The organism is Pseudomonas sp. S2_H01, from assembly GCF_054668305.1.
This window is the reverse complement of the sequence record NZ_CP162756.1, coordinates 5,285,804-5,342,638: the sequence shown is the minus strand read 5'-3', so window position 1 is coordinate 5,342,638 and position 56,835 is coordinate 5,285,804. Positions and strand designations below refer to the sequence as shown.

The 56,835-nt window shown below is 61.2% G+C and carries 54 protein-coding genes (2 of these 54 only partly in view); 29 read left to right on the top strand and 25 right to left on the bottom strand.

What is annotated here, in order from left to right:
• The 3 genes from AB4N84_RS23815 to AB4N84_RS23805 all read left to right on the top strand — a co-directional run.
• On the top strand, positions 1–218 hold the 3' portion of the coding sequence (locus AB4N84_RS23815; protein WP_460043491.1) for a hypothetical protein. The gene continues 433 nt to the left of window position 1, outside the view; the window shows 218 of its 651 coding nt (coding positions 434–651); its start codon lies beyond the left edge, outside the window; it ends in the stop codon at positions 216–218.
• A gap of 324 nt (positions 219–542) precedes the next feature.
• Positions 543–1,979, top strand: a complete 1,437-nt coding sequence (locus AB4N84_RS23810) for a catalase (RefSeq protein ID WP_460043489.1) — start codon at positions 543–545, stop codon at positions 1,977–1,979.
• 100 nt (positions 1,980–2,079) lie between these two features.
• Complete coding sequence (locus tag AB4N84_RS23805; RefSeq protein ID WP_460043488.1) at positions 2,080–3,030, top strand: VTT domain-containing protein; 951 nt, start codon at positions 2,080–2,082, stop codon at positions 3,028–3,030.
• Between the two features lie 16 nt (positions 3,031–3,046).
• Here AB4N84_RS23805 and AB4N84_RS23800 read toward each other — a convergent pair whose 3' ends face one another.
• Complete coding sequence (locus tag AB4N84_RS23800; protein ID WP_460043487.1) at positions 3,047–4,054, bottom strand: zinc-dependent alcohol dehydrogenase family protein; 1,008 nt, start codon at positions 4,052–4,054, stop codon at positions 3,047–3,049.
• 123 nt (positions 4,055–4,177) lie between these two features.
• Here AB4N84_RS23800 and AB4N84_RS23795 point away from each other — a divergent pair, with 123 nt between their 5' ends.
• Positions 4,178–5,077: a LysR family transcriptional regulator gene (locus tag AB4N84_RS23795; RefSeq protein WP_460043486.1), complete on the top strand. Its 900-nt coding sequence runs from the start codon at positions 4,178–4,180 to the stop codon at positions 5,075–5,077.
• 106 nt (positions 5,078–5,183) lie between these two features.
• On the opposite strand, the gene AB4N84_RS23790 is transcribed toward AB4N84_RS23795, so the two are convergent.
• The 5 genes from AB4N84_RS23790 to AB4N84_RS23770 are packed head-to-tail and all read right to left on the bottom strand — an operon-like array spanning position 5,184 to position 9,655.
• Complete coding sequence (locus AB4N84_RS23790; RefSeq protein WP_460043484.1) at positions 5,184–5,924, bottom strand: amino acid ABC transporter ATP-binding protein; 741 nt, start codon at positions 5,922–5,924, stop codon at positions 5,184–5,186.
• Positions 5,921–7,423 (bottom strand): argininosuccinate lyase, encoded by a 1,503-nt coding sequence (argH, locus tag AB4N84_RS23785; RefSeq protein WP_460043483.1) that lies wholly within the window; start codon positions 7,421–7,423, stop codon positions 5,921–5,923. Before argH ends, AB4N84_RS23790 begins: the two co-directional genes overlap by 4 nt.
• A 2-nt stretch (positions 7,424–7,425) precedes the next feature.
• Positions 7,426–8,112 carry an amino acid ABC transporter permease gene (locus AB4N84_RS23780; protein WP_460043482.1) on the bottom strand — a complete coding sequence of 229 codons (687 nt, stop codon included), beginning with the start codon at positions 8,110–8,112 and terminating at the stop codon, positions 7,426–7,428.
• A gap of 7 nt (positions 8,113–8,119) precedes the next feature.
• Positions 8,120–8,782 (bottom strand): amino acid ABC transporter permease, encoded by a 663-nt coding sequence (locus tag AB4N84_RS23775; protein WP_074750070.1) that lies wholly within the window; start codon positions 8,780–8,782, stop codon positions 8,120–8,122.
• A 12-nt stretch (positions 8,783–8,794) separates the two neighbouring features.
• Positions 8,795–9,655 carry a transporter substrate-binding domain-containing protein gene (locus AB4N84_RS23770; RefSeq protein ID WP_460043480.1) on the bottom strand — a complete coding sequence of 287 codons (861 nt, stop codon included), beginning with the start codon at positions 9,653–9,655 and terminating at the stop codon, positions 8,795–8,797.
• Between the two features lie 230 nt (positions 9,656–9,885).
• On the opposite strand from AB4N84_RS23770, the gene AB4N84_RS23765 reads away from it, so the two are divergent.
• Complete coding sequence (locus AB4N84_RS23765) at positions 9,886–10,791, top strand: LysR substrate-binding domain-containing protein (protein WP_074750066.1); 906 nt, start codon at positions 9,886–9,888, stop codon at positions 10,789–10,791.
• 302 nt (positions 10,792–11,093) lie between these two features.
• Here AB4N84_RS23765 and hemB read toward each other — a convergent pair whose 3' ends face one another.
• The gene (hemB, locus tag AB4N84_RS23760; protein ID WP_074750064.1) at positions 11,094–12,068 is read right to left on the bottom strand and encodes a porphobilinogen synthase; all 975 of its coding nucleotides are present in this window, start codon (positions 12,066–12,068) and stop codon (positions 11,094–11,096) included.
• Positions 12,069–12,301: 233 nt separating this feature from the next.
• On the opposite strand from hemB, the gene AB4N84_RS23755 reads away from it, so the two are divergent.
• On the top strand, positions 12,302–13,609 hold the full coding sequence (locus tag AB4N84_RS23755; protein ID WP_460043479.1) for an MFS transporter: 1,308 nt from the start codon (positions 12,302–12,304) through the stop codon (positions 13,607–13,609).
• Between the two features lie 118 nt (positions 13,610–13,727).
• On the opposite strand, the gene AB4N84_RS23750 is transcribed toward AB4N84_RS23755, so the two are convergent.
• Positions 13,728–14,261, bottom strand: a complete 534-nt coding sequence (locus AB4N84_RS23750) for an N-acetyltransferase family protein (RefSeq protein ID WP_460043477.1) — start codon at positions 14,259–14,261, stop codon at positions 13,728–13,730.
• A 108-nt stretch (positions 14,262–14,369) separates the two neighbouring features.
• Here AB4N84_RS23750 and AB4N84_RS23745 point away from each other — a divergent pair, with 108 nt between their 5' ends.
• Positions 14,370–15,257, top strand: coding sequence for a LysR family transcriptional regulator (locus AB4N84_RS23745; protein WP_460043476.1), 888 nt, complete (start codon positions 14,370–14,372; stop codon positions 15,255–15,257).
• A 48-nt stretch (positions 15,258–15,305) separates the two neighbouring features.
• Positions 15,306–16,250, top strand: a complete 945-nt coding sequence (locus AB4N84_RS23740; protein ID WP_460043474.1) for a class I SAM-dependent methyltransferase — start codon at positions 15,306–15,308, stop codon at positions 16,248–16,250.
• Positions 16,251–16,318: 68 nt separating this feature from the next.
• Here the strand turns inward: AB4N84_RS23740 and AB4N84_RS23735 are convergent, their stop codons facing one another.
• Together AB4N84_RS23735 and AB4N84_RS23730 are read right to left on the bottom strand one after the other, a co-directional pair.
• The gene (locus AB4N84_RS23735) at positions 16,319–17,449 is read right to left on the bottom strand and encodes a mannitol dehydrogenase family protein (RefSeq protein WP_460043472.1); all 1,131 of its coding nucleotides are present in this window, start codon (positions 17,447–17,449) and stop codon (positions 16,319–16,321) included.
• 168 nt (positions 17,450–17,617) lie between these two features.
• Entirely contained in the window at positions 17,618–18,628 is a 1,011-nt protein-coding gene (locus AB4N84_RS23730) for a zinc-binding alcohol dehydrogenase family protein (RefSeq protein WP_460043470.1), read from the bottom strand.
• Between the two features lie 271 nt (positions 18,629–18,899).
• Between AB4N84_RS23730 and AB4N84_RS23725 the strand changes: the two genes are divergently transcribed.
• A complete protein-coding gene (locus AB4N84_RS23725) occupies positions 18,900–19,301 on the top strand; it encodes a hypothetical protein (RefSeq protein WP_074750052.1) in 402 nt (133 codons plus the stop codon).
• Positions 19,302–19,662: 361 nt separating this feature from the next.
• Here AB4N84_RS23725 and AB4N84_RS23720 read toward each other — a convergent pair whose 3' ends face one another.
• From AB4N84_RS23720 to AB4N84_RS23705, 4 genes are all read right to left on the bottom strand, one after another.
• Positions 19,663–20,514 (bottom strand): urea carboxylase-associated family protein, encoded by an 852-nt coding sequence (locus tag AB4N84_RS23720; RefSeq protein WP_074750050.1) that lies wholly within the window; start codon positions 20,512–20,514, stop codon positions 19,663–19,665.
• 14 nt (positions 20,515–20,528) lie between these two features.
• Entirely contained in the window at positions 20,529–21,194 is a 666-nt protein-coding gene (locus tag AB4N84_RS23715) for a GntR family transcriptional regulator (protein WP_074750048.1), read from the bottom strand.
• Positions 21,195–21,329: 135 nt separating this feature from the next.
• Positions 21,330–22,481 carry a phytanoyl-CoA dioxygenase family protein gene (locus AB4N84_RS23710; protein WP_460043468.1) on the bottom strand — a complete coding sequence of 384 codons (1,152 nt, stop codon included), beginning with the start codon at positions 22,479–22,481 and terminating at the stop codon, positions 21,330–21,332.
• Positions 22,478–23,335, bottom strand: a complete 858-nt coding sequence (locus AB4N84_RS23705) for an SDR family oxidoreductase (RefSeq protein ID WP_460043466.1) — start codon at positions 23,333–23,335, stop codon at positions 22,478–22,480. The genes AB4N84_RS23710 and AB4N84_RS23705 overlap by 4 nt, the downstream gene beginning before the upstream one ends.
• A gap of 161 nt (positions 23,336–23,496) precedes the next feature.
• Between AB4N84_RS23705 and AB4N84_RS23700 the strand changes: the two genes are divergently transcribed.
• Positions 23,497–24,522 carry a LacI family DNA-binding transcriptional regulator gene (locus AB4N84_RS23700; RefSeq protein ID WP_460043464.1) on the top strand — a complete coding sequence of 342 codons (1,026 nt, stop codon included), beginning with the start codon at positions 23,497–23,499 and terminating at the stop codon, positions 24,520–24,522.
• A gap of 58 nt (positions 24,523–24,580) precedes the next feature.
• A complete protein-coding gene (gene iolG / locus AB4N84_RS23695) occupies positions 24,581–25,579 on the top strand; it encodes an inositol 2-dehydrogenase (RefSeq protein WP_460043462.1) in 999 nt (332 codons plus the stop codon).
• Positions 25,580–25,744: 165 nt separating this feature from the next.
• Here iolG and AB4N84_RS23690 read toward each other — a convergent pair whose 3' ends face one another.
• From AB4N84_RS23690 to lexA, 4 genes are read right to left on the bottom strand one after another with little or no spacing between them, the layout of a single operon-like run.
• Positions 25,745–28,846 (bottom strand): error-prone DNA polymerase, encoded by a 3,102-nt coding sequence (locus AB4N84_RS23690; protein ID WP_460043461.1) that lies wholly within the window; start codon positions 28,844–28,846, stop codon positions 25,745–25,747.
• A complete protein-coding gene (locus AB4N84_RS23685; RefSeq protein ID WP_460043460.1) occupies positions 28,843–30,273 on the bottom strand; it encodes a Y-family DNA polymerase in 1,431 nt (476 codons plus the stop codon). The genes AB4N84_RS23690 and AB4N84_RS23685 overlap by 4 nt, the downstream gene beginning before the upstream one ends.
• 7 nt (positions 30,274–30,280) lie before the next feature.
• Positions 30,281–30,898: a translesion DNA synthesis-associated protein ImuA gene (imuA, locus tag AB4N84_RS23680; RefSeq protein ID WP_460047112.1), complete on the bottom strand. Its 618-nt coding sequence runs from the start codon at positions 30,896–30,898 to the stop codon at positions 30,281–30,283.
• Positions 30,898–31,515, bottom strand: a complete 618-nt coding sequence (gene lexA, locus AB4N84_RS23675; protein WP_074750034.1) for a transcriptional repressor LexA — start codon at positions 31,513–31,515, stop codon at positions 30,898–30,900. The genes imuA and lexA overlap by 1 nt, the downstream gene beginning before the upstream one ends.
• A gap of 781 nt (positions 31,516–32,296) precedes the next feature.
• Between lexA and AB4N84_RS23670 the strand changes: the two genes are divergently transcribed.
• The 6 genes from AB4N84_RS23670 (at position 32,297) to AB4N84_RS23645 (ending at position 37,252) form a co-directional block, all read left to right on the top strand.
• Positions 32,297–32,887, top strand: coding sequence for an amino acid synthesis family protein (locus AB4N84_RS23670; RefSeq protein WP_400607078.1), 591 nt, complete (start codon positions 32,297–32,299; stop codon positions 32,885–32,887).
• 42 nt (positions 32,888–32,929) lie between these two features.
• Positions 32,930–33,763 carry an alpha/beta fold hydrolase gene (locus AB4N84_RS23665; protein WP_460043459.1) on the top strand — a complete coding sequence of 278 codons (834 nt, stop codon included), beginning with the start codon at positions 32,930–32,932 and terminating at the stop codon, positions 33,761–33,763.
• The gene (locus AB4N84_RS23660) at positions 33,760–35,241 is read left to right on the top strand and encodes an aldehyde dehydrogenase (RefSeq protein WP_460043458.1); all 1,482 of its coding nucleotides are present in this window, start codon (positions 33,760–33,762) and stop codon (positions 35,239–35,241) included. Before AB4N84_RS23665 ends, AB4N84_RS23660 begins: the two co-directional genes overlap by 4 nt.
• Positions 35,242–35,253: 12 nt before the next feature.
• Entirely contained in the window at positions 35,254–35,739 is a 486-nt protein-coding gene (locus AB4N84_RS23655) for a flavin reductase family protein (protein ID WP_460043457.1), read from the top strand.
• A 195-nt stretch (positions 35,740–35,934) separates the two neighbouring features.
• Positions 35,935–36,687 (top strand): GntR family transcriptional regulator, encoded by a 753-nt coding sequence (locus AB4N84_RS23650; RefSeq protein WP_460043456.1) that lies wholly within the window; start codon positions 35,935–35,937, stop codon positions 36,685–36,687.
• Position 36,688: 1 nt separating this feature from the next.
• Positions 36,689–37,252, top strand: coding sequence for an NUDIX hydrolase (locus tag AB4N84_RS23645; RefSeq protein ID WP_460043455.1), 564 nt, complete (start codon positions 36,689–36,691; stop codon positions 37,250–37,252).
• A 130-nt stretch (positions 37,253–37,382) separates the two neighbouring features.
• On the opposite strand, the gene AB4N84_RS23640 is transcribed toward AB4N84_RS23645, so the two are convergent.
• The gene (locus tag AB4N84_RS23640) at positions 37,383–37,676 is read right to left on the bottom strand and encodes a DUF1330 domain-containing protein (RefSeq protein ID WP_460043454.1); all 294 of its coding nucleotides are present in this window, start codon (positions 37,674–37,676) and stop codon (positions 37,383–37,385) included.
• A gap of 110 nt (positions 37,677–37,786) precedes the next feature.
• Here AB4N84_RS23640 and ribBA point away from each other — a divergent pair, with 110 nt between their 5' ends.
• From ribBA to AB4N84_RS23610, 6 genes are all read left to right on the top strand, one after another.
• Entirely contained in the window at positions 37,787–38,896 is a 1,110-nt protein-coding gene (gene ribBA / locus AB4N84_RS23635) for a bifunctional 3,4-dihydroxy-2-butanone-4-phosphate synthase/GTP cyclohydrolase II (protein ID WP_460043452.1), read from the top strand.
• Positions 38,897–39,203: 307 nt separating this feature from the next.
• Positions 39,204–40,229, top strand: coding sequence for an ABC transporter substrate-binding protein (locus AB4N84_RS23630; RefSeq protein ID WP_460043451.1), 1,026 nt, complete (start codon positions 39,204–39,206; stop codon positions 40,227–40,229).
• Positions 40,214–41,170 (top strand): ABC transporter permease, encoded by a 957-nt coding sequence (locus AB4N84_RS23625; RefSeq protein WP_460043450.1) that lies wholly within the window; start codon positions 40,214–40,216, stop codon positions 41,168–41,170. Before AB4N84_RS23630 ends, AB4N84_RS23625 begins: the two co-directional genes overlap by 16 nt.
• Before the next feature lie 6 nt (positions 41,171–41,176).
• A complete protein-coding gene (locus AB4N84_RS23620; RefSeq protein ID WP_460043449.1) occupies positions 41,177–41,992 on the top strand; it encodes an ABC transporter permease in 816 nt (271 codons plus the stop codon).
• On the top strand, positions 41,989–43,140 hold the full coding sequence (locus AB4N84_RS23615; protein ID WP_460043448.1) for an ABC transporter ATP-binding protein: 1,152 nt from the start codon (positions 41,989–41,991) through the stop codon (positions 43,138–43,140). Before AB4N84_RS23620 ends, AB4N84_RS23615 begins: the two co-directional genes overlap by 4 nt.
• A gap of 213 nt (positions 43,141–43,353) precedes the next feature.
• The gene (locus AB4N84_RS23610) at positions 43,354–43,992 is read left to right on the top strand and encodes an START domain-containing protein (RefSeq protein WP_460043447.1); all 639 of its coding nucleotides are present in this window, start codon (positions 43,354–43,356) and stop codon (positions 43,990–43,992) included.
• Between the two features lie 181 nt (positions 43,993–44,173).
• Here AB4N84_RS23610 and AB4N84_RS23605 read toward each other — a convergent pair whose 3' ends face one another.
• A complete protein-coding gene (locus AB4N84_RS23605; RefSeq protein ID WP_460043445.1) occupies positions 44,174–45,592 on the bottom strand; it encodes a purine-cytosine permease family protein in 1,419 nt (472 codons plus the stop codon).
• 369 nt (positions 45,593–45,961) lie between these two features.
• On the opposite strand from AB4N84_RS23605, the gene AB4N84_RS23600 reads away from it, so the two are divergent.
• Positions 45,962–46,447 carry a flavin reductase family protein gene (locus tag AB4N84_RS23600; RefSeq protein ID WP_460043443.1) on the top strand — a complete coding sequence of 162 codons (486 nt, stop codon included), beginning with the start codon at positions 45,962–45,964 and terminating at the stop codon, positions 46,445–46,447.
• Positions 46,448–46,540: 93 nt separating this feature from the next.
• On the top strand, positions 46,541–47,578 hold the full coding sequence (locus AB4N84_RS23595; protein ID WP_460043442.1) for an LLM class flavin-dependent oxidoreductase: 1,038 nt from the start codon (positions 46,541–46,543) through the stop codon (positions 47,576–47,578).
• A 76-nt stretch (positions 47,579–47,654) separates the two neighbouring features.
• Here the strand turns inward: AB4N84_RS23595 and AB4N84_RS23590 are convergent, their stop codons facing one another.
• The 5 genes from AB4N84_RS23590 to glnT form a co-directional block, all read right to left on the bottom strand.
• Positions 47,655–48,992 (bottom strand): ammonium transporter, encoded by a 1,338-nt coding sequence (locus AB4N84_RS23590; RefSeq protein ID WP_460043441.1) that lies wholly within the window; start codon positions 48,990–48,992, stop codon positions 47,655–47,657.
• A 193-nt stretch (positions 48,993–49,185) separates the two neighbouring features.
• Positions 49,186–50,520 (bottom strand): FMN-binding glutamate synthase family protein, encoded by a 1,335-nt coding sequence (locus AB4N84_RS23585; RefSeq protein WP_460043439.1) that lies wholly within the window; start codon positions 50,518–50,520, stop codon positions 49,186–49,188.
• 15 nt (positions 50,521–50,535) lie between these two features.
• Positions 50,536–51,219, bottom strand: a complete 684-nt coding sequence (locus AB4N84_RS23580) for a GltB/FmdC/FwdC-like GXGXG domain-containing protein (protein WP_460043438.1) — start codon at positions 51,217–51,219, stop codon at positions 50,536–50,538.
• Between the two features lie 11 nt (positions 51,220–51,230).
• Positions 51,231–52,136 carry a class II glutamine amidotransferase gene (locus AB4N84_RS23575; RefSeq protein ID WP_460043437.1) on the bottom strand — a complete coding sequence of 302 codons (906 nt, stop codon included), beginning with the start codon at positions 52,134–52,136 and terminating at the stop codon, positions 51,231–51,233.
• 72 nt (positions 52,137–52,208) lie between these two features.
• Positions 52,209–53,543: a type III glutamate--ammonia ligase gene (gene glnT / locus AB4N84_RS23570; RefSeq protein ID WP_460043435.1), complete on the bottom strand. Its 1,335-nt coding sequence runs from the start codon at positions 53,541–53,543 to the stop codon at positions 52,209–52,211.
• Between the two features lie 289 nt (positions 53,544–53,832).
• Between glnT and AB4N84_RS23565 the strand changes: the two genes are divergently transcribed.
• The 4 genes from AB4N84_RS23565 to AB4N84_RS23550 form a co-directional block, all read left to right on the top strand.
• Positions 53,833–54,438, top strand: coding sequence for a helix-turn-helix domain-containing protein (locus AB4N84_RS23565; protein WP_460043434.1), 606 nt, complete (start codon positions 53,833–53,835; stop codon positions 54,436–54,438).
• 538 nt (positions 54,439–54,976) lie between these two features.
• Positions 54,977–55,843, top strand: coding sequence for a formyltetrahydrofolate deformylase (purU, locus tag AB4N84_RS23560; RefSeq protein ID WP_460043432.1), 867 nt, complete (start codon positions 54,977–54,979; stop codon positions 55,841–55,843).
• Entirely contained in the window at positions 55,840–56,751 is a 912-nt protein-coding gene (gene folD / locus AB4N84_RS23555) for a bifunctional methylenetetrahydrofolate dehydrogenase/methenyltetrahydrofolate cyclohydrolase FolD (protein ID WP_460043430.1), read from the top strand. Before purU ends, folD begins: the two co-directional genes overlap by 4 nt.
• A protein-coding gene (locus AB4N84_RS23550; RefSeq protein ID WP_460043429.1) for an FAD-dependent oxidoreductase crosses the window boundary here: on the top strand, positions 56,733–56,835 show its 5' end (the start). It continues 1,139 nt past the right edge of the window; 103 of the gene's 1,242 nt are visible here — the first part of the coding sequence; the start codon lies at positions 56,733–56,735; its stop codon lies beyond the right edge, outside the window. Before folD ends, AB4N84_RS23550 begins: the two co-directional genes overlap by 19 nt.

The following is a 56,835-nucleotide window of genomic DNA, read 5'->3' as shown; positions in this document are numbered from 1 at the left end:
ATGCAGGCGATTACGCCACGGCCAATCTGGTCAGTGAGCTGCTGTACCGCACCAATCAACTGATCTGCAAAATCAAGCTGGACATTCCGTCCGGCGCCTCGTTCACCAGCGAGTGCCGCCAGCCGACCCGCCCACATACCTGGTTTTCGACCATGGAAGTCTGGGCACAAAGCCCGGGCCTGCAGGCCGTTACCGCCCTTGACAGTCATCGCCTCTAGTTTCACCTGCCGTGCCGTTTCTCTCCTCCCTTTAGCGCCCTGAACGGGCGCTTTTTTTAGGTCTCGTTATCCGCGGGTCACGCTCGCGTCATGCATTTCACCTATTGATGAGGACGGGCTACGCTCACTCGATTCGAATGAAGCGCTGGGGGCAGAAAAATCATTCAACTGCATGGTAGGGTGGCTGCCCGGATGAGCTGAACCGCTCTATCTCAGGCTCCTTGAGCCTCGGGCATAACCCGAAAAAAGAAAAAAGGCGCACGAGCGTCCAAGAACAAGTTCGTTGATCCAGCGAGACTGACCGTCCCTTACCGGAGCCTGATAATGAATAAACTCACCACAGTGGCGGGCGCCCCCGTCGTCGATAACCAGAACTCACAATCCGCGGGCCCACGCGGCCCGTTGATGCTGCAGGACGTGTGGCTGCTGGAGAAACTGGCCCACTTCGACCGTGAAGTCATCCCGGAGCGTCGCATGCACGCCAAGGGATCCGGCGCGTTCGGCACGTTCACCGTCACCCACGACATCAGCCGCCATACCAAGGCGCAGCTGTTTTCGGAAATCGGCAAGCAAACCGACATTTTCATCCGTTTCTCGACCGTGGCCGGTGAGCGCGGCGCCGCCGATGCCGAGCGCGACATCCGTGGGTTCGCCATAAAGTTCTACACCGAGCAAGGCAACTGGGACCTGGTGGGCAACAACACGCCGGTGTTCTTCCTGCGTGACCCGCTGAAATTCCCGGACCTGAACCACGCGATCAAACGCGACCCACGCACCAACATGCGCAGCGCCGACAACAACTGGGATTTCTGGAGTTCGCTGCCTGAAGCGCTGCACCAGGTGACCGTGGTCATGAGCGACCGTGGCCTGCCCAAGTCCTACCGTCACATGCACGGTTTCGGCAGCCACACGTTCAGCTTCATCAGCCCGAAAAACGAACGCTTCTGGGTCAAGTTCACGCTGAAAACCCAGCAAGGCATCGAGAACCTGACCGATCAGGAAGCCGCCGATCTGGTAGCCGGTGACCGCGAAACCCACCAGCGCGACCTGTACGACAGCATCGAGAAAGGTGACTTCCCGAAATGGAAGATGTTCGTGCAGATCATGCCGGAGCAGGAGGCCAACACATACAAGATCCACCCATTCGACCTCACCAAAGTCTGGCCGCACGCGGACTACCCGCTGATCGAAGTCGGCACGCTGGAGTTGAACCGTAACCCGGAGAACTATTTCCACGACGTGGAGCAAGCCGCCTTCAACCCGGCCAACGTGGTGCCGGGCATCAGTTTCTCGCCGGACAAGATGCTGCAAGGCCGTCTGTTCTCCTACGGCGACGCACAGCGCTACCGCCTGGGGGTCAACCATCATCAGATCCCGGTCAACGCACCACAGTGCCCGGTCAACAGCTACCACCGCGACGGCCAGATGCGCGTGGACCGCAACGGCGGCGGCACCATCGGCTACGAGCCCAACAGCAAGGGTGCGTGGGTCGAACAGCCGGACTTCTCCGAGCCGCCGCTGGAGCTGCATGGCGCGGCAGCGAACTGGGATTTCCGCAAGGACGATGACGACTATTACTCCCAGCCGCGCGCATTGTTCCGCCTGATGACCCCGGCGCAACAGCAGTTACTGTTCGACAACACCGCTCGCGCCATCAGCGGTGCGTCGACGCTGGTCAAGCAGCGTCACATCGACAACTGCACCAAGGCTGACCCTGCGTATGGCGCAGGGGTTGCCGCAGCCATCGAGTTGCTCGGCTGACGCACATTCGGCGTTGACACAAAGGGGTGTTCAGGCGACGGTACTGACACCCCTTTTTCTTGCGCCGTTTTTACCTGCGTCTTCTGTGGAGCAACCCGCCATGAACGAACTCCAGCAATTGAACGAAAGCCACGGCCTGCTGCTGGTGTTCGTCAACGTGCTGCTGGAGCAGATCGGCTTGCCGGTCCCGGCCTACCCCACCCTCATTGTCACCGGCGCGCTGGCCATGCAAAGCAAGCCTCTGCTGGGCGCAGGCGTGCTGGTCGCCATGGTTGCCTGCCTGATCGCCGATGGTTTGTGGTATTGGGCGGGCAAACGTTACGGCGGCGTGCTGCTGAAATCCATCTGCAAGATCTCGTTGTCTCAAGACACCTGTATTCGTCAGGGCCTTAACGTCTACGACCGCGTCGGCCCGCGCGCCATGCTGCTGTCGAAGTTCCTGCCCGGCGCGGGCGCGCTGGTCACCACCGTGGCGGGCATGAACGGCACGCCGATCGCCACGTTCATGCGTTACTCCCTTGCCGGCTCCTTCATATGGGCCGGCTCGGCGCTGCTGCTGGGCATGCTGTTCACTGACGCCATCATTCCGCTGCTGAGCCTGTTGGCCAGTTATCTGCCCATCGCCATCGCAGGCGTGCTGGCGGCGCTCGGACTGTTCATCGGCTGGAAATACTGGAAGCGCCGGCACCTGATGTCTCGCACCTCGAAAGTGCCACGCATCACCGTGCCCGAGTTGCTCGCCCTGCGCGACTCGGTGGACGCGCCCGTGGTGATTGATGTGCGCCCTAAATTTCACACCGCCGTGGTCGAAGGCATTCCCGGCGCGGTGTCGATCAGCCTTGAAGAACCGCTGGAACCCTGGCTCGCGCAACTGGCTGACGTCGACATGGTGTTTTACTGCGCCTGCCCGAACGAGCTGTCGGCCGCCCTGCTGGCGCAGAAACTGCGCGCACACGGCCTGACACGGGGCAAGGCACTGGTCGGCGGGCTGGATGCCTGGCGTGAAGCACACAATGAGTCCGACACCCCAGGCCAGACCGCGACGGCCTGACCCGCTTCCGCGCCCATCAGGCGATATCGATCACCACCTTCCCTTGATTGCCTGCGCGGCTGACGCGTTCATACGCCTGATTGACCTCTGCCAGGGTGAAGCGCTGCTCGTCCAATAAAACCCGCAGTTGCCCGGCTTCGGCCATCCGCGTGGCCTCGGCCATGATCTCGCCGTGGTGCTTGCGTCCCTTCCCGGTCAACAAAGGCAACAGGGTGAACACACCCGAGTAAGTCGCGCCGCGAAACGACAGCGGTGCCAGCGCGTGCTCGCCCCAGCCCAGGCAACTGAGCACATGCCCGGTGTAGATTTTCGCGGCGGCAAACGAGGCGTCCAGCGTGCTGCCGCCCACGGTGTCATAAACGATGTCGAAACCCTCGCCACCGGTGTGCAGGGCCATGTAGTCATCGACGCTGCTGCTTCGATAATCAATGGCGGTGGCGCCAAGACGTTCAATGGCAGCCCGGCTGTGCGCCGACCCGGTGGCGAACACGTCGGCGCCACGTGCCTTGGCAATCTGCACGGCAACATGCCCCACGCCGCCAGCGCCGCCGTGAATCAGGACTTTCTGACCACTGCGCACATTGGCACGGTCCACCAGCCCTTCCCAGGCGGTGATGAAGATCAACGGTAACGCCGCCGCCTCGCGCATGCTCAAGTTGTTTGGTTTGCGAGCCAGCAGCTCGGCGTCCGCTGCAATGTACTGCGCCAGCGCGCCCTGATGGCCGCCGATGCCGCCCGCCATGCCATAAACCTCATCGCCTACCGCAAAGGCCGTCACGCCTGTACCGACCTGTTCCACGACGCCGGCCATGTCCATCCCCAAGACCGCCGGCAGCGACTGCCGGGCATGCCCACCCTTGCCTGCGCTGATCTTGATGTCCAGCGGGTTGACGGCGCTGGCCATCACCCGCACCAGCACTTGACCTGCGGCCGGCGACGGCTTTTGCAGCGTTTGCACGTCCAGAGGCTGTAGGTGCTCAACCGCGACAGCGGCTTGCATGGTGTTCAAGGGATGAGTGCTCATGGTGGTCTCCGATTCAGTGACCCGGTGTCGGGTGATGAGGCCAGTGTGTGCCCACGCCGCAATTCCGATAAGCCGCTAAATGGCTATAGTATTCATTCCATAACACGACTAACTGAGGCTTCGATGGACACGCTTGAAGCGATGACCATGTTCGTGAGGGTTGTCGAACGCGGAAGTTTTTCGGCAGTGGCCCGCGAACTGGGCACGACGCAGCCGACGGTCAGCAAACAGATCAGTGCGCTGGAACAGCGTCTGGGCGGACGGCTGATTGCGCGCAGCACCCGGCAGTTATCGCTCACGGACGAAGGACAGCGTTACTACCGGCAATGCCGCGAAATTCTGGCGGCCGTGGACAATGCCGAGCACAGCTTTAAGACCGGTCGCGAAGGCGTCGCGGGGCCGTTACGCATCGCCTCTTCGGTCAGTTTCGGCCGATTGCAGATCGCGCCCCGGTTGCACGGGTTTCTGCAGCGCTATCCGGACGTCACGATCGACCTGCAACTCAGCGACCAGAATGTCGACCTCGTCAGTGAAGGCGTGGACGTCGCGTTGCGCATTGGAGACCTCAAGGACAGCAGCCTGATCGCCCGTCAGATTGGCCTGACCCGCCGGCTGACGGTGGCATCGCCCGCGTACCTGGAGCAACACCCCGCGCCGCAAGTACCCAGCGACCTGACCCGGCACAACTGCATCCTGTTCAACCTGCTGGAACACTTCGACACCTGGACATTCGACGCAGGGCTGCATCAGGTGCAGGCGCGCGGGAACGTGCGCAGCAACAACAGTGAGGCGATCCGGCAAATGGTGTTGAGCGGGCTGGGGATTTCACTGTCGCCGTCGTGGCTGTACCGCGAAGACATTGAAGCTGGCCGGGTGATTCGGGTGTTGGAGGGCTACACGGCCTCTTCGCTGCCCATCCACGCCGTGTCACCGGCGAACCGCAGGCAGTCGGCGCGGATTCGCGCGTTCGTGGATTTTCTGGTGGAGGCGTTTGCGGCGGATGAAGACCTGGCAGTTGTGTAAACGCCATTGATGCTGGTCGAAAGCCGTAGGAGCGCCACACGGGGCGCCACACGGGGCGCCTCCCACGCCCATCGCGCAGAAACTCGGCGGATGCTTCAGACAGCGCTCAATGCAACACACTCTGCAAAAACTGCCGGGTTCGAGGGTGCTCAGGTGCCGAGAAAATCTGTGCTGGCGGGCCCATTTCAACGATCTTGCCGCCATCGAAAAACACCACCCGATCCGCCACTTCACGAGCAAAGCCCATCTCGTGAGTCACTACGATCATCGTCATGCCTTCCGCCGCCAGGCTCTTCATGACGTTCAGCACTTCGCCAACGGTTTCCGGGTCCAGCGCTGAGGTCGGCTCATCGAAGAGCAGCAGGCGCGGCTTCATCGCCAGAGCACGGACGATCGCCACACGCTGTTGCTGCCCGCCCGACAGCTCGCTCGGATAGCCATCGGCCTTGTGCCGCAGCCCGACACGATCCAGCAACGCCAGCGCATTGGCCTGGGCCTCGGCCTTGCTCTGCTTCTTGACCTTGACCGGCGCCAGAATCATGTTCGCCATGACCGTCATGTGCGGAAACAGGGTGTAATCCTGAAACACCATGCCGATGTCTTCACGCAAGCGGGCCATGGCTTTGCGGTCGTCGGCCCGTACCGAGTCGCCGCCCTCCACCACCACGCTGCCTGCCGAAGGCTCTTCCAGGCTGTTAAGGCAACGAATGAACGTCGACTTGCCCGAACCGCTAGGGCCAATAATGACGACCACCTCGCCCTGCGCAACGTCCAGGTCGACGCCCTTGACCACCTCGAGCTCGCCGAAGTGCTTGTGCAATCCACGCACCGTCAACATGCTTTTCATAGACCGGCCTGCGCACGCGTGGCGGCTTGCAATTTGTCCTGCGCGACCGAGAGGCGATCCCGTCGCGCCTGATTGGCCTGACGCTCCTCCTGCAAGCGCGCATTGGCCCGTTGCAAGCTTGGGCGCAGCGACGACAACGCAGGGCCACCGGCCGAATCGCGGGACTGCACGTTGGCCGTCGGGTCCAGGCATTCACGGACTTTGTGCGCTGGCAGATTCAGCGCGTGCCCCAGTTGCTCCATGGCACAGGCGTCGACCATGTTGGTGTCGATACGGTGCGCTGGCAAACCGGCGTCCATGGCCATGCGCACGGCAGCGCCGACCACGTGATGAGCCTCTCGGAACGACAGGTCAGCCTCACGCACGATGAGGTCGGCAAGCCCGGTCGCCGTAGAGAAATCTTCCCCGGCACGACGTACTGCGAGGTCAGCGTTGGGGATCGCCGTGCGCAGCACCAGCTCCAGCAGTTTCAGGCAACGCAGGGTTTCTTCCGCCGCTTCCCAGAAACCCCGAGTGCCTTCGCGGTTGGCGTCGCCGGTATGGGAAAAGTTGCTGCCCTTGACCGTCACACTTGCTGCCATCAGCAGGCCGACGATATGCCCGGTACGCCCTTTGAGGTATTCGAGCACGGTCGGGTTTTTCTTCTGCGGCATGATGCTCGAGGTCGCGGCCACGCTGTCCGGGAAGTCGATCAGGCTGAACTCGTGGGTGCTCCAGACAAAGTAATCCTGAGCCACCCGACTCCAGAACACCGACAACAGGCTCAGATGCGACAGGCTTTCCAGGATGAAATCCCGTGAGCCTACAGCGTCCAGTGCGTTGTCCAGATACCCGTCGAAACCCAGCAGTTCAGCCGTGCGCGCACGGTCGATGTCGAACGGCGTACCCGCAAACGCAGCGGCGCCCAATGGGCTTTGGTTCATGTTTTCCAGGGTCTGGGTCAGGCGTTTGCAATCGCGCTCAAGGGCCTGCTCCACCGCCGACAGGTAATACCCGTAGGTGATCGGCTGCGCAGGCTGCAAATGGGTGTAACCGGGCATCACCACTTCGGCGAAGACTTCAGCATTGTTCAGGGCGGTCTGACGGGTCTGGATCAGCGCGTCGATCAGGCTCATCAGCACTTCCCGGCAACGCAGACGATCAAGGGTGGCGAGGATGTCGTTGCGACTGCGCCCGGTGTGCAGACGGCCGCCGATGTCGGTGCCGATCTGCTCGATCAGGTGCGCCTCGTAGTTGAAATAGGCGTCTTCGCGGGAAGGGTCGAGCGTCACCTCGCCGGGTCCGGCGGCTTCCATGTCCAGCACGCCTTTGGCCAGCGCGGTGGCGTGTTCACCGCGGATCAGCCCCTGCTCGGCCAGCATCACGATGTGCGCCTTGTTGACGTTGCCCAGGTTGATGAAGCCATCGGCAAACCCTTCCAGACGTGGCCGGTAGATGTACTCGTTGACCTCAGGGGCGGTGGTTTCTTTCAGGCGACGACTGACTTTGGATTCTTGCATGATCAAACCCCTTGACGAGTTACGCGCATCGCCGGACGGCCCAGACGACGTTCGAGATAACGGCTGAGCCAGCTCAGCAATGAACAGATGACGAAGTACACCAGCAGCACCAGCCCATAGACACTGAACGCAGGGCTGACACCGGTCATGACGGTGGAGCGTTCGACGATGATCTGGCCGACCTTGAGAAACTCGCCGACGCCGACCAGCGCCCCTAGAGAGGTGGCCTGCACCAACATCGTCAGCAACCCCGTGTACGCAGGAAGAATCGCTTTCATGGATTGCGGCGCAATCACATGCAGGTAGATCTGCCAGGGGCGCAGCCCCAACGTCCACGCGCTTTTCCACTGGTGGCGGGATACCGAATCCAGGCCACCGCGTACGATCTCGATCCCGTTGGCGCTGCCCCACAACGTCAGACCGGTGACCACCGCCGCGAATGGACTCAAATCGAGTCCGAGCATCGGCGCGCCGAAGAAAATGAAGAACACGTTGACGATCAGCGGGATCGAGCGAAACAGCTCGACATAACCATGAATGGCAAGGCGCAACAGACGACTCTTTAGGGTCGCCAGCACACCGAATACCGCCGAGATGATCGTGGTAAACAGCAGAATCACCAGCGCCAGACGCACGGTCATCCACAGTCCCTTGAGCACGAAGCCCCAGTTTTCCACCAAAAAATTCATGTGGACCTCAGTGCCTGAATGGACGTTGCAGGTGGGCGGACAAACGTCCGGTCAACAGCGACAGAATCGCCACCAGGGTCAGGTACATCACACAGATGGCGCTGAACATCTCGATAGCCCGAAAATCGGTGGCGATCCGATCGACCGCCACGAACGTCAGTTCCGCCAGGCCAATGGCTTGCAGGTATGACGAGTTTTTCAGCAGTGAGATCGCGGTATTCAGCACAGCCGGCAAACTGGTACGAAAGGCGATCGGCAAGGCCACCAGATAAAGATACTGATGAGGCTTGAGGCTCAAGGCCATGCTCGCCTCGCGCATCTTGTGCTCCACCGTGGCCAATCCGCCCCGCATGTTCTCTACCTGATAGGCGCCCGCCCACAACGACAGACAGAACACCCCCGACCAGAACAGCGACAGTTCGAGCCCTATCGCTGGCAGGCCGTAGAAGATGAAGAACAGCTGCACCAGAATCGGCGTGTTGCGGATCAACTCGACGTACAGCGCTACAACCTGCGCCAGCACCGGGACGCGCATCGCCCGCGCCGCACCACCAAAGATGCCGATCAGTAGGGAGAAGGTGATGGCGAGCAGCGAGACCCGGAGTGTCATCAGGACACCGTCGAGCAGCGCAGGCCATTGCGCCAGCAGGTAATTGAAATCGAAATCCATGACAGCGCCCGGTCAGAGTTTTTCAGCGGGTTTGGCTTGCTCGAATACGCTCAGGTAATAGCTCTGAATGTTTTCCGGAACGTACTGACGCACCCAACCGCCGAACAGCTTGTCCTCGTGCATCTTCGCGATGGCGGCGCTGAGGTAGTCGCGTAATGGCTCGTCGTTCTTGCGCACACCGATGGCGGCATCGGAAATCTGGAACGGTTCGTTGATCAGGCGTGCATCGCTGTCGTTCGCCGCGACCACCACCAGTGTTGCGGCGTCATGGGTATAGGCATCAGCACGGCCCTGACGAAAGGTCTGCAAGGCGTCGGCGGCACTGTTCATGCGCAGGGTCTTGACCTGAGGCATGTGGTCCTCAAACCACTTGGCTTGCACCGAGCCTTTGAGCGTGGCGAGGGTCTTGCCGTCGAGGTCCTTGATTGACTTGATCGGGCTGTCCTTCTTGACCACCACGTCACTCGCTCCCCAGCGATACGGTGTGGTGAAGTCGATGACCCGTTGACGCTCAGGCGTGACACCGAGGGTCGCGATGAGGAAGTCGACCTTGCGCCCCAACAACTGCGGAACGCGGTTCTCGGCGGTGACGCAGGTGAAGATCACCTTGTCTTTGGAGCCCAGCGCCCAGAGCGCGATTTGCCGCGACATTTCCACTTCAACCCCGGCGAACTCGCCGTTGCCGTTCTGGAAACCGTAAGGCGGCTGGTCGCACCGTACCCCGGCACGCAGTTGGCCGGCTTCCTTTATTTCATCGGGCACTGGCGGAAGATCCGTCGCGTGAACCTGTGCGATGCCTGTCAGGGAGACGCATGAGAGCGCAAGTGCACGGCCCAATACGCTTAACGAAAACAGCCTGGATGAGAACGACATATTGCCTCCTGGTTACCTACCAGCGCGGCGCCACACCACGTGACGTCACGCAACGATTTCAAGGGCAGAGAGCAGCGGGATTTACAGCGCACCCTGAGGACATCAGACGCGCTTGAACATCGCGTCCGTCTGCGCGGAAGCTTCGATGTCGAAAACAGTTATAAAGCCTCTGGCTCATGCCAACAAATGACAATACATTGGTCATCCATACCGAATTGATATGGCCTGCCATGAACTTCAAACAAGTCGAAGCCTTTCGCGCCGTGATGTTGAGCGGCTCAATGACTGCCGCAGCCGAGTCGCTGCACACCTCGCAACCCAATATCAGCCGCCTGATTGCGCAACTGGAACGGGCCAGTGGCTTCAAATTGTTCGAACGGGTGGGTGGCCGCCTCTTGCCCACCGATGAAGGCGCGGCGCTGTTCGCCGATGTGGAGCGGGCATTCATCGGTCTGCAAAACCTGGAGACGTCAGCGCAGAACATCCGCCGTGGGGGGACGGGGCAATTGCGCATCGCTGCGGTACCGTCGCTGTCGCTGACCGTTTTGCCGAAGGTCATCCAGCGCTTTCGTCAGGAGAATCCCGAAGCGGCCATTTCGATCCACACCAGCGATTCGCCGATGGTTGCCCACTGGGCGGCTTCGCAGTTCTGCCATGTGGGGCTGGCGTCGTATGTCGGCGAGGACATGCCCGGGGTGCGCACGCGCAAGATATGCGACGTGCCGGGGGTCTGTGTGTTCCCCACGGGGCATCGGTTAGGCAAGCTGAGGGCGGTCAAACCGGAGGATCTGAAAGGCGAGGAATTTATTTCGCTGTCGCTGAGTGACGGCTCGCGAGCCCGCGTGGATCGTGTGTTCGCAGGCGACAAGGAGTATCGCAAGCTGAACCTGGAAACGCCCTATGCCGCGACCGTGTGCTCGTTGGTGGCGCTGGGACTGGGGGTGAGTATCGTCAGCCCGATGGTGGCACTGGAGTATGTACACATGGGCATCGAAACCCGCCCGTTCCTGCCCCAGATCCGTTTTTCCACTTACCTGTTGCTGCCGGAAGACAGGCCACAAAGCCTGCTGAGTCAGCGTTTCGGTGTGTTGATCGAAGAGATGCTCACCGAGGCGAGCAAAGACTGGCAGGGATAGCGGACATGTCGATCGACCGAACGCTGTGAGCGTGAATGCGTTCACGAACACCGGGGCCATCCCTGAAAGGTTCATTGGATGTGCCCCGGCATTCGTCGGAATGCCGCCCAAAGCGAGCTCACTCCCACAGGTCTGCGGTCTGGACACAGGTTCGCGCATCAACCCGGCTCCCTGTGGGAGACGTCCGAGGTTACGAGGGTATGGGCCGCACTTCGGACGAATGCGGTGGGTCATTCACGGTCGACGTCGCTAACCCAACGCATTCGCCAGCAAGCTCCCACAGACTCTCTGCTGCGTATGAATCAGATCCCGCTCAGCGCCAGATCCATCGCGAAGTACGTGAAGATCAGGTCTGCGCCCGCGCGTTTGATCGCGCCCAGGCTTTCGCGGACCACGCGGCCCTCGTCGATGGCACCGGCTTGAGCGCCGAACTTGATCATCGCGTACTCGCCGCTCACCTGATACGCCGCCAATGGCAGGTTCGAGGCTTCACGGATATCGCGAATGATGTCCAGGTAGGCGCCCGCGGGCTTGACCATCAGGGCATCGGCGCCTTCGGCTTCGTCCAGCAGCGACTCCCGCAGGGCTTCGCGGCGGTTCATCGGGTTCATCTGGTAGCTTTTGCGGTCACCCTTGAGCGCCGAACCGCCTGCTTCGCGGAAAGGGCCGTACAGCGACGACGCGAATTTGGTCGAGTAGGCCATGATGGGTGTCTGGGTAAAACCTGCTGCGTCCAGCGCGGCACGAATGGCCTTGACCTGGCCGTCCATTGCCGCCGACGGGGCAATGACATCGGCGCCCGCGCGCGCCGCCATGACCGCCTGCTTGCCGAGGTTTTCGATGGTCGCGTCGTTGTCGACATGCGCACCGTGCATCACGCCGCAGTGGCCGTGGTCGGTGTACTCGCAGAAGCAGGTGTCGGACATCACGATCATGTCCGGCACGGCGTCCTTGATGGTGCGCGACATCCGCGACACCAGACCGTTCTCCTGCCAGGTGTCACTGCCAGTGGCGTCCAGATGATGGGACACACCGAAGGTCATCACTGACTTGATCCCGGCGCGGGCATAACGCTCCACTTCCTGGGCCAGTTTCGACTCGGGGATCCGACGCACGCCCGGCATGCTGTTGATCGGCACGAAATCGTCGATTTCTTCCTCGACGAAGATCGGCAGCACCAGGTCGTTCAGCGTGAACTCGGTTTCCTGGAACAACGCGCGAAAATTTGCGTTGCTGCGCAGGCGACGTGGACGGGCGGCGGGAAACAGACTGGACATGGCAATTCCTGATGAAAAGTTTCCGAAAAACGCCCGGGCTGACGCATCCGGGCGATATCAATGGCGCGAAGCTTATGCCTGCACCGTTCTCGATTCAAATGTCGCGGCAATAAAGTCTCTTACCGAACCGGTAATAGTTGCTGAAGGGTCGTCGAACCAACTCAACGGCGCCCGGTCATTAAGCAAGAGCGGCACCCATTCCGGTTGCACGAGCGCTTACCCCGAGAACTCTCTTGACCAGCCCATCCGCCGCGCGTCATTCAGACCTTCGTAACAACCGTTCACTGGACGGCCTCAACTTTTTCCTGGCGGATGTTCGCGACGGGCTGGGTCCGTACCTCGCGATCTACCTGTTGGCGGTCCATAAATGGGACCCGGCCAGTATCGGGCTGGTAATGACCCTGGCCGGTATAGCGGCTTTGGTGACCCAAACGCCAGCGGGTGCGCTGATTGACCGCACCCGCAGCAAGCGAATGGTGGTGGTCGTGGCGGCCTTGTTGGTGACCGCCGGATGCGTGGTGTTGCCATTCATCCACAGTTTTACGTGGGTCGCCATCACCCAGTCCCTCAGCGCAATTGCAGGGTCCGTGTTTGCGCCGGCCATCGCGGCGATTTCCCTGGGAATCACCGGGCCCAAGGCGTTCACCCGGCGTACCGGCCGCAATGAAACCTGGAACCATGCGGGTAACGCTTGCGCGGCGCTGCTGGCGGGCGGTTGTTCCTGGTTGTTCGGGCCGATCGCGGTGTTTTATCTGATGGCGTTCATGGCCTTGGCAAGCGTCGTCGCGGTCAGCTTCGTCGACGGTAATGCCATCGATCATGAAGTGGCCCGAGGCTTCGACCCCAGTGACAAGGGGGAGAACGATCAACCCAGTGGATGGGCGGCGCTGCTGAACAACCGCCCGTTATTGGTCTTCGCGATCTGTTGCGGGCTGTTCCATCTGGCCAATGCCGCGATGCTGACGCTGGTCAGCCAGAAGCTGTCACAGATCGACCTCCAGCTCGCCACGCCACTGACCTCGGCGTGCATCGTGGCCGCACAACTGGTGATGGTGCCGGTGGCCTGGCTGGTTGGCGCCAAGGCAGACAGCTGGGGACGCAAACCGCTGTTGATGGCGGGTTTCGTGATCTTGCCGCTGCGCGGAGTGCTGTATGTGCTCTCGGACAACCCGTACTGGCTGGTGGGCGTGCAATTGCTCGACGGCATAGGCGCCGGCGCTTTCGGCGCACTGCTGCCGCTGGTGGTCAAGGACCTGACCCAGGGCACTGGACGCTTCAATGTCAGCCTGGGTGCGATCTCAACGGTATTCGGTCTGGGCGCGGCCTTGAGCAATGGCCTGGCCGGTCTGGTGATTCGCGAAGCCGGTTACAGCGCGGCCTTTCTCACACTGGCGGCCATTGCCGCCGTCGCCTTCGTGCTGCTGTGGTTAGGCGTGCCTGAAACCCTTACAAACGAGTCCGCCACAACAGAGCACCAGCGCCACGCAGACGCTGAGGACGACGATGAACAGGGCCAGCCAGAGCAACGCCCGATCACATGACGAGTCGCGCACAAAGGCGAAGCACTCATATTACGTAATACGCCCGATACACCCATTCATGGGCCAAGCGTGAGTGACAGTAACTGAGCGGCCCCTCCATTCGACAGCCAGCGGATGGCTAGCCACGGGGCACGCTGCCTGCGCCTTCACCCAGTTCGCGCTGCATCAAAACCGTGTCCAGCCAACGGCCGTGCTTGAAACCCACTGACTCAAACACGCCGACAGTACGAAATCCTTGGCGCTCATGAAGCCGAATCGAGGCCGTGTTTTCGCTGTTGCCAATGACAGCGACCATTTGTCGACGACCACCGGCGATGCAACGCTCGATGATCAGCGCCAGCAGGGCCTGGCCGATGCCCTTGCCCGCCATACCCTCACGTACGTACACGGAGTCTTCGACAGTAAAACGGTAGGCCGGACGGGGCCGATACAGCGTCGCGTAGCCGTAGCCGACGACCTCACCCTCCAGTTCGGCCACCAGGTAAGGGAGGTCATGGCCACGGACGTCCGTACGTCGCTGACACATCTGCGCAAGGGTCGGCGGTTCCAGTTCGAAGCTGGCAGTGCCATGAATCACGTGGTGGGCGTAAATCGCCTGCACGGCGGGCATGTCGTCTTCAAGGGCGTCGCGCAAAATGAGGTCGTGAGGCATGTGCGGTCTTCTTCTGGATCAAGATAAAAGCAGGTGAGCAATGATGACGCGCTGCCACCCCAAAACAAAGCTATGATTTGTCATCCTCAGCATCAGTAAAACTTTGCCATGCAGCGGCTCAACCTTAATCACCTTCACTCCTTCGCCCATGTTATCCACCACGGCAGCTTTTCCGCTGCGGCGCAGCGCCTCGGTTTGACTCAGCCAGCCGTGAGCCTGCACATCCGCCTGCTGGAGGAGCGGTTGAACCTGCGCCTCATCGAACGCGTCGGTAAACGCATCAAGCCGACGCCCGCCGGCAGCACGCTGCTGGAGCACATTGGTCGAATCGATGCCGTGGTCGAAGACGCGTTGCTTGACCTGTCGAGCCACGCGCAGGGCGTTGCCGGGCGAGTCGCTATCGGCACGGGCGCGACGGCCTGCATCCATCTCCTTCCGCCGATTTTACAAACCTTGCGCCGGCAGTTTCCGGCACTGGATGTGCGCGTCAGTACCGGCAACACCGACGGCATCTTGCGCGCAGTGGAGGAGAACCGCCTGGACCTTGCGCTAGTCACCCTGCCCGCATCCGGTCGCAGCCTGTCGGTCACCCCACTGCTGGACGATGAACTCGTCGCGATTTTCAGTGCTGAGCAACGTCCTCTTCCAAAGGACCTCACGGCGGGTTCGCTGCTGGATCTGCCCTTGGTCTTGTTCGAAGCCGCTAGCAGCACTCGCCTGCTGATCGATGAGTGGTTCCTGCAGGCGGGGCAGCGTATCAAGCCGGTGATGGAGCTGGGCAGCATCGAGGCCATCAAGGAAATGGTCGCCGCTGGCCTGGGTTACAGCATCGTGCCGCGCATGTCGGTGGCGGCGCCCCATCATCAACGGGGTTTGCAGGTTCAGGCGCTGACGCCCCCCCTGAACCGGACGCTGGGCATCGTGCTGCGTCAGGACAAACCGGTGAACAAGGGACTGAGGCAGGTCCTCGACGCATTACAGACGCTTGCCCCCTGATTGGGTTTAGAATGCCGCCCTTTCTCATGACCGACCCGCCGCCACCCGATGAATGCCGACGCGCTGAACACCCTCAACGAACACCTGCTGACCGCCCTCGCCCCTGCACCCGCAGAAACTCGCCGCCTGTTCCATGGCCGTGGACGACGCTGGCCAGGGCTCGAGCAACTGACCGTGGACTGGATGCAGGGTGTCGTGCTGGTGTCGCTGTTCAAGGAGCCTGCCGGCGAAGACCTCGATGCGCTGAAACGCCTGCTCTTTGAGCTCGTGCGGACGCCCACGTGGCAGAACAGCCAGGCTCACACCCTGTTGCTGCAACACCGTTACCTGCCGGACAGCCTGACCGAAGCGCTCGCAGGCGAGATGCCGGACGAGTGGACCCTGACCGAAGGCGGCTTGCGCTACCTCGTGGATTTCGGCAAGAAGCAGAACACGGGTCTGTTCCTGGACATGCGTTACGGCCGCGACTGGGTGCGCGCCAACGCCTCAGGCAAACGGGTGCTCAACCTGTTTGCTTACACCTGCGGCTTTTCCGTGGCGGCCATCGAGGGTGGCGCGGAGTTCGTGGTCAACCTGGACATGTCCCGGGCGGCGCTCAGCCGAGGCCGCGACAACCATCGCCTGAACGGCCACGACCTGAGCAAGGTCAGTTTTCTCGGGCACGAGCTGTTCAAGTCGTGGGGCAAAGTGAAGAGCGGCGGCCCTTATGACCTGGTGATCATCGACCCGCCGTCGTTTCAGAAAGGCAGCTTCCTGTTGACCAAAGATTACCAGCGCGTCCTGCGCAAACTGCCGGAGCTGTTGAGCCCCCACGGCACCGTGTTGGCCTGCATGAACGACCCGGCATTGGGCGCCGATTTCTTGATTGAAGGGGTGACCCGTGAAGCGCCGAGCCTGCGTTTCGAACGGCGACTTGAGAATCCCCCGGAGTTTGCCGACGCGGAGCCTGAGGGTGGGTTGAAGGCGCTGGTGTTCCGCCAAAGTTTCAACTGACACCGGACGCCGCGTGTCGACGATAAGCCTGTGAACGGCCATCGTCGGCACGCCGGACGCCTTCGGGCTTATCTCGCCAATGCCTGTTCCAGCCGGATCTGTAGCAATCCCGGGATCTTTCGTCCTTGCTCGACGACCGGCAAGAACCGCCTGCGTTTTTTCTCCTCGTGGTTCTGCGCGATGTCGACAATGCGATGTTGCAGAAACGGATTGAGAAAACGGTCGCGCACACTGGCCAGATAATCCCGCGCTTGCGCCAGCTCTCCTTTCGCGGCAAACACCGGCAGCACTTCCTCCTCCCACAGCGCCTCAAGACTCTGACGCAACGCTGCGTCGCCCATGGCCTGATACACCGTTTCCTCGGCCGCACGCCCGTCGACCCGCCAACGCTCGGCGAGCCAGCTGTGCCCCAGATTGAGCATGTACAGCTTGAATTGCTCGTATTGTTCCAGTTGGTCGGTGAGGACGATGCAGGGATGCGTGCACGGCAATTGCAGCCCCTCCTGCCGCTCGATGGCCCAGATTGCGTAGGGCTCCGCCACCGCGCCGACAGGCTGGATGGGCTGCGAAACAATACGGTCGACCAGTGAGTTGGCCCAGCGACAGGTGTCGCTCAGGTACACAATGAACGCAGGCGCCATTTGCCATTCCGTCGCGAGGCGAATGATCAGGTCGCGCAGCACATCGCCGTTGCGCGACACCAACTCACAGGGGAACAACGACAACGTGCTGTGTGGATTCAACAACCAGCGATCATGCAGCAAGACCAGCAATTTGGCCGGGAAGCTCACGGGCGCTGGCGCGTTGGCCGACAGCAGGTCAGTGGAGTCTGCCGCATCGAGCACATAGCCTTTGTCGCCGGTATTGGAAATCACCACCTCGACGTCCTTCACGATGGCCCGACGCAGCTGCGACCAGTCTCGCCCGGCGTGCAGCGCCGTGGCGATGGACGACGACCAGTACTCTTCATCGACCGTGCGCCCGCCTTCCGTGCCCTGGATCCGCACCGGATAACCGACGCCGCTCGCCAACGCCTGAACACGTTGCGCGCTGTCGGCACTGGCGGTGGTTTGTACGACCGTCACCTTGCCCAGTGCCTCGCCCTTGGCGAGCGCTTGCGAAATAAAAAAGTCGGCATGTGCCTGAAGGAATCGGCTGGTGCCAAATTGCAGGATCGGGGTTGAAACGGGAGGGTTCATGCAATGTCCCTTTCAAAGTGATGCGCGCCGCCCATTCGACGCTCGAGGACCTGTAGGAGCGAATTCATTCGCGATACGGGGGTGAAGCCGTAACATAAGCCGCGCCTGAAACATTTTTCGCGAATGAATTCGCTCCCACAGACGTTTATCTCTGCCCGATGCGTGCGATCAGCACTCGACGATCGCCTTGACCACGCCTTGCGTCGGGTCAAGCAGCATTTGAAAACGCTCCGGCACTTCGCTCAATGTCATGCGATGGGTGTTCAGTGCTGCATCGGGAATCAAACCGTCGCGCAGGCACTGCTCCACGTAACGAAAATCCTCGACCGTCGCGTTACGGCTGCCCATCAACGTGGCTTCGCGCTTGTGAAATTCAGGATCGGAGAAGCTGATAGTGTCGCGCACGATGGACACCAGGACGTATTTGCCGCCGTGCGCGATGAACTCGAACCCACGCTCCATGGCCTTGGCGTTGCCGGTGGCGTCGAACACCACGTCAAAGAATTCGCCTTGGGTCAGGTGTTCCAGTTGCTGCTTGTCCTCGGCGCCAATCAACACGGCCGAGGTGACTTTCAGATGCGCCTTGCAGAACGCCAGGCGATCCTCGCGGGTGTCCAGGACCGTGACCTGCGCGCCGCGCAGGCGGGAGAAAATGGCCACGGCCATGCCGATCGGGCCGGTGCCGACCACCAGCGCACGCTGCCCTGCCTGAATATCGGATCGACGCACCGCGTGCGCGCCAATCGACAGAAACTCGATCATCGCCGCTTGGTCCAGCGTGATCCCGTTCGCCTTGAGGACAAAGGCGTGCGGCAGGCTGAGGTATTCGGTAAAAGCGCCATCGCGATGCACGCCCAGTACCTGAATGCGCACGCAACAATTGGTTTTCCCCTGACGACAGGCGATGCAGTCGCCACAGGACAGGTAGGGCATCACGTACACCACGTCCCCCGCCACCAGACCGCTGCCCGCCTCGCTTTCTTCGACAATGCCCGAGAATTCGTGCCCCATGACCCTGGGGTATTCCAGAAACGGTTGATTGCCGTTGAAGATGTGCAGGTCGGTGCCGCAGACCCCGACGCGCTTGATCCTGACCAGCGTTTCGCCAGGCGCGCGCTCAGGCTTTTGACGATCCTGGGCCAGCAGGGAGCCGGGTGTTTCGCAGACGACGGTGAGCATGCTTTCTCTCCAGACCATGCACGCCGGCACAGCGGTGATGACGAACGCTGCGGGTGACTGGGCGTGATCTATTGTTGTTGTGATCCTGGATGCGCCGGCCCGTGTAACGCGCTCGGCGCCGCTGCGAAAAAACTACACAGCGATTTGCATATTGGCAAGACCAATTAAGTTTTAATCATATTGGCCTGACCAGAAAGCCAGTTGACAGGTGCGTGCTGCGCGCCGACAACCGGCTGTAATTCAGCCCCGACCATCGCTATGATCAGACCCCATGACGCCCACTCTGCCCATTCGCTCACCCTGCCCGCCCGGCGCCTGCACCTGCGACCGCGAACGCCTGCTGGAAACCCCCGGCACGGACATGCGCATCCTGTGCCTGACCCGTCAGGAGGAAAAGCGTCTGCTTGAGCGTCTGGAGAGCATCGCCAGCCTGAGCGATCTGGAGCACATGCAGCGGCGCATGTTCGAGTTGCTCGGCATCCGCCTGGCCATTGCGCCCGGCTTCAATGAAGTGCGCAGCATGCGCGGCCTCGTCATCGACATCGCCGAACTGCCCGGCATGTGCCGCAAGACCCGCGCAGCGATCCCGGCGGCGATCCGGCGCGGCCTGGAAAAGAACCCTGAAATCGCTTACGGCCTGCTCAATGCCCATGACCTGTTGCGGGATGCTTGAGGTCGATCTCCGCCCGCCTGGCACGTGAGCGTGCGAATACTCTGATCATTCCCACGCTCCCCGGGGTAACGCAGTGGCTGACGCTCTGCGTCAACATGGACGCAGAGCGTCCTGACAGGCATTCCAACGCGGAGCGTGAAAACGATCAATCCTGTGGGAGGCGTTGCAGGTTACAACGGCCGCGAAGGCGGTGGGTCATTTACCGGTGATGTGACTGCACCTACGCATTCGCCACTGTCGTAACCTCCAGCAGCTCCCACAGGCCTTGCACCCGCCACGCGCCCCGGCCTACCCGGTCGATGGACTGAGACTCTCCCGTGGAATTTGGCGCAGCAGCCCCACCTTGTCGCATCAGTAAGGCTTACTTCTCCCATTGCGCCTTGTCGATCTTCAAGCCGTGCAGGCCGTTGTACTCCGCGCGCTTGGGTTGCTCCCACCCGTGCAGCAGCGACGCGTCGAGGTCGTAGATTTCCACGCCCAGCGGGCGGCAGACGGTCAGCGGGTCCTGCGCATCGGGGCCCCACATCGGCAGGGACAGGTCGCCGCCCGGGCAGGTCGACAACGCACACAGCAGGTCGATCTCAGCGAAGAATTCCAGATAATCCCCCTTCTGCGCCGGACAGGCCTTCATGAAGTACATGTCATCGTGGTTCAGGCCCGTGCACTGGAAGATGTTCAGCACATCGTGGACGTCGAACTCGGTCAGGCCGTGAGGCAAAACGGCACGGGTCAGGTTCGAATGGCAGTGATGATGGAAATCCTCCCCCGTCAGCATCTTGTTCACGTACGGGTCGCAACGGGTCCCGAGCAGGTCATGCAAGCGGCCGCCGTGCTCATCGATGCCGTAGCTCGCCAGGCTGTCATCGGTGATGGTGACCATCGGCCGCAGGAACGGCAGGTTCGACCACAGGCGATCATGGGTGGTCACGTGCGCCCCTTGTAACTGACGGGTACGCGATGCCCACATGCGCTCACGCGGGTCGTTGGCGTTCCAGACGTTGAAGTCGCCCACCTGCGGACCCACGGGCGTCGTGACGCGGAACACCTGTCCCGCCTTGACCTTCCAGGCACGCCCGGTGCGAATCGGCACCTCGAACTGCTCGACCTGCGTGCGACAGTCCTGACGCTCGCGAATACGGTCATAGAACGCCGTATCGACCTGCAACGCAGCGCCTTTGCTGACCTGATACGCGGCTGGATAATCTTTGTACATGGCAATCTCCTGGTTCAGTGTCTGGTAGCGCGCGAAAGCAGGTCCAGCGCCTGGTGTTCGGAATCGTTGAGGTAGCTGTCCATGGCTTCACCCGCTTCGTGGCGATGGCCGTCGATCAGCAACTGATGAATGTGCCGGTCGCGCGCCAGCCAGGGCGCCTGATAGCGCGCTTCGTCGGGGGCGGCGGAAAACACCAGGCGCATCTGCGCCACGATGTTGGTGAAAAACTCATCGAACGACGGACTGTGCAACAGGCCCACGACCTGCTGGTGAAAGCGCAGGCTGTGGGTGCCAAAGGCGCGCCAGTCTTCGCGTTCGCTGGCCAGCTCGGCGGCTTCAATGGCATTTGCCATGCGCGCGGAAGACGAATCGACCAGCAGCTTGCCGGTGAGTATGGCTTGGGATTCAAGGGTGCGGCGGACCATGAAAAGGTCACGTACATCGTCCACGGTCAGACGACGAACGATGACGCCCTTGTGCCGGACGTAGGTCGTCAGTCCCTCGCGGCCGAGCAGGTGCAGCGCTTCGCGCACGGTGTTGCGCGAGGCGTTATAACCACGCACCAGTTCGCTTTCCACCAACGGCATGCCGGACAACAGCCGTCCGCCGATGATGTCTTCGCGCAGTTCGTGGGCAACCTGGTCGGCCAGCGACAGGCCGTTTTCTTTGGCGATGGACACAGTGTGCAGTTCCTGAAAGATCGGGATTGTTCAACAACCCGTATTCATTCAGGACAGCACACAGCGTGCCAGAAATGGCGACTGTATCTTTGCAGGAAACATACAACATCCAGCACCACCGATGAATCATTGAACTCAGGCGAACCGCTTAACCCGCATCACCTCAACTGCCTCGACAAACCGCTCCACCGGCCAACGCTCCTGCAACGCCAACTCGAACAATTGCTGCCCCGTCTGTGGCGCCATGCCGTGCAATGGCGGGTCAGTGTCCAGGTTGGTCGGAAATGAATACCCGTCCGCACTCATCGCAATCACCGCCTGCATGCCCTCTTCATCCAGTTCGCCTTGCTCGACCCGCTTGAGCATCAGCGGATACAGCGCCAGCATCATCCGTTCCCGATTGACCGTCTCCATCGGCTTGCCGAACGCCGACGAAATCTGCAGCAGGTTCGCCATCCGGAACTCATCCGTCGTGCGGTTGGTGCCCGCCGCATGGAACAGCGCGGGGTTGAAGAACAGCAGATCACCTTTGTTCAGCGGCAACTGAATCGCGTGACGATCGAAGTAGTCGATGAACGCCTGATCACGCCACGCCAGATAACCCAGCTCGTACTGCTGCGAGAACGGCAACAACAGCGTCGGTCCGGTTTCCAGCGGCATGTCGGTGTGCGCCACCGCGCCCTGCAGCGTGAGGTGTTGCGACAGGCGATGCATCGGCAGCGGAAAACGCGCGGCGACCTCATCGCTCTGGAAGCCCAGGTGATAGTCGCGATGGGGCTGTTGCGCCTGACCGCCCGGCGTCACCACATTGACCTGCGCCGACGCCTGAAAAGAGGGTCCCAGCCACGACTCGGCGATCAGGCCGAGCAAGGGATTGGCGTAGTACTCGATGAACGAGTCCGGCGAATGTTCGGCGGCTTTCTGCAGCGAATTCCAGATCCGCTGATTGGCGCCCGCCTTGGCGAAGTGGTCGGCCCGCACCACCCTCGCCGCTTCGTCGGTGATGATCTGGCGGAACACCTCGCTGTGCCGGTCAACGACCGCGAGATCGGGAAAGGCATTGCGCACCACCATCACACCCGGGCCGTCGCGAAACAGCCGGTGCAGCTCGCTCAATATGCCCAAGCGGTCATGCAGAGCGGCGCTGCGCAGCGCATCGGCGTCATAGATCACCACCTGACTGACCACTTCCTGCGCATGAGGATACTCGGCGGCATTCACCCGCTGTTCACATACCGCCGCGAACGCCCGGACATCGATGTCACGCGAGGTGGCGAAGAGGCTCACAACGCTGCTCCGGCAACGCCGTCCAGGGTCAACGGTGCATCAGGACGGGGTGTGGAACCGTCGCCGCAGCCCATGATGCCCTGCTCCATGTCGATCACCGCGCCGGTGGTCATGCCCGATTGATCGGAGAGCAGATAGGCGACGCTGTTGGCCACTTCCTGAGGTTTGAGCAAGCGACCGAACGGTGACTGCGCCTCGGCGCGGGCGAGCCAGCCTTCGTCGGCACCGTGGTACTGGCGCTGGATCTGGTCTTCGTGCGGGGTGTCCATCCAGCCGATGTTCAGGCCGTTGACGCGGATGCGGTTGCGCAAGGTGCTGAACGCTACGTTCTTGGTCAGCACTGCGAGCGCGCCTTTGGACGCAGCGTACGCCGACAGGAACGACTGACCGCCATGGCCGGAGACACTGAGGATGCTGACGATCGAGCCTTCGACGTTGTTGGCGATCATCAGCTTGATGCATTCCTGCATGAGAAAAAACGGGGCTTTTACGTTGACCGCAAAGATGCGATCAAACAGCTCGGGTGAGGTGTCGATGATGGTGCCGCGGTCAGACATCCCGGCGCAGTTGACCAGGCCGTGAACAGTCCCGAAGTGTTCCTTGGCAGCGGCCACGACACGACGGCAATCGTCGACGTTCTCCATGTCAGCCTCGACGAAGAACGCCTGGCAATCCAGTTCGGCCAGTTGACGCACTTGCTGTTCGCCTTTGTCACGACTGCGTCCGCAGATGATCAGGCCCGCCGCGCCGCGTTGCGCAAGGGTATGAGCCACTGCGGCGCCCAACCCTTGAGTGCTGCCGGTGACGACGAAGTAGCGACCGGTGAAAGAAGTGGAAAGATCGAGTGCTGACATGCCTGTCTCCTGCTGTTGTTGTTTTTGGCTGCGGGTGATCGTCGTCGCAATAGAATTTAAATTCCATCTGTACAACGATTGGAACTGAGACTAGCATTGCGAAAACCTCACAGACGCCCGAATCAACCTCAACAAGACCTCAAAAAGGCTCAGGGACTCTCATGCTCGACCGCGCCCGACGTTTCTCCATCAAGCAGATCGCCGCCCAGGCCGGCGTCAGCAAGGCTACAGTCGATCGCGTGCTGCACGAACGCGGCAGCGTCCATTACCAGACCAACCGTCGCATTCAGCAGGCCCTCGAAGAACTGGAAGCCCAAGAAAAAACCGGGCCTGCGGTCGGCCGCACCTTCCATATCGACATCATCCTGCACACGCCCAAACGCTTCAGCGACGCGGTGCAGGAGGCGATTCACGCGCAGTTGGGCAGCCTGGCGCCGTTTCGCATTTTTCCCCGTTTCCACCCGTATCAGGAGATCGACACCCAGGAGATGCACGACCTGATCCTGCGGTGTGCCGGTAAAGGCAGTCAGGGCCTGATCCTCAAGGCGGCGGACGAGCCGCAGATCAATGAGGCCGTGAATCAGGTCACCGCCGCCGGCATCCCGGTCGTGACACTGGTCTCCGATCTGCCCCAAAGCGATCGCATCGGTTACATCGGCATGGACAACCGCACGGCCGGGCAAACGGCGGCGTACCTGATGGCGAGCTGGCTGGGCCAGGCCGCGCAAGACGTCGCCGTGGTCATCAGCAGCGAGTTGTTCCGGGGTGAAGAAGAACGCGAAATGGGGTTTCGCACCTGGTTACGCAGCCGCGCGCCGCACCTGCGCGTGGTCGACATCACCGGCGGATTTGGCGTGTACGAGCCCACACTCGAACGCGTGACCGAAGCGCTGAAGGCCAATCCGTCGATCAAGGCCATCTACAGCGTCGGCGGCGGCAACCGCGCCATCGTCGACGCATTCGCCACGCTTGACCGCTCGCTGGCCGTGTTCATCGGCCATGACCTGGACCAGGAAAACCGCCAGCTGCTGGCGGAAGAAAAGATCGCCGCCATCATCGACCACAACCTGCAGGTCGACGCCCGGCATGCCTTCCTGCACATCCTGCAGTTTCACCGTCTGTGGAAGGTCGATCCGATCCCCGCCTCCCAAGTGCAGATCGTGACGCCGTTCAATCTGGTGCACTGACCCCCGTTCCGAGCCCCAACCGATCTACCCGACAACAACAATCCAAGGAGATCCACCCATGCTACGCATCGCAGTCCTCGGCGCAGGCCGCATCGCCAACATTCACGCGGCCAACGTCGCGGCCAATCCGGATGTGCAACTGTCGGTGATCGCCGACCCCTGGCGCGAAGGCGTCGACACACTGGCGGCCAGACTGGGTTGCGCGGCGGCTTACGACTGCGCCGAGGCCATTGCCCGTGACGACGTCGATGCAATCGTCATCGGCACGCCCACCGACACCCACATCGATCTGATGCTGCGCGCCGTTCAACTGGGCAAACCGGTGCTCTGCGAAAAACCCATCGATCTGGATTTCGCCAAGGCAGCCAAGGCGGTGGAAGACATCGAGCGCCTGAACGGCAAGGTGATGCTGGGCTTCAACCGCCGCTTCGACCCGGACACCCTGCACATGCGCAAAGCGATTGCCAACGGCGACATCGGCGACGTGCGCCAGGTGGTGATCACCAGCCGCGACCCCGGGCTGGCACCGGTGGAATACCTCAAGCATTCTGGCGGGATCTTCCGCGACATGACCATCCACGACTTCGACACCGCGCGCACGTTGCTCGGCGAGGAACCGGTGGAAGTGCTGGCCATCGCCAGCCGTCTGGTCGACCCGGCGCTGGCGCAGATCGACGACTACGACAGCGTCATGGTTCTGCTGCGTACGGCGTCCGGCAAGCAATGCCACATCAACTGCTGCCGCGAAGCGGTGTACGGCTACGATCAGCGTCTGGAAGTCTTCGGTTCCAAAGGCATGATCCTCAACGACAACCACCGCCCAAGCACCGTGCGCACCTACAGCGCGACCCAGACCGAAGCCCGTGAGCCGCTGGAGAACTTCTTCCTTGAGCGCTACGCCGATTCCTATCGCAACGAGCTCAACCAGTTCATCGACGCGGTGAACGCCGGCGAGCCGTTACCGACCAACGCCCGCGATGGCCTGAAAGCGCTGCACCTGGCCAACTGCGCACTGGAATCGATCAAGACCGGGCGTGCGGTGAAGGTAGAGGTTTAAGCCGTCCCATCTTCCAGCCAACTGCAGCCCGCTGTGTGCGAGCCGGCTCGCGAATGCCGATCTACGACCGATGAAGATATATCGGATGTACTGACGTCTTCGTGAGCAAGCTCACTCCCACCGTTATTTGTGAGTCCATACGGTGAGTGTCGGTTGCCCCACTCATCACTTGAAATCCCGACTGCGCACATCCAGCCCCGTCAGTAACGGCGTCAGGTCGAACAGCCGCTGCGCAATGACGTGGCGCACGCCTTTCTGGTATTCGAACTTGCCGAACACCTGCATCAACTGCGACCCCACCAGCACCTTGCGCTGACGTTCGGCCAGGTCGCGCCAGACCACCACGTTGATCATGCCGTGCTCGTCTTCCAGGGTGACGAACGTCACGCCGCTGGCCGTGCCGGGCCTTTGTCGACCGACCACCAGCCCGGCGACGCTGAAATTGCGCCCGTGCTCTTCGGTGAGCAAATCCTTCGAACTGCGAAAGCGTTTGGCCGCCAGTTTAGTGCGCAGCAAAGACAACGGGTGCGGACCCAGTGTCGTGCCGAGGGTGTCGTAATCGGCCACCAGATCCTGAGCCACGCTGGGCAGCGGCAAGGCCACCTGTGCCTCTTCACCAAAACAGTCATCGCCGAACAAGGGCCGCTGCACTTCGACCCCCGCGATCTCCCAGCGCGCGCGATGGCGATGCCCGGCCAACCCGCGCAAAGCCCCCGAATCGGCCAGCGATGCGCGGCCTCGGTTGTCCAGATCGGCACGTATGCACAGGTCGGTGACGTCCTTGAACGCGCGCTGTTGCCGCGATTGCTCGATGCGCCTGGCGTCTTCTTCGCGAAAACCACGAATCATGCGCATGCCCATGCGGATCGCCAGGTTGCGCGTGTACTCGGGGCTGTCGACCGGCTCCAGCGAACAGTCCCAGTCGCTGTAGCGCACGTCCACCGGACGGATTTCGATGTGATGCCGACGCGCGTCCTGCAGCAACTGGTCAGGGCTGTAGAACCCCATGGGCCAGCTGTTGATCAGTGCGCAGGTGAACGCGGCCGGTTCGTGGCATTTGAGCCAGCAGCTGGCGTAGGTCAGCAAGGCGAAGCTGGCGGCATGGGACTCGGGAAAGCCGTAACTGCCAAAGCCCTTGATCTGCTCGAAGATGCGGTGGATGAACTCGTCCGGATAGCCCTTCTCTTTCATGCGCTCGCTGAGGCGAATACGGTGCGGCTCGAGCCCGCCGTGACGTTTCCAGGCGGCCATGGAGCGGCGCAACTGGTCGGCTTCTCCCGGGGAATAGTCGGCGGCGACGATGGCCAGTTGCATGACCTGCTCCTGAAACAGCGGCACGCCCAGTGTGCGCTTGAAGACGTCCTCGAGCGCCTCGGAGGGATAGGTCACCTCCTCCTCGCCATTTCGACGCCTTAAATAGGGATGCACCATGTCGCCCTGAATCGGCCCCGGTCGGACAATGGCGACCTCGATCACCAGGTCGTAAAACTCCTTGGGTTTGAGGCGTGGAAGCATCGACATCTGCGCCCGCGATTCAATCTGGAACACGCCGATGGTGTCTGCGCGGCTGATCATCTCGTAGGTCGGCTCATCCCCGTCCGGCAGCGTGGCGATGGTCCAGCGTTTGTGCCGATGCAACTCGACCAGATCGAACGTGCGGCGCAGAGCGCTCAGCATGCCGAGGGCCAGAATGTCGACTTTGAGCAGGCCCACCAGGTCCAGATCGTCCTTGTCCCACTGAATGATCGTGCGGTCAGCCATCGCGGCGTTTTCCACGGGCACCAGCGTCTCCAGTGGATGCTCGGAGATCACAAAGCCGCCGGGATGCTGGGACAGGTGCCGGGGAAAACCGATCAGTTCGCCGGTCAACGTCAATACACGGCGCAACACCGGGCTGTCGGGCTCGAAACCGCATTCACGCAGACGTTCAGGCGACGGCAGCGTGTCGCTCCAGCGGCTGAAACAGTCCGCCAGTGCGTTGATCTGATCGGGCGGCAAGCCGAGCACCCGCGCCACATCCCGAACCGCGCCCGCGCCGTGATAGGTGCTTGCCACGGCCGTTAACGCCGCCCTGCCCCGGCCATAACGACGAAAGATGTATTGCAGGACTTCCTCGCGGCGCTCGTGCTCGAAGTCGACGTCGATGTCCGGCGGCTCATTACGTTCTTCCGAAATGAAGCGTTCGAACAGCAGATTGATGTTTGCCGGGTCCAGCTCGGTGATGCCCAGGACGAAACACACGGTCGAGTTGGCGGCTGAGCCACGGCCCTGACACAGAATGCTCTGATCGCGGGCGAATTTGACGATGTCATGCACGGTGAGGAAGTAACTTTCGTACTTCATTGTCGAGATGATCTTCAGTTCCTTCTCGATATTTTTCCGCGCCACCTCGGGCACGCCCTTGGGCCAGCGCCAGCGTGCACCCGCTTCGGTGAGCTGGCGCAGCCAACTGGCCGGCGTGTGTTGGGCAGGCACCAGCTCGTGGGGGTATTCGTAGCGCAACTGCTTCAGGTCAAAGCGGCAGCGCCGGGCGATGTTCAGGGTTTCAGCCAGCAGGTCAGCGGGGTACAACTCGGCCAGTACGTTACGCGTACGCAAATGCCGCTCGCCGTTGGGGTACAGGCGATGGCCGGCTTCAGCCACGGTGGTGTGGTGACGAATCGCGGTCATGGTGTCTTGCAAGGCGCGGCGGCCACGAGCATGCATGTGCACATCACCGCTGGCCACTGCGGGGATGTCGAGCGAACGCGCCAGCGCCAGCAGCCTCGACAGACGCAGGCTGTCATCGGGCCCGCAATGCAGTTGCACGCTCAGCCACAGGTCTTGCTTGAAGGTCTGACGCAACCAGTCACCTTGCTCGTGCAGCGCCTCGGCACGCTGATCCAGATCCGGCACCCATAACGCCAGCAACCCTGCCACCGGTCGCCGGAAATCTTCGCGCAACAGTCGGTACTCGCCCTTCTTGCTGCGCCGTCGACCTTCGGTGATCAAACCGCACAAGGCCTGATAACCCGCGAGGTCTTCCACCAAGAGCACCACCTTCGGGCCGTTCTCGAGGGTAACCTCGCTGCCGATGATCAAAGGCAACTCACATTCACTGGCTGCTTGCCAGGCCCGCACGATACCCGCCAGCGTGCATTCATCGGTGATGGCCAAGGCTTGATAGCCGTGACGTTTCGCCCGCTCGAACAGCTCCTTGGCGCTGGACGCGCCGCGCTGAAAACTGAAGTTGGACAGGCAGTGCAGCTCGGCGTAGTCCCCCCTCATGCGAACCAGCCCTGCAACAACAGGCCGCTGTCATCCCCGACCTTGCGATAGGCCCAGCCGCGCTGCCCGGTGCGGGTCTCGACCAGGAAGTAATCGCGACGCACATCACCGCCGTCCCACCACCCCGATTCGATGCGCTCAGGCCCGGCCAGCACGCGGACGCTGGAATCGCTGAGATGTTCGGGTTCGCGCAGCAGCCATCCCGGACGTGAAACCTTGTGCGCCGCCATCACGGGCTTGCTGACAGATGTCGGCAACCACGCACACTCCGGACGGTGGTCGGCATGAAAACCCAGGCCGCTGACGGCCTCATCGCCCAGTCGAGCACGCAGGCGTTCGCGTAACTGCTCCCACGGCATGTTCTGTTGCGGGCGGTCATCGAACAGCTCGCGATGAGACGGCACGAAGGCCGGCAGGTCCTTTGCCTGCAACCTCAAGGCGCGCACGGGCGACGGCACCACCACCTGTTCCAGACGCCCGCGGGCCAGTTCGAACAGCCTGTCGGCTTCACGCTCGGCACTCAGCAAGCCCACCGGAATCAGGGTATCGGGCGCCACGCTGCCGACACTGGGCACATGCTCCAGATGGATGATGAACCGCTGCACACCGCTGTCGCGTCCGCCGAGAAACAACGCCAGATCGGCAATCATGCGCTTGAGCGGGAACAGCAGGGCCTGATGGGATTCCACGTCGAAATTGAGTTCGATGCGGGTGTCGAAATGATCGGGCGGCACGTAGCACTCAAGGGGCATCGGCCTGCGCCCAAGCAAGGTGTCCAGGTGCTGCAGCACTTGGGGCGCAAAACGTCTGGCCAGGGTATCGCGAGGCAACGCCGACACCTGGCGCAGGCGATGCAGGCCCATGCGGCCGAAGGCTGTCGACACGTCCTGAGACAAGCCGATACGATTGACCGGCATCTGTTCCAGCACCTGTTGCAGGCTGTCGTTGCAGGTCACCGCCAGACCATCGTGGGCATTGGCGAGCATGCGCGCCGCCATCGGATTAGGCGCCACGACGATGCGATGACTGAACCCCAACGCCGTCAGTTCCTGACGCAAGCGCGCTTCGAACACCGGCCAGGGTCCGAACAGCCCCAGGCTGGACTCGACTTCCATCAGCAGGACGCGGGGGTATTTCAGGCTGACCTGCGAGCTGAACCGATAGGCCCAGGCGGCCAATAAACGGTGCCAGCGGCCTGTTTCGTCCGGGTCGTATTCGACCGTCGCAAACTCGCGAGTCATGGCATGTGCGGCGGTCAGTGACTGACCGGGGCGCAATCCGAGTTCGCGCGCAGCGGCATTGACGGTTTGCAACACCCGACGCTGGGCCGAGCCGCTGATCAACGCCAGCGGTTCTTCAGGGTTGGCGCGACGACGCATGACGCCGTCCAGCGCCAGTTGCGGCAGCAGGACACAGGCCCAGAGCATGGAAACCTCAGGCGTCGGTGGTAAACGGAATCGGTGAAGACGGCGCCAGACCGCCACGGCATTTGAGCACCCGTAGCTGACGCGGTCGTACATCGATGGCGATGCGCAAGGCAGCGGGCGACGGGTTGACCGCAGCGTTTTGCCCACGGCAGGCAAAGGCCAGGGTTTCCCCGGTTTCCGCCGCCACTTGCAGACGGCGCAAGGCACGGTCGTCGACCTTGTTCGGCCAGCACAGCACCGCGCCACAACTGCCCGAACGCAGGCACTGCTCCACGGCCCACAAGGCGTCGCGTTCACTGGCTTCGATCACCGACAACTGCCGCAGATCGACACCGGCCGCCTGCCAGGCCTGGGGATACGGCACATGAGGCGGCGCCACCAGCACGATGCGCTCGCCACTGTCGGCCAGCCGCGCAAGGGTCGGCCACAGCAGGCGCAACTCGCCGCTGCCATTGGCGGGAATCAGGATTTCGGTCAGCGCCGCAGGCGGCCATCCGCCCATGGGCAACGCCGCGTCGAGCAAGGCATGGCCGGTGGGTTGCGCGGCCACCGGCTGAACCTCGGGGCGCCCTTTCCAGACCCGACGCTCGTCCAGCAGCGCGTTTAGGCTGACCACCGCGCCCATCATTCTCGGCGCACCAGGCCGCAGAACACGCCTTCGATGGCGAAGTCCTGATCTGGACGCACGACGATGGGCGCATAAGCGGGGTTACGCGGCATCAGGCGGAAGGTGTCATGGCCGCGCTCAAGGCGCTTGATGGTCACCTCGCCGTCGAGCCGGGCCACGACGATCTGTCCATCCCGGGCCTCGGCACTTTGCAGGATGCCGACCAGATCGCCGTCGAAAATGCCGTCCTCGATCATCGAGTCGCCTTTGACCCGCAGCAGGTAATCGGGGATGCGCAGGAAGGTGCGGCTGTCGAGGGTGAAGGTGTCGTGGATGTCGATATCGGGACCGATCGGCGCCCCGGCGGCGACGCGACCCAGCACCGGAATTTCCAGCATGTGTGCGCGCGGCCTGTTCTCCACCAGACGAATGCCCCGCGCCTGATTGGCCGTGACCTCAATAAAACCGGCTTCGGTCAGCGCCACGATGTGCTTGCGCGCCACGCTGCGCGACGCAAAACCGAAGGCCTCGGAGATTTCCGCCAGGCTCGGTGGCTGGCCATTCTGGGCGATGCGATCCCGAATGAAGGTCAGGATGGCAGAGCGTTTGGGAGATAAAGTCGTCATGGAGCACATTTGTACTCTTTTCGGATAAATCTGGCTAGGGCCGTTTATCAACTGAGCAGCGACACTTGTGGGAGATTCTATGGTTCTCAAACCAGTGGCGTCTGTCCGCATGCGCCACATTTCGGATGACGCAGAGCGTCATTGAATGGGTTACCACGCGGAGCGTGGGAACCATCAGCATGCTCGCGATGGGAGTGAGCCAGTTGCATCAAAGGTGAATGACACACCGCATTCGTCAGCAAGCTAACTCCCACAGGGTTTATGTGTATTCAACGATTGAAGTGTTGAGCTAAACAGCGCAAAGCGCGCTGTGGCTTTTGATCTTCATGCCGCAGCAGGCCAGACACCACAAAACGCGACTTGGGTGCAGGCTGAACGCAGGCGATGCGGAGTGGGTCGAGCGGCATGGATGCCGCGAGAGCGCCGTCAGGGCATGGATGCCCGTTTGGCGCGTGCCCACGGAGCGTCGCCTTCGTTACGGAACCTCGACGAAGTCGAGACCAAACCAGGAGCCGGACCCTTGGCTGCCTCTTGAAACAAAGAGGGGGGCTTTTCAAGTAACCCGCCGAAGGCGGAACAGTTTGGACGTTAGGACAAACCAAACCATCAGCGTCACCCCAAATAGTGAAAATACACGCCATATAAGCCGGCGCCTACAAGTGATGCGTCGACTGGAAAGGGATTTTCGACACATCCCCACACAAACCACTTGCACGATCAATCTTATGGTATACCATCAGACCAAATACAAACCCCATGAACAATCTAACCAAGAACCCGGGAGCCCTTCATGAGTTTCGAAATTCGCAAAATCGTCAGCTACCTCGAAGAAACCCTGATCGAAGGCGGCAAGGCCACCGACACACCCGTGACCATGGTCGGTCTGGCGGTGGTGATGAAAAACCCGTGGCTGGGTCGCGGTTTCGTTGAAGACCTGAAACCGGAAATCCGCGCCAACTGCTCCGACCTCGGCGCCATGATGGTCGAGCGCCTGACCGGTCTGATCGGCGGCGCCGACAAGATCCAGGCCTACGGCAAGGCCGCAGTGGTCGGTGCTGAAGGCGAAATTGAACACGCCTCGGCCGTGATTCACACCCTGCGCTTCGGCAATCACTACCGCGAAGCCGTGAAGGCCAAGAGCTACCTGAGCTTCACTAACAAGCGCGGCGGTCCAGGCACCTCCATTCAGATTCCGATGATGCACAAGGACGACGAAGGCCTGCGTTCGCACTACATCACCCTCGAAATGCAGATCGAAGACTCGCCGCGCGCCGACGAAATCATCGTCGTGCTTGGCGCTGCGAACGGCGGCCGCCTGCACCCGCGCATCGGCAACCGCTACATCGATCTGGAAGAACTGGCTGCCGAAAAAGCTCAGTGATCTCGGCTGCCCATACTAATAAGGCCTGTGCAGGAGCAATCCATGATTCGGCTCACCGCTGAACGCACCCCGGCCGGCACCAGTTATCTGGCGACCGGCCAAGGCCACCCTGTGGTGTTGATTCACGGGGTTGGCTTGAACAAGGAGATGTGGGGAGGACAGATCGTCGGTCTGTCCCCGCACTATCGAGTCATTGCCTACGACATGCTCGGCCATGGCGCCAGTCCGCGTCCGGATCCGGACACGGGGTTGCCGGGATACGCCGACCAGTTGCGTGAGCTGCTGGAACACCTGGGTCTGCCCAGTGCCACGGTCATCGGCTTCTCCATGGGCGGGCTGGTGGCACGGGCCTTTGCCCTGCACTTCCCACAGCACTTGTCGGGGATGGTCATCCTCAACAGCGTGTTCAATCGCACGGCCGAACAGCGCGCAAGCGTCATTGCCCGCACCGGTCAGGCCGCCGAACACGGCCCCGACGCGAATGCGGCCGAGGCGTTGTCGCGCTGGTTCAGCCGCGAGTATCAAGCGGCCAACCCGGCGCAGATCGCGGCGATCCGGCAGATCCTTGCCAGCAACGATCCGCAGGGTTACCTGACCACGTATCAATTGTTCGCCACCCAAGACATGTACCGCGCCGACGATCTGGGCGAGATTCGCGCACCGACGCTGATCGCCACCGGCGAGCTGGACCCCGGCTCCACGCCGGACATGGCGCGGCAACTGGCGTTGCGCATTCATGGCGCACAGGTGGCGATACTTGCCGAGCAGCGGCATATGATGCCCGTGGAATCGCCGCGTCTGGTCAATCAGATGCTGCTGGATTTCCTCAAACAGGCAGACGCGCAAAACAACTCGGCAAAGGGGATCGTTGCATGAGCCTTACCCGTTTCCAGATGTGCATCGACGGCCAATGGGTCGATGCGCTGTCCGGCAAGACTTTCGAAAGCCTCAATCCGGCGCTGGCCCAGCCTTGGGCCGAGTTGCCCGACGCTGACGAAGCCGACGTCGAGCGCGCCGTTCAGGCGGCTCAGGCCGCTTTCGAAAACCCGGCGTGGCGCAAACTCACCGCCACGGCTCGCGGCAAATTGCTGCGTCGTCTGGGCGATCTGATCGCCGAAAACAAAGAACACCTGGCGCAGCTGGAAAGCCGCGACAACGGCAAGCTGATCCGCGAGACCCGCGGCCAGGTCAGTTACCTGCCCGAGTTTTTCCACTACACCGCTGGCCTGGCCGACAAGCTCGAAGGCGGCACGCTGCCGCTGGACAAGCCCGACCTGTTTGCCTACACCGTGCACGAACCGATGGGTGTGGTGGCCGGGATCATTCCCTGGAACAGCCCGCTTTATCTGACCGCGATCAAGCTGGCCCCGGCATTGGCCGCCGGCAACACCATCGTGCTCAAACCCTCGGAACATGCTTCGGCGACCATCCTTGAACTGGCGCGTCTGGCCCTCGAAGCCGGTATTCCGCCGGGCGTGGTCAACGTCGTCACCGGCTACGGCCCAAGCACCGGTGCCGCCCTCACCCGCCACCCGCTGGTGCGCAAGATCGCTTTCACCGGCGGCGCAGCCATGGCCCGGCATGTGGTGCGCAGCAGCGCCGAGAACTTCGCCAAACTGTCGCTGGAACTGGGCGGCAAGTCGCCGAACATCATCTTCGCTGACGCCGATCTGGACAGCGCCATCAACGGTGCCATCGCCGGGATCTATGCAGCGTCGGGACAGAGCTGCGTGTCCGGCTCGCGCCTGTTGGTGCAGGACGAGATCTACGACGAGTTCGTCGAGCGTCTGGTGCAACGCGCTCAGCGCATCCGCATCGGCAATCCGCAGGACGAAACCAGCGAAATGGGCCCCATGGCCACTGCCCAGCAACTGGCCGTGGTCGAAGGTCTGGTGGCCGATGCGCTGGCCGAGGGCGCGCGTCTTCGTACCGGCGGCAAGCGTCCACAGCTGGACAGCGAAGGCTGGTACTACGAGCCGACGCTGTTCGAATGCGATCGCAACTCGATGAAGATCATGCAGGAAGAAGTGTTCGGTCCTGTGGCCTCGGTGATCCGTTTCAAGGACGAAGCTGAAGCGCTGGCCATTGCCAACGACTCGCAATTCGGCCTGGCAGCCGGCATCTGGACGCGTGACTTGGGCCGCGCCCACCGTCTGGCGCGCGATGTGCGCTCCGGGATCATCTGGGTTAATACCTATCGCGCCGTGTCAGCCATGGCGCCGATCGGCGGTTTCAAGAACAGCGGCTACGGTCGCGAGAGCGGTATCGATTCGGTACTGGCCTACACCGAACTGAAAACGGTGTGGATCAACCTCTCGCAAGCACCGATGCCCGACCCTTTCGTGATGCGTTAAGAGGCTTTCGACATGATCGAACCCGGGATTTACAAAGACGTCATGGCGTCCTTTCCCTCCGGTGTCACGGTGGTCACCACCCTGGATCCGGACGGCGGCATCGTCGGCATCACCGCCAGTGCGTTCAGCGCGCTGTCGATCGACCCTGCGCTGGTGCTGTTCTGCCCCAACTACGCGTCCGACACCTATCCGGTGCTGCGCGACAGCAAGCAGTTTGCGATTCATCTGCTGTCAGCCGAGCAGACCGCAGAAGCTTATGCCTTCGCCGGTAAAGGCAAAGACAAGGCCAAAGGCATCGAGTGGCACCTGAGCGAACTGGGCAACCCGCTGCTGGGCAAGGCCACGGCCATCATCGAGTGCGAACTGTGGCGCGAGTACGACGGCGGCGACCACGCCATCATCGTCGGCGCCGTGAAAAACCTCATCCTGCCTGAGGTGCCGGTCACGCCGATGGTCTATCACCGGGGCAAACTGGGGCCTTTGCCGGTTCTGGCGTGAAATTCGTTGATAAAGCGTTGAAATCAGGCCCATCCCGGCGATGGGCCTGCTGGTTGGCGGCACACGGCGTGATAAACTGCGCAACGTTTTGGCCCTAGGGTCACCCCAGTCAACTACATGGCTGCCTGAAATGACGGCGCGCTCGATCACCAAGCCGCTTTTTTCGCACGGACAGCCATCTTCAGAGCGGACCCCATGAAACGCCTGCCACTCGACGACAGCTTCAAGGTCAATCGAAACCCCGTCACCCTGCGGGAAATCGTGCTGGATAAACTGCGCAGCGCGATCATGAATTTCCAACTGCTGCCGGGCGACCGTCTGGTTGAACGGGATCTCTGCGATCGCCTCGGCGTCAGCCGCACGTCCGTACGCGAAGCCCTGCGCCACCTGGAGTCCGAAGGCCTGGTGGAATTTGCCGATGCAAAGGGCCCGCGCGTCGCCATCATCACCCTCGAAGACGCCTGCGATATCTATGAGCTGCGCTGCGTGCTCGAAGGCCTGATCGTTCAGCTGTTCACCCTGCGCGCCAAAGCCAAGGACATCCGCGCCCTGGAAAAAGCCCTCAACGAAAACACCAAGGCGCTGGAAGAAGGCGAACTGCAGCAGGTGCTTGATTCGGTGCAGGGTTTTTACGACGTGCTGCTCGAAGGGTCGGGCAACCATGTTGCCGCCACACAGTTGCGCCAACTGCAGGCACGCATCAGCTACCTGCGTGCGACATCGGTTTCTCAGGAAAACCGTCGCGGCGCGAGCAATCAGGAAATGGAAAAAATCGTCGCGGCGATCAAAAGCGGCGACCCGCTGGCCGCGCATCAGGCCTCGGTCGATCACGTGCGCAGCGCGGCCAAAGTGGCGCTCGACTACCTCAAATCCAAACAGGACGATGGCACCAAGGTGCGCGACATCGTCGAACCCGTGGTTCTGAAGGAACCGCGCATAGGACGCTGACATGCTCGCTCCGCGCTTTTGTCCGCAATGTGGCAGCACTGACCTCGCTCAGCGCACGCCTGACGGCGACACCCATGAGCGGCTGATGTGCGGAGCCTGTCAGTACATCCATTACGTCAACCCGAAGATCATCGCCGGCTGCATCATCGAGCGTGAAGGCAAGTACCTGCTCTGTCAGCGCGCTATCCCGCCGCGTCCCGGCACCTGGACCTTGCCGGCGGGTTTCATGGAAGCGGGCGAAACCACCGAGCAGGCAGCCCTGCGCGAGGTCTGGGAAGAAAGCGGCGTGCGCGCCGAGATTGTCTCGCCCTACTCGATTTTCAGCGTGCCGCAGATCAGCGAGGTGTACATCGTCTTCCGCGCCATCGCCCTGGAAGTCACGGACCAGTTCGGCCCGGAGACCCTGGCCTGCACGTTCTTCGCCCCGGAAGACATTCCGTGGGACAGCATCTACTACCCCGCCATCCGTCAAATCCTGGAGCGCTACATCACCGAGCGCCAGGCCGGGGTGTACGGGATTTATGTGGGCAATGACGATAGCGGGAAGATTCATTTCATTCGGTGATGCCCCTTCCGCGACATAGTGCAGGAGCGCGCTTGCCCGCGATGGCGGTATGTCTGCAACAGATGCGCTGTCTGACACGACGCAATCGCGGGCAAGCGCGCTCCTACAGAGCCTGATGCTGGACGCCTGTCTACCCCGCAAACGCCTCGACAATCACGATCTCCGCATGGGCCACGCCCTGCCTGTGACTCATCGCTTCCTGGTACTCGGCCGAGTGATAGCAGGCCAGCGCCTGCTCGTAGGATTCGAACTCGATGATCACGGTGCGCTGCGGGGTCTTGCGGCCTTCGAGCGCTTCGGCGCGCCCACCACGTGCCAGAAACTCCCCGCCGTATTTGGCGAACGCCGCCGGGCCGCGCTGGGTGTATTCGGCGTATTGCGTTGGGTCAGTGATGTCCACGTGGGCAATCCAGTAAGCCTTCATCGCACTCTCGCTATTTATCAATGATGTGGTTTCAAATCAGCCAAATCTGTGAAATATTCTGTCTTATGGTATACCACGATTTTCTCCTCCATAAAACAGAGATCCCGAGTATGGCGTTCGACCGCATCGAAGACATCATCGAAGACTACCGCCAAGGCAAGATGGTCCTGCTGGTCGATGACGAAGACCGGGAAAACGAAGGCGATCTGCTGCTCGCGGCCGATCGCTGCACACCGCAGGCCATCAGTTTCATGGCCAATGAAGCACGCGGGCTGATTTGCCTGACGCTGACCGACGAGCACTGCCAGCGCCTGGGACTGGAACAGATGGTGCCGAGCAACGGCAGCGTGTTCTCCACCGCATTCACCGTGTCCATCGAAGCGGCCACCGGCGTGACCACCGGCATTTCCGCCGCCGACCGCGCACGTACTGTGCAGGCAGCCGTCGCCGCTGACGCCACACCGGAAGACCTCGTTCAACCCGGCCACATCTTCCCGTTGCGCGCCCGCGAGGGCGGTGTGTTGAACCGCGCCGGTCATACCGAGGCCGGTTGCGACCTGGCCCGCCTGGCCGGATTCACCCCGGCGTCGGTGATCGTCGAAGTGATGAACGACGACGGCACCATGGCCCGCCGGCCCGATCTGGAGCGCTTCGCCGCCAAACACGGGATTCGCATCGGCACCATCGCCGACCTGATTCACTATCGCCTGAGCACCGAGCACACCATCGTGCGCATCGGCGAGCGCGAACTGCCGACGGTGCATGGCACCTTCCGTCTGATCAGTTACGAAGACCGCATCGAAGGCGGCGTGCACATGGCAATGGTCATGGGCGACGTGCGCCGTGAGGAACCGACGCTGGTGCGCGTGCACGTGGTCGACCCGCTGCGTGATCTGGTCGGCGCCGAATACAACGGGCCGGCCAACTGGACGCTCTGGGCCGCCCTGCAAAAGGTCGCCGAAGAAGGCCGTGGCGTCGTTGTGGTGCTGGCCAATCACGAGTCGTCCCAGGCGCTGCTTGAACGCATTCCGCAACTGACCCAGGCGCCACGCCAGTACACCCGTTCGCAATCACGCATTTACTCGGAAGTGGGCACCGGGGCGCAAATCCTGCAAGACATTGGCGTTGGGAAACTGCGTCATCTGGGCCCGCCACTCAAGTACGCAGGGCTCACTGGATATGACCTGGAAGTGGTTGAAAGCATTCCCTTTCCTGGCTGACAAACGGCTTGAATCGAGCCCAGCCATTTCACCGGTCAATCAGCTATTGGCCCTGTAAATACGGGGCTTGTTCTTACAAAAAAATCAAAAATACAGGGTTTTAAGAACGGCAAAGTGCTTGCAGAAAGTTTGGAATACCATAATATGACATTCCGTAGGCCGAAGCATTTTCAGTCAGAGGCGCCCGCAAGGGACAGCACAAACAACAGCCCCTGACCGGCCCGATTTCCAGGTCCTATGGATCCACTGCTCCCGACAGGCGGGCAAGAAAAGCCCGCTCAAAAACACAACAAATGAGGGCGTGAAAATGGTGTTGATTCAACGTGCAACAGCGGTTCTGACAGCGGGTGTGTTGGCGCTCTCATGCCATGCGGCAATGGCGGCGGACAGTGTCAACTTCGTCAGTTGGGGCGGCTCCACTCAGGATGCGCAAAAGCAGGCCTGGGCCAACTCGTTCAGCAAAAGCACCGGCACTGCGGTCGTCCAGGATGGACCGACCGACTACGGCAAACTCAAGGCCATGGTCGAAAGCGGCAACGTGCAATGGGATGTGGTGGATGTCGAAGCGGACTTCGCCCTGCGTGCTGCCAGTGAAGGCCTGCTCGAACCCCTGGACTTCAACGTGATCAAGAAAGATCGCATTGACCCACGCTTCGTCTCGGATCATGGCGTCGGCTCCTTCTACTTCTCCTTCGTGCTCGGTTACAACGAAAGCAAGCTCGGCAAGGCCAAGCCCGATGACTGGGCCGCGCTTTTCGACACCAAGACCTACCCCGGCAAGCGCGCGCTGTACAAATGGCCAAGCCCTGGCGTGCTGGAACTGGCCCTGCTGGCCGACGGCGTACCGGCTGACAAGCTCTATCCGCTGGATCTGGATCGCGCCTTTAAGAAACTCGACACCATCAAGAAAGACATCGTCTGGTGGGGCGGTGGCGCACAGTCGCAGCAACTGCTGGCTTCCGGTGAAGCATCACTGGGCCAATTCTGGAACGGCCGTGTCTACGCGCTGCAGCAGGACGCCGCGCCAGTGGGCGTGAGCTGGAAGCAGAACCTGGTCATGGCCGATTTCCTGGTGGTGCCCAAAGGCGCGAAGAACAAAGACGCTGCGATGAAGCTGATCGCCGAGGCCGCCAGCGCCAAAGGTCAGGCTGACTTCTCTAACCTGACGGCCTACGCCCCGGTCAACCTGGACAGCGTGCAGCGCCTGGATTCGACCCTCGCGCCGAACCTGCCGACCGCCTACGCTAAGGATCAAATCACTCTCGACTTCGCGTACTGGGCCAAGAACGGTCCGGCCATCGCGACACGGTGGAACGAATGGCTGGTCAAATAAAAATGACGGCCATTGCGTCCCGTCAATCCAAACCGGTCGGTGGTGCATCCAGCACCGCCGGCGCGGCACCCGCTCAGGCCGTGACGATGAAGCAAAACACACCGTTGTCACAACGCTGGAAAGGCAGCCGCAACCTGCTGCCTGCCCTGCTGTTTCTCGGCCTGTTCTTTTTTGCGCCGTTGATGGGTCTGCTGCTGCGCGGCGTGCTGGAACCGACGCCAGGCTTGGGTAACTACGAGCAACTGTTCGCCAACTCGGCCTACGCCCGTGTGCTGTTCAACACCTTTTCGGTGGCCGGTCTGGTGACGCTGTTCAGCGTGCTGCTGGGCTTCCCGCTGGCGTGGGCCATCACCCTGGTGCCGCGCGGCTGGGGCCGCTGGATGCTTAACATCGTGCTGCTGTCGATGTGGACCAGCCTGCTGGCTCGCACTTACTCCTGGCTGGTGCTGCTGCAGGCGTCCGGGGTCATCAACAAAGCGCTGATGGCCATGGGCATCATCGATCAACCGCTGGAGATGGTGCACAACCTGACCGGCGTGGTGATCGGCATGAGCTACATCATGATCCCGTTCATTGTCCTGCCGTTGCAGGCAACCATGGCCGCCATCGACCCGATGGTATTGCAGGCCGGCTCCATCTGCGGCGCGAGTCCGTGGACCAACTTTTTCAAGGTGTTCCTGCCACTGTGTCGCCCGGGCCTGTTCTCGGGTGGTTTGATGGTCTTTGTCATGTCTCTCGGTTACTACGTCACCCCGGCGTTGCTCGGCGGTGCACAGGACATGATGCTGCCGGAATTTATTGTCCAGCAGGTGCAGTCGTTCCTAAACTGGGGCCTGGCCAGTGCGGCCGCTGCGTTGCTGATCGTGATCACTCTGGTGCTCTTCTACTTCTACCTCAAGCTGCAGCCGGAATCCCCGGTCGGCGCCAATAACGCGAGGTAAACCGCCATGCTCCTGACACCCAATGCCATGAGCCCGCGCCTGCGCTGGGGGCTGTATTCGGTCACCGGGCTGATTGCGCTGTTTCTGTTGCTGCCGATCGTGTTCATCGTGCTGTTGTCGTTTGGATCCTCGCAGTGGCTGGTGTTTCCACCGCCCGGTTGGACCCTGAAGTGGTATCAACAGTTTTTCAGTAATCCGGAATGGATGGCGGCGGCCTTCGCCAGCCTGAAAGTCGCCGTGCTGACCACGATCTTCGCTGTGGCCCTGGGTCTGCCCACCGCGTTTGCGCTGGTACGTGGCCGGTTCCCCGGCCGCGACATGCTCTACGGCATCTTCACCCTGCCGATGATCGTGCCGCTGGTGATCATTGCCGTGGCGGTGTACGCACTGTTCCTCAAGCTGGGCTACACCGGCACGCTGTTTTCCTTCGTGGTCAGCCACGTGATCGTCGCACTGCCGTTCACCATCATCTCGATCATCAACTCGTTGAAGCTGTTCGATCAGTCCATTGAGGACGCGGCCGTCATCTGTGGCGCGTCGCGTATCCAGGCGGTGCTCAAAGTGACCTTTCCAGCGATTCGTCCCGGCATGGTGGCCGGCGCGTTGTTCGCCTTTCTGGTGTCATGGGACGAGGTGGTGCTCAGCGTGATGATGGCCAGCCCCAACCTGCAAACCCTACCTGTGAAAATGTGGACCACCCTGCGCCAGGACCTGACACCGGTCATCGCCGTCGCCTCGACGCTGCTGATTGCCCTGTCGGTGCTGGTCATGTTTATCGCCGCGACCCTGCGTCGCCGCAACGAAGCGAGGATGCCTTCATGAGTGCTGTGATCAAAGACCCTGCACAACAACCCCAGACCCTGGTCAGCCTGCGCAACCTGAACAAGCATTACGGCGATTTCGCTGCGGTGGACGATATCTCGCTGGACATTCAGGACGGCGAGTTCCTGACCTTCCTCGGCTCCAGCGGTTCGGGCAAAAGCACCACATTGTCGATGCTGGCCGGCTTCGAAACGCCAAGCTCCGGTGAGATTCTGGTGGCGGGCAAATCCCTGGTGAACGTGCCCCCGCACAAACGTGACATCGGCATGGTCTTCCAGCGCTATTCGCTGTTCCCTCACCTGTCGGTGCGCGACAACATCGCGTTCCCGCTGGCCATCCGCAAGCTGGCGGCAACCGAACGCGACAAGCGCGTCGATGCCATGCTCAAGCTGGTGCAATTGGATCAGTTCGCACACCGCCGTCCTTCGCAACTGTCCGGCGGGCAGCAGCAGCGTGTCGCCATTGCCCGGGCACTGGTCTACGAACCACGCATTCTGCTGATGGACGAACCCCTCGGTGCGCTCGACAAGAAACTGCGTGAGGACCTGCAGGACGAACTCCGTCAGCTGCATCGTCGCCTGGGCATCACCATCGTCTACGTCACCCACGATCAGGAAGAAGCCATGCGCCTGTCCCAGCGCATCGCGATTTTCAGCCACGGCAAGATCGTCGGTCTGGGCAGCGGTTATGATTTGTATCAGAACCCGCCGAATGCGTTCGTGGCGTCGTTTCTGGGCAACTCCAACTTCCTCAAGCTGAAGGCCCAGGGCAATGGGGCGGCGCTGTTTGAAGGGCAGCCGTTGTCGATTCGACTGACCGCCGGCCTGCAGACGGATCAGGATGTGTTGCTGATGATTCGTCCGGAAAAAGCTCAGGCGTTGAGTGTCGACCAGGCCGCCGCGCAGCCGCTGCAGACCGGATGGAATGAGGTAAGTGCCCGGGTGGGCGAAGTGTTGTTTCTCGGCGAGAGCCAGACCTGCGCGGTGGTGACACAGGGCGGGACGGCGATGACGGTCAAGGCGCTTTCTGCTGCGGGAATGCCGCTGAAGACGGGTGATCAGGTTCGGGTGCGCTGGGCTACGGCGGATGCGTGTGTGTATACGCAATGGGCCGAGAGTGATTTGAACAAGGCGGCTGGGGCGCATTGATTGTTGCGACGGGTTGCTGGGTCAAAACGTTAGCGCCTGATGTCGCCGTCATGGGGCTTGGTTCTGCCTAACGGCAGAACCTAAAGCGGCGCCACCTGAGAGAGCGGAAATAGCCCCAACCCCCGCGCCAACCCGAAAACCCGAAAACCCTCACCAATCTCACCTATGCTCTGAGGCGTCGCGCACTGTACGTGCAGTCCCGGAGCCGCCCTCATGAAAAAACTGCCCGTCCTGTGCGCCCTGCTGCTGAGTGCCTGTTGCGCGTCAGCCGCTGCCGAAGACTGGCAGCTCGCAAAAGAAGAAGACGGCATCAAGGTCTTCCTCAGCCACTCGCCCACCTCCCAATATCAGAGTTTCCGCGGCGTAGCGCTGATCAAGGCTGACGTGGCAACGCTCAGTCATCTGCAAGAGAACCTGACCATCGCCTGCACATGGCTGTACGCCTGCGCCGACATGCGCTTGTTGAAGGTTGATGGCGACAGCACCTTCGTTTACCTGACCACCGCCCTGCCCTGGCCCGCCAACACCCGCGACATGGTCCTGCGGGTGCAGACCGAACAGACCGACGACGGCAGCGTGATAAGGCATCTGAGCGCAGTGACCGGCATGGAACCGGTGGTACCCGGATTGATTCGCGTCGAGCAGCTGCAGGGCGTCTGGCAGATGGTGCCAAAGGGCGAGCGGGAAACCGAAGTGACCTACCAGCTGCAGGCCGAACCTGCAGGGGACATCCCATCGTGGTTGGCGAACCGTTTCGTGATCGACGCGCCGATGGTGACGCTCAAGACGTTACGCGCCGTGGCAGAGCGGCAAGGTCGGTATTCGGCGGAGGTGGAGGCACGAAAACCTTGATGACAGGCTCTGCGCCTCGATCAGTTGTACGTGTCTGGGCACTGATTGGCCAGGAGATAGAGTCCCTGTGTGAGCTTGCTCAAGAAGAGGCCAGTACGGTCATCACGTCTTCAGCGATTGACGCTCATCATTCGTGAGCAAGCTCACTCCCACAGGGCAGGTGTTGCACTCAGGGAGATGTTTACTCCGCAAACCCCAACCGCGCCGCTTTGGCCTGCTCCACCCGACCCCGCGTCGCCAGGCAGTAATACAGCGGGCACGTCACCAGCAGCCCCACCAGCCACGACAGGTCTACACCGTCCAGATAATGGGCGTAGGGCCCGACGTACAAAGCGGTATTGGCAAACGGCAACTGCACGATGATGCCGATGAAGTACGCAATGATCGCATGGGGATTGAAGCGCCCGTAAATACCGCCATCCGCGCTGAAGATCGAGGCGATGTCGTAGCTCCCGCGTTTGATCAGATAAAAGTCGATCAGGTTGATCGACGCCCATGGCACCAGCACGATCAGCAACGTCAGGATCAGGCCGATGAACTGCGAAATGAAGTCGCTGGAGGCGCCCACCGCCGTCACACAGCAACCCGCCAGAATCACCGTCGCCAACGTCACACGGACCTTGATGCTCGGCGTCCAGTTGCCCGCGAAGGTCTGAATCGACGTGACGATGGCAAGCACTGCGCCATACAGGTTCAGCGCGTTGTGGCTGATGATGTTGAGCAGGAACAGCAGCATCAGAATCGGACCGAGAAACCCGGTGGCCTGCTTCACTGCGGCCATGGCCTCGGTGCCTTCAGGAGTCGCCAGCACCGCGACCGCACCGAAGCTGAACGACAGAATCGTCCCCAGCGTGGCGCCGAAATAGGTGGCCCAGAACGGTTTGGCAATGCCGATATCGCAGGGCAGATAACGCGAGTAATCCGACACATAGGGCGAGAAGCTGATCTGCCAGATGATCCCCAGGCAGACGGTCGCCAGCAAACCAGACAGGTTAAAACCGCCGCGCGTGAAGAAATCCAGCGGCAAATCCTGGCTGAAGATCATGATGAACCCGGCCAGCAGCGCCGCGCCCATGACCCAGGTGCCGATGCGGTTGAGGGTATGGATGAAGCGATAACCGATCACGCCGATGGCCGTGGCACTTAGCGCACCGATTACCACGCCCGCCGGCAGCGGCACGGCCGGCAGCATGCCATGGATCGACTGACCCGCCAGGACGATGTTGGAGATGAAGAAACCCACATAGATCAGCGCGGCGAAAAACACGATCAACAATGCGCCATAGCGACCGAACTGACCCCGGCTCTGGACCATCTGCGGGATGCCCATGCGTGGCCCTTGCGCTGAGGCCAAGGCGATCACCACCCCGCCGATCATATGGCCAAGCGCAATGGCGATCAGTCCCCACAGCAGATTCAAATGGAAGACCTGAACCACCATCGCCCCGGTGACGATGGGCAATGGCGCGATATTGGTACTGAACCACAGCGTGAACAGATCCCGTGCTTTGCCATGCCGTTCGGCCAGCGGCACGTAATCGACGGTGTGGTTCTCAATCAGAGGTGCCGCTTTGCAGTCGTGTGAATCGGAAGTAGTCATCGTTTCGCCTGAATTCTTGTCTTTGTGCGGAGCTAAAACCATGAAGCGATGGCGAGCCGAAGGCCACGCGCTGCACTTTTCAATGCCGTAAACCCTTCCCTGCCGTCACGAGCGACACAACCATATTATGGTATGCCAACAATTTACAACCGTCTGACGATGGGTTTCTGATCGATTACAAGGCTCAGAGCCTGCTGGAAAAACCGGTTCAGCCATGTCTGGAATGCCGCTCTGCGCGGGTTTTTAGCTGGGGCGGTGATGACTGGCCAGGGCCCGAGAAAAAGAAAAAAGGCTTGCACGATGAGTATTACGGTATACCATCAGACATACAAAACTCATCACCTTCGGCCTGACCGCAGAGGTAGCAAAATGATCGACGCAAACGCTTATAAGAACGTCATGGGCTCCTTCCCTTCCGGCGTCACGGTGATCACCACGCTCAACGACGATGGCGAAGTGGTCGGCTTGACGGCGAGCGCCTTCAGCTCATTGTCGATGGACCCGCCGCTGGTGCTGTTTTGCCCCAATTACAGTTCCGATTCGTACCCGACGCTGATCAAGAACAAACGTTTTGCCATTCACTTGCTGTCCGGCACCCAGCAGAGCGAAGCCTACGCCTTCGCCCGCAAAGGCAAAGACAAGGCCGCCGGCATCGAGTGGACGCTGAGTGAGCTGGGCAACCCGTTGCTGGCCAATGCCACCGCCATCATCGAGTGCGAGTTGTGGCGCGAATACGAAGGCGGTGACCACGCGATCATGGTCGGTGCGGTGAAGAACCTGATCCTGCCCGCGCAGCCCGCGAGCCCGATGGTCTACTGCCGCGGCAAGATGGGCGCCCTTCCCGCGCTGGCTTGACGCTTGAAGGCTGTAGCTGGACTCTATTACGGTATACCGACAAACGCCCGACCGTTTCGCAGCGGACGGTAAGAACAATCCGAGGTAAGCGTCATGAAATTTTCGTTGTTCGTACACATGGAACGCTGGGATGAGTCAGTCAGCCACCGCAAGCTGTTCGAGGACTTGACCGAACTGACGCTGATGGCCGAACAAGGCGGCTTCAGCACCGTGTGGATCGGCGAACACCACGCCATGGAATACACCATTTCGCCCAGCCCGATGCCGTTGCTCGCCTACCTGGCCGCGAAGACCACCACCATTCACCTGGGCGCTGGCACCATCATCGCGCCGTTCTGGCACCCGCTGCGGGTCGCCGGTGAATGCGCCCTGCTGGACGTGATCAGCAACGGCCGCATGGAAGTCGGTCTGGCCCGTGGCGCGTATCAGGTCGAATTCGACCGCATGGCGGGTGGCATGCCGGCTTCGGCAGGCGGTCAGGCATTGCGTGAGATGGTTCCGGTGGTCAAGGCGCTGTGGCAAGGCGACTACGCCCACGACGGCGAGATCTGGAAATTCCCCACGTCCACCAGTGTGCCGAAACCGATCAAGACCCCACCGATGTGGATCGCCGCCCGCGACCCGGATTCGCACAACTTCGCGGTGGCAAACGGCTGCAACGTGATGGTCACGCCGCTGATGAAAGGCGACGAAGAAGTCGTCGACCTGAAAAACAAGTTCGAAGCCGCGCTGGCCAATAACCCTGACGTGCCGCGCCCGCAACTGATGGTTCTGCGCCACACCCACGTGCACGCTGATAACGATCCTGAAGGCTGGAAAGTCGGCGCCAAGGCGATTTCGAAGTTCTACCGCACCTTCGACGCCTGGTTTGGCAACAAGACCACGCCGGTCAACGGCTTCCTCGCGCCAAGCCCGGAGGAGAAATTCGCCGAGCGTCCCGAGTTCGCACTGGAAAGCCTGCACAAGACCGCCATGATCGGCACCCCGGAAGAAATCATCCCGCGCATCAAGTACTACCAGGAACTGGGCGTGGATGAGTTCAGCTTCTGGTGCGACAACAGCCTGCCCCATGCCGAGAAAAAGAAATCGCTGGCGCTGTTCATCAAGCATGTGGTGCCAGCGTTTCGTTGATTGATTCACCATGAAAAAGCCCGGTCGAACGCCGGGCTTTTTTTGTGTCGCAAGTCTGTTGCAGGGGCACGAAAACTCAGTGGTTATACGCACGCTCGTTGTGCTCAGCCAGATCCAGCCCCATCTCCTCCACATGCTCGTCCGCACGCAAACCGATCACGACCTTGATGACTTTGAGGATGATCCAGCTCACCGCAAAACAGTACACCGTGGTGAACAGTACGCCTTTGATCTGCGCCACAACTTGACCACCCAGCGTCACGCCTTCCACCAGACCGCCCATCGACGGCACGCAGAACACGCCAGTCAGCACTGCGCCGATCATGCCGCCGATGCCATGCAGGCCGAACACGTCCAGGCTGTCGTCGTAACCAAAGCGCTTCTTCAATACGGTCACGCTCAGGTAACAGAACACGCCGCACAGCAAGCCGATCGCCAACGCGCCGCCGACACCGACGTACGCACACGCGGGTGTGATGCCTACCAGACCGGCCAATGCACCGCTGGCCAAGCCCAAGGCACTTGGCTTGCCGACCTTGAACCACTCGGTGAACATCCAGCCGAGAATCCCGGCGCAGGCGCCCAGTTGGGTGTTGAGCATGACGATCCCGGACAACCCGTTCAGCCCACCCCCTGAACCGATATTGAAACCGAACCAGCCGACCCACAGCATCGCCGCCCCGGCCATGGTCAGGCTCAGGTTATGCGCAGGCATCGGCGCGTTTTCGTAGCCCTTGCGCTTGCCCAGCATCAGGCACGCCGCCAGCGCTGCAACCCCTGCGTTGATGTGCACCGCGGTGCCGCCCGCAAAGTCCAGCACGCCCCAGTTGTGCATCAACGCGCCCGCCCCGCCCCAGACCATGTGCGCCACCGGCGCGTACACCAGGGTGAACCACACGGCCATGAACAGCAGCGCCGCAGAGAACTTCATGCGCTCGGCGAAGGCGCCGGCAATCAGCGCCGGGGTGATGATGGCGAAGGTCATCTGGAAGGTCACGAACACACCTTCGGGGATATCGCCCACCAGGCTGTCAGGTGTCATGCCCGCCAGAAACGCGCGGCTCAAGCCGCCGACGAAGCTGTTGAAACTGACCTGGCCTTCGACCATGTTCGTGGTATCGACGACCATGCTGTAGCCATAGATCACCCACAACACGCCTACCAGTCCGGCAATGCCGAAGCACTGTGTAAACAGTGACAGCATGTTCTTGGCCCGCACCAGCCCACCATAAAACAAGGCAAGGCCCGGTAGACACATGAACAGCACCAGCACCGCCGCCGTGACCATCCAGGCCGTGCTGCCGGTATTAAGGGTCGGGGCGTCGGCTGCATGGGCCAGGGGAATGCAGGCGCCGAGCGCCCCGAACGTAAAGAGAGACAAAAGAAGGGATTTGCCGGGTAGACGGTTAACCATTGTCGAAGCTCCTGCAATGAATGGAAAAGTGTCTGGCAGAAAGCGATGTGATGAAGCGTCGGGCCTGCTTGGCCTCTTTTTTGGTGTACCCCTGTAGGAGCGCGCTTGCCCGCGATAGCGCTGTATCAGCCAACACATGTGTTGCAGACAGGTCGTTATCGCGGGCAAGCGCGCCTACAGAATGAAACCGGGCTTAGTACTGCTGCCCCGGAATCCACGAAGTCCCTGCCAATGGCACTCGCGCCATGGCCGCGGACTCTACGGTCAATGCGACCAAGTCCTCGGGGTCGAGGTTGTGCAGGTGCGACTTGCCGCAAGCCCGGGCCATGGTTTGCGCTTCCAGGACCAGCACACGCAAGTAATTGGCCAGGCGACGGCCGCCCTCCACCGGGTCAAGACGCTTCGACAACTCCGGATCCTGCGTGGTGATGCCCGCCGGGTCGCGACCGTTCTGCCAGTCGTCATAGAAACCCGCGGCAGACCCGATCTTCTTCAGCTCTTCATCCAGACGCGGATGGTTGTCACCCAGCGCAATCAACGCCGCCGTACCGATGGCCACGGCATCAGCGCCCAGCGCCATCGCTTTGGCCACGTCGGCACCGTTGCGAATGCCACCGGAGACAATCAGCTGCACCTTGCGATGCATGCCCATCTCTTGCAGCGCCTGAACGGCCTGAGGAATGGCCGGCAGGATCGGGATGCCAACGTGCTCGATGAACACTTCCTGCGTCGCCGCCGTACCGCCTTGCATGCCATCGAGCACGATCACATCAGCACCGGCCTTCACCGCGAGTTTGACGTCGTAGTACGGACGGCTCGCGCCGATCTTCACGTAGATCGGTTTTTCCCAATCGGTGATTTCGCGGATCTCGGCAATCTTGATCGCCAGATCGTCCGGGCCGGTCCAGTCCGGGTGACGGCAGGCCGAACGCTGGTCGACGCCGATGGGCAAGGTACGCATACCGGCCACGCGCTCAGTCACTTTCATCCCCAACAGCATGCCGCCGCCACCGGGTTTGGCGCCCTGCCCCAGCACGATCTCGATGGCGTCCGCCTTGCGCAGATCATCCGGGTTCATGCCGTAACGGGACGGCAGGTACTGGTACACCAGATGCTGAGACTGACCGCGTTCTTCCGGGGTCATGCCGCCGTCGCCGGTGGTGGTGCTGGTCCCGGCAATCGTCGCACCACGGCCCAGGGCTTCCTTGGCGTTGGCCGACAGTGCCCCGAAACTCATGCCCGCGATGGTCACCGGAATTTTCAGGTGAATCGGCTTCTTGGCGAAGCGGTTGCCGAGGATCACGTCAGTGCCGCATTTCTCGCGGTAGCCTTCCAGCGGGTAGCGGGAAACGCTGGCGCCGAGCAGCAGCAAGTCATCGAAATGCGGCAGCTTGCGCTTGGTGCCACCGCCGCGAATGTCGTAAATGCCGGTTTCGGCGGCACGCTGGATTTCCTGGATTGTCAGGCGATCGAAAGTAGCCGACTCGCGCAGCACTGGCGGGGATTTTGGAGTATTGGACTCGCTCATGTTCTTGCTCCTGGATCAGTACGCGGAGGCGTTATCGACTTTGAAGTTGTACAGCTGACGGGCCGAGCCATAGCGCTTGAACTCCGACGCGTTCTCGTTGAACCCGGCGCGATTGAGCAGCGCTTGCAGCTCCTCGATGTGCTCGGCGCGCATCTCTTTCGCGATGCAGTCAGAGCCCAGCGACTCGACCTTGCCTTTGACATAGATGCGGGTTTCGTACAGCGAATCGCCCAGCGCATCGCCCGCGTCTCCGCAGACGACAAGACGACCGGCCTGGCCCATGAAGCAGCTCATGTGACCGATGCTGCCGCCGACCACGATGTCGATGCCCTTCATGGAAATCCCGCAACGGGCGCCGGCATCGCCTTCGATCACCAACAAACCGCCGTGGGCCGTGGCGCCAGCGGCTTGCGAGGCGCTGCCTTTGACGCGCACATAGCCCGACATCATGTTTTCAGCGCAGCCTACGCCGACGTTGCCGTGCACGGTGACCGAGGCTTTCTGGTTCATGCCCGCGCAGTAGTAACCGGCGTGGCCCTGGATATCCACGGACACCGCTTCGTTGACGCCGACGGCCAGGTTGTGGGCGCCGTTGGGGTGAGTCACCACCCACTCGCGTTCTTCAAGGTTCTTGACTTGATCGTGCAGCGCCTGGTTGAGGTCGCGCACACTGGCAGTGGAAAGATCGATGGTTTTCATGTGCGTGCTCCTTAAGCCGACTCGCGTTCCCAGATGTACATGGTGGCGGGAACGGGTTCCCAGACTTTGGCCTTCTCGATGCCCGGCAGGCTCGACAGCGCCTGATACTCCGAGGCCATGGCGACGTAGTCGTCGGTCTCGGCAAGGATCGCCGGCTTGCAGGCAATCGGATCGCGAATCACCGCAAAACCGTTGCGCGTGCCGATGGCGAAGGTGAAAAAGCCATCCAGCGCTTCCAGCGAACTGTCCAGCGCGGTCTTCAGTGAGTCGCCCTGCTGCAGGCGCCAGGCGAGGTAACCGGCGGCGACTTCGGTGTCGTTTTCGGTGTCGAAGTGGATGCCCTCGCGGCGCAGTTCCTGACGCAGACGGAAGTGGTTGGACAGCGAACCGTTGTGCACCAGACACAGGTCGGCGCCGGTGGAAAATGGGTGACTGCCTTCCATCGTCACGGCACTTTCAGTGGCCATGCGGGTGTGGCCGATGATGTGACTGCCTTTCATGCTGCCCAGGCCGAAGCGCTCGGAAATCTCTTTCGGCAAGCCCATGCCCTTGAGAATTTCAATGCTCTTGCCCGCGCTCATGATGCGCACGGTCGGCGCCAGCTCGCCCAACGCGGCACGCACCATGGCTTCTTCAGCCTTGACCTTGAGGACGATGGCGCTGGCGTTCTGGAACCATTCCAGCGGTGCACTCAGTTTGCCGTCGAGCGCTGCGATCAACGCTTTGAAGTCATAGCCTTCAGTGGTTGCTTGCAGGGTCAGCTTGACCCAGCCATCGCCGACTTCATCGCCGTAGATGGCAAACCCTGCGCTGTCCGGACCACGATCGGTCATGGCTTCGAGCATGGGCTCGAAGAGCTTGCCGAGCTGGGATTCCAGCGCCGGATTCTTGAGATAAAGACCCACGATTCCACACATATTCATAACTCCTGGGCAGAAGACGCCCAACCCATTGGCAGGCATCAAAAACGGTTTGTTGAAACGAAGGGATCAGAAAAATTCGGTGTAGCGCTTGATTTCCCAATCACTCACATGGCGGCTGTATTCCACCCACTCCATGCGCTTGAGCTTGATGAATTCACCGACAATCTCGTTGCCCATCACCTCAGCGAACAACGGGTCGGCTTCCAGCGCGTCGCAGGCTTCCTTGAGCGATTGCGGCAAGGTGCCAATGCCTCGTGCAGCGATTTCTTCCAGGCTGAGGCTGTAGAGGTTTTCGTTGCAGATCTGGTCGGGCTCCAACTGGCGGTCGATGCCATCCAGGCCGGCGGCGATGATCGCGGCGCTGACCAGATAAGGGTTGCAGCCGGCATCGGGCAGGCGGAACTCCAGGCGCCCGTACGGTACGCGCACCATGGCCGAACGATTGTTGGCGCCGAAGGCGATGAACGCTGGCGCCCAGGTCGCGCCGGACAATGAATTGCCGACAACAAGGCGTTTGTAGGAGTTGACCGTCGGCGCGGCGAAGGCACACAACGCCGGGCCGTGGGCGAGCAAACCGGCGGCGAAGTGGTAGGCCATTTTCGACAGGCCCATGCCGTGCTTGTCGCTGGCATCGAAGAACAGATTCTTGTTGGTCGCGCTGCTGATCGACAGGTGGAAATGCATGCCGTTGCCTGCCCGTTTCGGGTCCGGCTTGGGCATGAACGAGCAGATCATGCCCATGTCATTGGCGATCTCACCGGCGGCCATGCGGAAGAACGTGAAACGGTCCGCCGATTCCATGGCGTCGCTGTAGGTGTAATTGATCTCGAACTGGCCGTTGGCGTCTTCGTGATCGATTTGATAGATCTCGAACCCCACCGGCTGCAACGCCTCGGTGAGGCGCTCCAGAAACGCCCGGGAGCGGGACAGGCCTTTGTAGTCGTAGCAGGGCTTGTCGAGGTTATCGCTGGCGTCTACCAGTTGCAGCTTGCCAGTGTCGTCGCGGCGCATCAGGTTGAACTCAGGCTCAAGCCCCGTGTTCAATGTCCATCCTTTGTCCTTCAGGCGCTGGACCTGCTGCTGCAGAACGTAGCGGCTGTCATACGGGTGCGGCTTGCCATCGACGTGGCCGATGCAGACCACACGGCCGTAGCCAGGCTGCCAGGGCACCGGCGTCAGTGTCGACAAATCGCCCTTGGCCATGAAATCCGGACCGTGTGGCTCCATGCCCATGCCGCAGATCGCGAAACCGGCGAAGCCCGCGCCCGCCTCGGCCACCGCTTCCAGACCGCAAATGGGCACAGACTTGGTCTTCGCAGCACCATGGATATCGACGAACTGGGCCAACACGTATTTGATCCCGTGCTCCTCGATCAGCCGCTGTGTTTCGGGTGGCAACATGAGTGTTCACTCCTGGCGAAAAGCAAAACGTTGAGGTTGAGAACCGTGGTTTCGCTGCCTGACCGGAGGTTATTCCAATCAGGAAACTTACTTTCCCAACAGGAATGCAAGTGCCTTGCCAGTTTGGTATGCCAAGAATCGAATTAACGCAACGGCGGAATTTCTGCTCTATATATGTGAAACTCGTTTTCACTGTGGGAATAATCCGGCGTTCACGGGACAGCCGGCATTCACATCGCACATTCCTGGTGCGAATTTAAAATTATTGAACGGAAAACGTGCAGTGCCGATGATTACGCCTGAAGAACACCCACCCAAGTTGAAGCTCGAGCAATACCTGGGCATCCAGATCAAACGCCAGCGGCAGGCGCAAGAGTTGAAACTGGCCGACGTGGCGCGTATCGCCGGGATCAGTCAGGGCATGCTGAGCAAGATCGAGAACGCGCAGGTGTCCACCAGCCTGGATAACCTCAGCCGCTTGTGCGACGTGCTGGGCATGCCCATGTCCAAGCTGTTCAGTCAGTATGACCAGCAAGGCAGCAGCGCCCTGCTGGTCAAGCATGACGAAGGGCTGGAAGTGGTCCGTCGCGGCACCGAGAAAGGCCATACCTATCACCTGCTCAACCACACACGCGGGCCGAAAAAGAGTTTCGAGGCCTACATGGTGACCATGGACGACGCCAGCGAAGAGTTTCCGACCTTCTCCCACCCTGGCACGGAGTTTCTGCATTTGCTGGAGGGCGAGCTGGTGTATCGCCATGGCAATCAGCTGTACCACATGGAGGCAGGCGACAGCCTCACCTTCGACGGCGACATTCCTCACGGACCGGAAGAGCTGGTGCAGGTGCCGATCCGGTTGCTGTCGATCATGAATTACGGTGCGCAGGACGAATAAGAAACACGCAAGCGCTTGAGCCATCTGCGGGCCAGCGCAAATCCTGTGGGCGTGAGCTTGCTCACGAAGAGGCCAGTACAGCTGCCGCCTCTTCAGCGGATCCAGACAAGTCTTCGTGAGCAAGCTCACTCCCCCAGGTTCACGATCATCCCTTAGCCGTCTGGCTTGCCGGCGGTAGCGCCCGCAAGATCGCGGCCGCCGGCAAGCCAGGCGGCTACAGGCCAGCACCGCATCCCTGTGTAGGAGCGCGCTTGCCCGCGATGCGTCAGCCCTGACACTGCAACGGCGTCTGATCTGCCTCAATCGCGGGCCAGCGCGCTCCTACCGTTCTCAATCTACGAAATATTTCCCACCAGTTAAGAAAGTTTCCAGAAACCTCTGGACGCGTCATTTCCTTTCGCCTATAAAACAGCCTTCGCGAATATTTAATTCCTGATAGGAATTTTTATTCACGGATGAAACATCGGTTCATCCCTGAATGTTTCGCGCTGATCGTTAGCCGCTTGCTGAACTGCCGCCATCTTCCAGAGGACACGCCATGCAACACGAAAAGAACCATTTCATTCTCAAGATCAGCTGTCCGGCGACCTCCGGCATCGTTGCGACGGTCACTTCGTACCTGGCAGGCAACCATTGCTACATCGGTGAAATGGCGCAGTTCGACGACGAGTTCAGCGGCAAATTCTTCATGCGCGCGGTATTTCGTTTCAACGACGGTCACGCTGGCGACATCGCCCAACTTAAGGCGGGTTTCGAAGACGTTGCCAAAGCGTTCGACATGCAGTGGGAGCTGCACGACACCCGTGAGCCGATGCGTGTGCTGCTGATGGTGAGCAAATTCGACCATTGCCTCACCGACCTGCTCTACCGCTACCACAAGGGCGAGATGGACATGACCATCACCGCCATCGTTTCCAACCATCTCGATCTGCGCCCCATGGCCGAACGTGAGGGCATCCGCTTCATCTACCTGCCGGTGACCAAGGACACCAAGGCCCAGCAGGAAGCGGCCCTGATGAAAGTGGTCGACGAAACCGCCACCGACCTGGTGGTCCTTGCCCGCTACATGCAGATCCTCTCCGATGACCTGTGCAAGCAACTGTCGGGCCGGGCCATCAACATTCACCATTCCTTCCTGCCCGGTTTCAAAGGCGCGAAGCCGTATCACCAGGCGTACGAACGCGGTGTGAAGCTGATCGGCGCGACCGCGCATTACGTCACCAGCGATCTGGACGAAGGTCCTATCATCGAGCAGGAAGTGCAGCGCGTGGATCACGTGTATTTGCCCGACGACCTGGTCGCCACCGGCCGTGACACCGAAACCGTGGCCCTGTCCAAGGCGGTGAAATACCACCTGGAGCACCGGGTTTTCCTCAACAAGGACAGAACGGTGATCTTCCGGTGAGTACATCCAAAATAATCGATGGCAAGGCCGCCGCCGCCCGCGTCCTCGCTCACGTCAAAGCTGACGTCTACGCGCTCAAACTCAAGGGCATCGAACCGACGCTGGCGGTGATTTTGGTGGGTCAGGATCCGGCCAGTCAGGTCTACGTGCGCAATAAGATCTTGCGCGCTGAAGAGGCCGGCATTCGCTCGCTGGAGTACCGCCTGGACACCGACACCTCACAGACGCAGCTGCTTGGATTGATTGCCGAACTGAACGCAAACGACAGCGTCAACGGCATCCTGCTGCAGTTGCCGCTGCCGGCGCACATCGAAGAAACCCGCGCGCTGCAGGCCATCGCGCCGGGCAAGGACGTCGACGGTTTTCACAGTGAAAACGTCGGCGGCCTGAGTCAGGGCCGCGACGTGCTGACGCCCTGCACGCCCAGCGGCTGCATGCAGTTGCTCGAAGACGCCTGTGGTGACCTGAGCGGCAAGCACGCGGTGGTCATCGGACGTTCGAACATCGTCGGCAAACCCATGGCGGCCCTGCTGCTCAAGGCCCACTGCTCAGTGACCATCGTGCATTCGCGCAGTGTGGACGCCAAAGCGCTGTGCCGTCAGGCCGACATCGTCGTCGCCGCCGTCGGCCGTCCACGCATGATCGACGCCAGCTGGCTCAAGCCTGGCGCGGTGGTCATCGATGTCGGCATCAATCGCATTGAAGAAGAGGGCCGCAGCCGACTGGTGGGTGACGTCGATTTCGACAGCGCCCTGCCCCAGGTGTCGGCCATCACCCCGGTGCCCGGCGGCGTCGGCCCGATGACCATCGCCTTCCTGATGAAAAACACCGTGACCGCTGCTCTCCAGCAGGCGCGTACCCAAATGCCAAGCAGCCCCTCGGAGGCCGTATGCCTTTCAATCTCTTGAAATACGGGCTCAGCTCGGAATACCCGGTCGAGGTCGATTTGCCTGCGCCCAAAGAGCTCAAATCCTCCTACGACGTAGTGATCA

Coding starts and splice junctions, on each gene's coding strand:
- AB4N84_RS23810 (WP_460043489.1), top strand. CDS start 543: ATGAATAAACTCACCACAGTGGCGGGCGCCCCCGTCGTCGATAACCAG.
- AB4N84_RS23805 (WP_460043488.1), top strand. CDS start 2,080: ATGAACGAACTCCAGCAATTGAACGAAAGCCACGGCCTGCTGCTGGTG.
- AB4N84_RS23800 (WP_460043487.1), bottom strand. CDS start 4,054: ATGAGCACTCATCCCTTGAACACCATGCAAGCCGCTGTCGCGGTTGAG.
- AB4N84_RS23795 (WP_460043486.1), top strand. CDS start 4,178: ATGGACACGCTTGAAGCGATGACCATGTTCGTGAGGGTTGTCGAACGC.
- AB4N84_RS23790 (WP_460043484.1), bottom strand. CDS start 5,924: ATGAAAAGCATGTTGACGGTGCGTGGATTGCACAAGCACTTCGGCGAG.
- argH (WP_460043483.1), bottom strand. CDS start 7,423: ATGCAAGAATCCAAAGTCAGTCGTCGCCTGAAAGAAACCACCGCCCCT.
- AB4N84_RS23780 (WP_460043482.1), bottom strand. CDS start 8,112: ATGAATTTTTTGGTGGAAAACTGGGGCTTCGTGCTCAAGGGACTGTGG.
- AB4N84_RS23775 (WP_074750070.1), bottom strand. CDS start 8,782: ATGGATTTCGATTTCAATTACCTGCTGGCGCAATGGCCTGCGCTGCTC.
- AB4N84_RS23770 (WP_460043480.1), bottom strand. CDS start 9,655: ATGTCGTTCTCATCCAGGCTGTTTTCGTTAAGCGTATTGGGCCGTGCA.
- AB4N84_RS23765 (WP_074750066.1), top strand. CDS start 9,886: ATGAACTTCAAACAAGTCGAAGCCTTTCGCGCCGTGATGTTGAGCGGC.
- hemB (WP_074750064.1), bottom strand. CDS start 12,068: ATGTCCAGTCTGTTTCCCGCCGCCCGTCCACGTCGCCTGCGCAGCAAC.
- AB4N84_RS23750 (WP_460043477.1), bottom strand. CDS start 14,261: ATGCCTCACGACCTCATTTTGCGCGACGCCCTTGAAGACGACATGCCC.
- AB4N84_RS23745 (WP_460043476.1), top strand. CDS start 14,370: ATGCAGCGGCTCAACCTTAATCACCTTCACTCCTTCGCCCATGTTATC.
- AB4N84_RS23740 (WP_460043474.1), top strand. CDS start 15,306: ATGAATGCCGACGCGCTGAACACCCTCAACGAACACCTGCTGACCGCC.
- AB4N84_RS23735 (WP_460043472.1), bottom strand. CDS start 17,449: ATGAACCCTCCCGTTTCAACCCCGATCCTGCAATTTGGCACCAGCCGA.
- AB4N84_RS23730 (WP_460043470.1), bottom strand. CDS start 18,628: ATGCTCACCGTCGTCTGCGAAACACCCGGCTCCCTGCTGGCCCAGGAT.
- AB4N84_RS23725 (WP_074750052.1), top strand. CDS start 18,900: ATGACGCCCACTCTGCCCATTCGCTCACCCTGCCCGCCCGGCGCCTGC.
- AB4N84_RS23720 (WP_074750050.1), bottom strand. CDS start 20,514: ATGTACAAAGATTATCCAGCCGCGTATCAGGTCAGCAAAGGCGCTGCG.
- AB4N84_RS23705 (WP_460043466.1), bottom strand. CDS start 23,335: ATGTCAGCACTCGATCTTTCCACTTCTTTCACCGGTCGCTACTTCGTC.
- AB4N84_RS23700 (WP_460043464.1), top strand. CDS start 23,497: ATGCTCGACCGCGCCCGACGTTTCTCCATCAAGCAGATCGCCGCCCAG.
- iolG (WP_460043462.1), top strand. CDS start 24,581: ATGCTACGCATCGCAGTCCTCGGCGCAGGCCGCATCGCCAACATTCAC.
- AB4N84_RS23690 (WP_460043461.1), bottom strand. CDS start 28,846: ATGAGGGGGGACTACGCCGAGCTGCACTGCCTGTCCAACTTCAGTTTT.
- AB4N84_RS23685 (WP_460043460.1), bottom strand. CDS start 30,273: ATGCTCTGGGCCTGTGTCCTGCTGCCGCAACTGGCGCTGGACGGCGTC.
- imuA (WP_460047112.1), bottom strand. CDS start 30,898: ATGGGCGCGGTGGTCAGCCTAAACGCGCTGCTGGACGAGCGTCGGGTC.
- lexA (WP_074750034.1), bottom strand. CDS start 31,515: ATGTGCTCCATGACGACTTTATCTCCCAAACGCTCTGCCATCCTGACC.
- AB4N84_RS23670 (WP_400607078.1), top strand. CDS start 32,297: ATGAGTTTCGAAATTCGCAAAATCGTCAGCTACCTCGAAGAAACCCTG.
- AB4N84_RS23665 (WP_460043459.1), top strand. CDS start 32,930: ATGATTCGGCTCACCGCTGAACGCACCCCGGCCGGCACCAGTTATCTG.
- AB4N84_RS23660 (WP_460043458.1), top strand. CDS start 33,760: ATGAGCCTTACCCGTTTCCAGATGTGCATCGACGGCCAATGGGTCGAT.
- AB4N84_RS23655 (WP_460043457.1), top strand. CDS start 35,254: ATGATCGAACCCGGGATTTACAAAGACGTCATGGCGTCCTTTCCCTCC.
- AB4N84_RS23650 (WP_460043456.1), top strand. CDS start 35,935: ATGAAACGCCTGCCACTCGACGACAGCTTCAAGGTCAATCGAAACCCC.
- AB4N84_RS23645 (WP_460043455.1), top strand. CDS start 36,689: ATGCTCGCTCCGCGCTTTTGTCCGCAATGTGGCAGCACTGACCTCGCT.
- AB4N84_RS23640 (WP_460043454.1), bottom strand. CDS start 37,676: ATGAAGGCTTACTGGATTGCCCACGTGGACATCACTGACCCAACGCAA.
- ribBA (WP_460043452.1), top strand. CDS start 37,787: ATGGCGTTCGACCGCATCGAAGACATCATCGAAGACTACCGCCAAGGC.
- AB4N84_RS23630 (WP_460043451.1), top strand. CDS start 39,204: ATGGTGTTGATTCAACGTGCAACAGCGGTTCTGACAGCGGGTGTGTTG.
- AB4N84_RS23625 (WP_460043450.1), top strand. CDS start 40,214: ATGGCTGGTCAAATAAAAATGACGGCCATTGCGTCCCGTCAATCCAAA.
- AB4N84_RS23620 (WP_460043449.1), top strand. CDS start 41,177: ATGCTCCTGACACCCAATGCCATGAGCCCGCGCCTGCGCTGGGGGCTG.
- AB4N84_RS23615 (WP_460043448.1), top strand. CDS start 41,989: ATGAGTGCTGTGATCAAAGACCCTGCACAACAACCCCAGACCCTGGTC.
- AB4N84_RS23610 (WP_460043447.1), top strand. CDS start 43,354: ATGAAAAAACTGCCCGTCCTGTGCGCCCTGCTGCTGAGTGCCTGTTGC.
- AB4N84_RS23605 (WP_460043445.1), bottom strand. CDS start 45,592: ATGACTACTTCCGATTCACACGACTGCAAAGCGGCACCTCTGATTGAG.
- AB4N84_RS23600 (WP_460043443.1), top strand. CDS start 45,962: ATGATCGACGCAAACGCTTATAAGAACGTCATGGGCTCCTTCCCTTCC.
- AB4N84_RS23595 (WP_460043442.1), top strand. CDS start 46,541: ATGAAATTTTCGTTGTTCGTACACATGGAACGCTGGGATGAGTCAGTC.
- AB4N84_RS23590 (WP_460043441.1), bottom strand. CDS start 48,992: ATGGTTAACCGTCTACCCGGCAAATCCCTTCTTTTGTCTCTCTTTACG.
- AB4N84_RS23585 (WP_460043439.1), bottom strand. CDS start 50,520: ATGAGCGAGTCCAATACTCCAAAATCCCCGCCAGTGCTGCGCGAGTCG.
- AB4N84_RS23580 (WP_460043438.1), bottom strand. CDS start 51,219: ATGAAAACCATCGATCTTTCCACTGCCAGTGTGCGCGACCTCAACCAG.
- AB4N84_RS23575 (WP_460043437.1), bottom strand. CDS start 52,136: ATGTGTGGAATCGTGGGTCTTTATCTCAAGAATCCGGCGCTGGAATCC.
- glnT (WP_460043435.1), bottom strand. CDS start 53,543: ATGTTGCCACCCGAAACACAGCGGCTGATCGAGGAGCACGGGATCAAA.
- AB4N84_RS23565 (WP_460043434.1), top strand. CDS start 53,833: ATGATTACGCCTGAAGAACACCCACCCAAGTTGAAGCTCGAGCAATAC.
- purU (WP_460043432.1), top strand. CDS start 54,977: ATGCAACACGAAAAGAACCATTTCATTCTCAAGATCAGCTGTCCGGCG.